The following is a 57,219-nucleotide window of genomic DNA, read 5'->3' as shown; positions in this document are numbered from 1 at the left end:
CGCGCCCTCGGTGATCGTGCCGAAGGCCATGGCACAGCCCATCAGCAGGGTCGTGGCGGAGGGGAGCGCGAGGCGCCCGCGGCGGCGTCCGGGTGTCCGGTCGGGCCGGGGCGCCGGTCCGTCCGGCAGCAGGCCCGTGCGGGAGCCGGCCAGCAGGAGCAGCGACAGGGCCCCGGCCACCGCGAAGTGGACCGGGACGGAGGCGGTCAGGGTGGTCGTGCCGGAGGCCAGCAGGGCCCCGGCGAGCAGGCCGGCGCTGAAGGTGGCGTGCAGCTGGGACATGGCGGTGCGGTCGTACGCCTTCTCCAGCGCGGCGCCCTGCGCGTTCATGGCGACGTTCAGGCAGCCCACGGCGACCCCGTCGGCGCAGACCGCGAGGAGGGCGAGGGGGTAGTTCGGTACGACGGACAGGGCGGCCAGTACGGCGACCAGGCCGAGGGCGGAGAGCAGGGACAGCCGCCGGGAGCCGAGGCGGCGGGTCAGGACGGCGACGAGCGGGAACGAGGCCGCGGCGCCCGCCCCGCAGGCCATCAGCAGCAGGCCCACCTCCCCGGCGCCCAGGTCGAGCCGGGACTTGAGCGCGGGGAGGCGGGAGACCCAGGTGCCGTACTGGAAGCCGAGGAAGCAGAACAGCGCCGCGATCGACCACTTGGCGCGCGGGAAGGAGAGGGCGGCAGGGCCGGGCATCAGACCGCTCTCCGTCCTTCGAGGAGGCGGCCGGCGGTGGCCACCCGGGCGGACATGTAGACGGCGTCGTCGCCGTAGTGCGGTGGGAGGTCGGCCTCGCGGTGGGCGCGGTAGCCGTTGGCCCGCCAGAACGGCTCCTTGCCGGCGACCGCGACCAGCGAGATGGTCTCGAAGCCGCGGCCGAGGGCGACATCGGTCAGATGGCGCACCAGCCGGGTGCCGAGGCCTCGGCGGCGCAGGGGCTCGCCGACGACGAGGTCGTGCAGATGGAGGTTGTCCGAGTGGTGGGCGACCTGTTCCGGGCGGGAGAGGTCGGGACAGCGAAACCTCGGGTAGGGCAGGGCGAGGACGTAGCCCGCGAGCCGGCCGTCGAGGTCGAGGACGAAGCAGGTGCCGGCGGAGGCCCGGGCCCGTGAGCGCAGCAGTTCCTCGCCCTCCGTGAGGGAGAGGTCCGCGTAGGCCTCGGTCTCCAGAGCGGCCAGCCGTGGCCAGTCGGTCTCGGCGATGCCCCGTATGCGCATGAGGTGTCCCATCTCAGTGCCGTTCGTCAGGGGTCGCGGGCGCGCCGGTGCCGCGTACGCAGACGCACGGCAGCGGGCGGACGCCGTTGAACCCCTGGGTCATGTAGCTGGTGGCGTAGGCGCCGGCGGACAGGACCCACACCGGGTCTCCGGAGGTCACGGACCGGGGTACGCGCACCGGGTGCCGGCCCTCGCCGTAGGCGTCGTCGCTGTCGCAGGTGGGTCCCGCGACGACGGCGTCGACGTGCTCCTCCGTCGCAGAACGGGTGGGGAAGACCAGTCGGTGGGTCAACTGGTCCATCTCGTAAAGGCCGTTGAACTTGCCGCAGCTCAGGTAGAGCCAGTGGTCGTCGGACCCGTCCGGGTGCCGGCGCCGGGTGAGCCGCAGGACGTGGGCGCGGACGGCGCCGTGGTCGGCGACCAGGTGGCGGCCCGGTTCCAGCACGAAGGCGAGGGGTGCGGGGCTGAGGTCGCGCAGCCGGTCCATGCCCTCGCGGAGCACGGTGAAGATCTTGTCCAGGGGCGGTTCGAGGAGGTTGCCGTGGCGGTCGCGGTAGCCGAGGGCGGGCAGCCCGCCGCCGAGGTTGACGTGGTCCGGTGTGATCCCCCGTCCGACCAGCGCGGTGAGGGTGTCGGCGAGGGTGTCCAGGGCCTGCTGCCAGGCCTCGCCGGTCATCTGCTGGGAGCCGACGTGCACGGACAGGCCCGCCGGGGTCAGGCCGGCCGCGCGGGCGGTGGTGGCCACGCGGACGGCGTCTGCCGGGGTGCAGCCGAACTTGCGGTTCAGGCCCCACAGGGCGCCCTCGCCGCTGGTGGCGAGGCGGCAGAAGATCCGGGCGCCGGGGGCGTGTGCGGCGATCGCCGTGACGTCCTCGACGCTGTCGGTGGCGAAGGTGCGGATGCCGAGCCGGTGCGCCTCGGCGATGTCCCGGTCGGACTTGACGGTGTTGCCGTAGTGGACGCGGTCCGCCGGGGCGCCCGCGCCGAGGGCCTGGGCGATCTCGGCGGGGCTCGCGGCGTCGAAGCCGGCGCCCCGGTCGGCGAGAGCGCGCAGGACCTCGTCGACGGGGCAGGCCTTGAGGGCGAAGCGGACCCGCAGGCCCGGCAGTTCCCTGAGCAGCGCGTCGTACTGGGCCTCGATGCCGGTGAGGTCGTAGACGACACGGTCGCCCGGTGCTGCGCCGAGTGCGGTGGCGAGGGTTTCGCCGAGGTCGCGTGCGGTGCCGTGGTTCACGCCGGTCCGTCCCCCGGGCCGGGTGCGGTGGTGCGGGCGGCGCGCACGAGCGCGGGCCACGCTTCGACGAGGTGGGCGAAGTCCTCGATGTCCCGCGCGGCCTCGTCGAGCAGGCGGTCGCGGCCGGATGCCAGCAGCTCGGCGAAGTCCGCGTAGCGGCCGCCCAGTTTGCGGTAGGCGGTGTCGATCCGGTCCAGCCGCCAGACGTTCTCGGCGCGGTCCAGTCCGATGCTCTCGCGCAGCAGCGCGGTGATCGCCTCGGGGCGGACCTGTCCGGTGTCGTCGAGGAGTCGGTCGCCCGCGGCCGCCATCCGGTCGTAGACGTGGTGGAAGTAGAGCATCGACAGCAGGAACTTCACGAACCGCCGCTGGTAGGCGGGGAAGCCGGCGTCGGTACGGCGTTCGGGGGTGTGGAAGTTCTCGATGTGCCGGTTGTGCAGGATGCCGGGCAGTCCCGCGTCGTGGACGAGGTGCAGGAGGAAGTAGTCGCTGCCGATGGTGTCGGTCGCGGGCGGCAGCGGAATCCGCTCGTAGACCGCCCGGTCGAAGGCGACGTTGCACATGTCGACGCGCATCGGGTCGACCAGGGTGAGCGTGGAGTCGTCACCGGTGAAGGGGGTCGTGCCCGCGCCGGTGAAGGACTCCTCCACCAGGTGCCGCCTGCGGTCCTCGGGCCAGTCGCCCGGCGCCCACAGACCGACCACGTCGTGGTAGACGCCCTCGTCCAGGCGCCGTATCTCGGCGATGTCGACGGAGAGTTCGCCGATGAAGGAGGCTCCGACGAGCGAGACCGGGCGCTCGGCGAGGGCGGCGTCGAGGTCGGTGCGGGTGACGCCGGCCGCTGCCTCGGCGGCGGGCCGGCCCAGCCAGGGCAGTTCGTGCTGGACGGGGAACACCGGCTGCCCGGAGTGGAGTTGGTAGGTGCTGTCGGAGTCCCTGCGGTGCACGGAGCGACAGCCGAGGGCGGTGGCCAGCAGGAAGGCGCGGTTGGTGCAGGCGCCGTAGGAGACGGTGGAGGGCAGCATCAGGCGCAGCAGTCGGTCGGGGTCCGGCAGGCCCGCGGTCCGCACGACCTCGCGCAGGAAGTCCCGTTGGGGTTCCTCGCCCAGGTGGTGGACGGTGACTTGGGGGACGGCGGGCAGTGCGGCGAGGACGCGTGCGTGTTCGGCGCGGGTGGGCTCGTCGCAGGAGTCGAGGACCAGCAGCCGGACGTCGGCGCCGAAGCGGCGGGCGGCGTGGGCGGCCTCGTCGTGCAGGGCGGTGAGGGTGACGGAGCAGGCCCGGTTGGTGGGCAGGACTAGGCAGATCGGGGGTGCGGTGAGGGGCTGGTTCACCGGGCGGTCCCGTCCGTCGTCCAGGAGTCCAGGCCCAGGAGTCTGCGGCCGAGCGGGTCGAGTTCGGCGGTGCCGTAGCGCAGGGCTTCGGGTTCGCGGGCGTCGCCGAGCAGGGTGGCGTTCCAGTCCGGGGTGGCCAGCGTGCGCCAGGAGTGCACCCGGGAGTCGCGCAGCGCCGTGTGCTCCTCCAGCGCGGGCATCATCGACAGGTACTGCACGGCTCGGACACCGTTGTCAGAGAGGTTCGGGCCGACGCCGTGCGCCAGCAGCCCGTTGAAGATCAGCAGGTCGCCGGCCTGGAGGTCGGGTCGGACCACCGGGAACTCGGCGCGGTCGGTGCCCGGGCGGACGGGGTCGCGGCCGGCCGGCTGGGCGACGCGCCACTCCTCGAAGCGGCGGAAGAGTTCCGGCGCGCACTGGAAGCCACCGAGTTCGGGCCGGGTGTCGGTGAGCGCGATGATGCCCTGGACGCGCTGCGGCAGGACGGCGAGGGTGGTGTCGACGTCCCAGTGCAGTTCGATGTCGAAGCCCTCGTCGGTGGGCTCGATCAGGGAGCGGGAACGGGTGTGCACATTGGGCGGGTTGAGGTTCAGCCGGTCCAGGGTGACCCACAGTTCCTCGCAGTCCCAGACGTCCACGAAGGCGTCGTAGACCCGCTGGTTCTGCCGGCTGTCCCAGAGGAGCTGGTGGTGGTAGGCCTCGACGAAACCGTAGATGAAGAGGTGCTGGTCGAGCTCGGAGCGGAACTCCGGTTCGGTGTACCAGGTTTCGGGGCGGCCGGGGTCCAGGCCCTGGAACCGCCAGGCGAAGTCGAGCAGGCCCTTGGCCTCGCCGGGGGTGATGGCCTCCCGGACGACGACATAGCCGTAGGTCTGCCAGAAGGCGTGGTCCTCCTCGGACAGCACCCTGAGGGGGCGCTGTTTGTCGAGGTCGCGCAGGGGTGTCGGGGCGAGGTAGGTCTCGCCGTCGGCGCTGAAGTAGGGGCGGTCGGATGCCGCTCGGTGGAGGTAGGGCGCGGACGTCTGCATGTGATCACTCCGGGGTGATGGGACGGCAGGCACCAACGGGGTCGGACGTGAGACATGTGCCGGTGGCATGTGCGAGGGCGTGAAGGGCCACCGGGCCTCCCTTGCGGGAGGGAAGAGGGGGGCCGCCCGCGGGGAGGTGCGGGCGGCCGGTGGGCGGGCGGGTCAGCCGGCGACGACGGCCTCGGCGGCCGCGACGCCGCAGACGCGGGCCGCGCCGTAGGTGGCGATGTGCCGGGCGCCGCGCGGCGGGGCCTGGGGCAGGCCCATCTCGACCACGACGGTGTCGGGCCGTGCGGCGAGCAGGGTGTCGAGGGCGGAGCCCATCCAGTCGTGGCGGTGCGCGTCGCGCACCACGGCGACGATCCGGCGGCCGTCGGCCGCGGCGAGGGCGGCGGTGCCCGCGTCGGCGCCGGTGAAGGAGCCGGCGGTGCTGCCGGGCAGCAGCCGCTGGAGTTCGGCGGCCACGCCCCAGGGGGTCTGGTCGCCGACGGCGATGTTGGGCGCCGGGTTGAACTGGGCGGTGAACACCGGTTCGGTGACCGGTGCGGCGGCGCCGGCTCGGGTGACGGTCAGGGCGCGGCGGGCCGCGACCAGGCCGATCTCGGGGTCGGGCGCCGTCTCGGCGGCGGCGCCGCGGGTCCGCGCGGTCCAGGCGGCCAGCGAGCGCACCCGGGCGGCCGCGTCGGCCAGCCGCTCCTCGGGCAGTTCACCGGAGCGTACGGCGGCCACGAGCGCGTCGCGCAGTCCCAGCACGGTGCCCTCGTCACACAGTCCGCCGCCCACGCAGATGGCGTCGGCGCCGGCCGCGATGGCCAGGACCACGCCGTGTTCCAGACCGTAGGTGCCGGATATCGCGCGCATCTCCATGCCGTCGGTGACGATCAGGCCCTGGTAGCCGAGTTCGCCGCGCAGCAGGTCGGTGAGGATGCGCCGGGAGAGGGTGCCGGGGCGTTCGGCGTCGAGGGCGGGCACCAGGATGTGCGCGCTCATGACGGCCCGGGTGCCGGCGGCGATCGCGGCGCGGAAGGGCGGCAGTTCACGGGCGTAGAGGGTGTCGGCGTCGACGTCGATGCGGGGGACGGCGTGGTGGGAGTCGACGTTGGTGTCGCCGTGCCCGGGGAAGTGCTTGGTGCAGGCGGCGACGCCGGTGGACTGCAGGCCCTCGACCCAGGCGGCGGTGTGCCTGGCCACCAGGTCGGTGTCCGCGCCGAAGGAACGGACACCGATCACGGGGTTGTCGGGGTTGGCGTTGACATCGGCGGACGGCGCCCAGTCGAAGTTGACCCCGCAGGCGGCCAGGCGCCGGCCCAGCTCGCGGGAGACGGCCCGGGTGAGGTCGGGATCGTCGACGGCGCCGAGGGCGTGGTTGCCGGGGAAGGAGGAGCCGGTGCGCACGTCGAGGCGGGTGACGTCGCCGCTCTCCTCGTCGATGGCGACCAGCAGGTCGTCCCGCTCGGCGCGCAACCGCGCGGTGAGGGCGGTGACTTGCTCCTCGCTGACGACGTTGCGGCCGAACAGGGCGACGGAGGCCAGGCCTTCGGCGACGCGGCGGCGCACCCAGTCGGGCGCGGTGGTGCCGTCGAACCCCGGTTGCAGTACCGCGAGGGCGTCCCGGGTGAGGGTGTCGCCGCCGGCGGAGCCGCTGCCGGACGCGGTGGTGACGATGGTGGTCATCGGGGCGTCATCCCTTCACGGCGCCGTCGGTCAGACCGCTGACAGCCTTGCGTTGCAGGAAGATGAAGAGGATCAGGATGGGCAGCGCGAACAGGGACGAGGCGGCCATGGTGGCGCCCCAGTCGTCGCCGAAGGCGGTCCGGAACTGCGACAGCCACAGCGGCAGGGTCTGCTTCTCGTTGTCCTTGTTGAGGATCAGGACGAGGGGGAACTCGTTCCAGGCGGTGATGAAACCGAACAGCGAGGTCGCCATCAGGCCGGGCGCGAGCAGCGGGAAGATCACCTTGACGAAGGCCTGGAAGCGGGTGCAGCCGTCGACCATGGCCGACTCCTCCAGCTCCTTGGGCACGGCGGCGACATAGCCGCGCAGCGTCAGGATCGTCAGGGGGAGCACCATCATCGTGTAGAAGACGGTGAGCGGGACGAGGCTGTCGAGCATGTCGTTGTCACGGACGATCATGTAGATGGCGATGATCATGACCTCCCAGGGGGCCATCTGCGCCAGCATGAAGGTCACGACGAGCCCACGCCGGCCCTTGAAGCGCATCCGCGTGAGGGCGAAGGCGGCGAACAGGGCGATGACGAGCGAGAAGACCACCGACAGGACCGTGACGGTGACCGAGTTGGCGACCAGCGTCCAGAAGTGGTCGGCGTGGACGACCTTGTCGAAGTGGCTGAAGGTGACGTGGGTCGGGAACCAGACGGGATCGTCGGTGATGATGTCGTTGGCCGGTTTGAAGGCCGTGGCGAACATCCAGTAGACGGGGAACACGAAGCCGACGAAGAGGACGACGGCGGTCGCGTTGGGCCAGACACGGCCGAGAACCGAGCGCTTCACAGCTCGTCCTCCTCTTGCTTGAGCACCATGCGCAGGTAGTACGAGGTGATGGCGAGCAGGACCAGGATGGTCAGGAACGAGATCGCCGCGCCGACTCCGAAGTGCTGGTTGCCCACGCCCTCGACATAGGCGTAGATCGGGAGGGTCTCGGTGAGGTGGTCGGGGCCGCCCTCGTTCATCGCGAAGATCTGCGGGAACGCCTTGAAGACCCAGATCACCTCGAGGAAGGTCGTGGCGTAGAGGAACGGCCGCAGGAAGGGCAGGGTCACCGAGGTGAAGCTCTTCCAGGCGTCGGCGCCGTCCAGCGAGGCAGCCTCGTACAGTTCCTTCGGGATCGTGGTGGTGGCGGCGTAGAGGTTGATCGCCACGAACGGGATCGACTGCCAGACGATCAGCAGGGTGACCACGGCGAAGGTGGAGAACTGGGTCTCCAGCCAGTTGTGGTCGGCCATGGAGTGCCAGCCGAGCTTGTCCAGCACCCAGTTGACGACGCCGAAGCGCTGGGCGAACAGCCACTGGTAGACGGTGGTGGCGGCGATGACGGGCATGGCCCAGGCGAGGACGAGGCCGGCCATGAGCAGCAGCCGCATCCTCTTGCCGAGGCGGGCCAGCAGCAGTCCGATCAGGGAGCCGAGGCCCATGATCAGGACGACGTTGGCGGCGGTGAAGAAGACCGAGCGCTCGACGACGTGCCAGAACTCCGACTCGGTCAGGACGTTCCGGTAGTTGTCTACGCCGTTCCACTCGGTGAGGTGCTGGATGAGCTGGCGCGGGTTGAGGTTCTGGAACGACAGCATGCCGTTCTTGACCAGGGGCCAGCCGAGCAGGACCAGGGTGGCCAGCAGAGCGGGCAGCAGGAGCAGGTAGGGGGCGGCGGCGCCCCGGCGGGACGGTCCGCGGGAGGTGCGGTCCTCACCTCTCGGCGGCGCCGGCACCCGGGCCTTGTGGACAGCGGGCTCCCCGGCCGTGTCCGTGCCTTCGGTCTGCACTGACATGCGTTGTCATCTCTTCCGTGGCCGTACGAACGACTTCCTCGGCCGTGCCTACGGCGTCCGTGGCCGCACGCACGGCACATGACTGCCGGGGGTGCCCGTGCGGCACCCCCGGCGCGGTCATCAGTTCTGCTGGGCCAGGCGCTTGTTGATCTCGCCCTCGACCTGCTTGGCGGCGTCCGCCGGGGACTTACCGTTCAGCACCGCGGTCATATAGGACTTGATCGGGTTGGGGGTGTTCTCCACCGCGGCCCACTCGGGGATCAGCGGGGTGGTGCCACCGGCCGCGGCACCCGGGGCGGCGGCCTCGGCGGCGCCGTTGCCCTTGAGGTTGGCCTCCAGGGACGTCTTGTTCGGGATGACGCCGTTGAGCTTGGCCAGCTCGCCCTCGTACTTGTCGGACAGGGCGATCTTCAGGAACTCCTTGGCCAGGGACTGCTTCTTGCTGCCCTGGGCGACGGCGAGGTTGGAGCCGCCGAGGAAGACGCCCTCGGGCTTGTCGGCCGTCTCGCCCGGGATGGTGAAGTAGCCGAGGTCCTTCTCGATGGCCTTGTTGGTCTGGACGGCGGTGCCGGCCTCCCAGCCCATGCCGATGAAGGCACCGGTCTTGCCCTTGGCGAAGACCGTCGCCTGCTGCGGGGTGGCCTCGTCCTTGTCCTTGGGGGCCTTGGAGTAGGAGGCGTACTTCTTGTAGATCTCGATGGCCTTCGCGACCTTCGGGTCGCCGAGGTTGGAGACGTACTTGCCGCCGTCCTTCTTCACCAGGTCGGCGCCCTGTCCGATGGTCAGGCCGTCGAAGAAGTACCAGTTCTGGCCGGGCAGGTAGAGCGGCTCGGCGTCGGTCTTCTTGCCGATGGTCTCCAGGTCCTTGAAGAACTCGTCCCGGGTCTTGGGCGTGGTCTTGATGCCGGCCTTCGCCCAGATCGCCTTGTTGTAGATGACGACGCGGTTGGCGAAGTACCAGGGGGCGGCGTACTGCTTGCCGTCGTAGACGGAGGACTGGGAGACCGACGGCGTCCAGTCGGCGCCGATCTGCTGCTTGAGGTCGCCCAGTTCGGCGAGACCGCCGGTGGCGGCGTAGGCCGGGGTCTGGGTGTTGCCGACCTCCAGCACGTCCGGCGGGGTGTCCTCGGAGAGGGCGGTGGTGATCTTCTGCTGGATCCCGTCCCACTTCTGGATCTCGAACTTGAGCTTGGCACCGGTCTTCTTCTCGAAGGCGGCCTGGACGTCCTTGGACCACTGCGGGGCAGCGGAACCGTCCATCGTCCAGACGGTGAGCGTCTGGCCCTTCCAGCTCTCGGGACCCGCGTCCTTACCGCTGTCCTTGCCGTCGTCGCCGCCACACGCCGAGACGGAGACCATCATGCCCGCGATCACGATCGCGGCAGCAAGCTTGCGCTTCACGCCACCCTCCTCAGGGATGCCACTAACCCCCCACGCCCTCGGCGGTGACCTGCGTACGACGCTGTTGCACGTAGGGCTCGGGCCTGGCCACTAATGGTGTAGACCAGTAACGTGGAGCTTGGCCTAGACCTTTCGGGGTGTCAAGGGTGGTCCGGAAAGCCGGTGACGGCCGTTACGAGAACGTCATCGGAGTGCGTCCGTCCCCTTCGCCCGCTCTGCGCCCGGGGCATTCGGTTGGACTAGACCATAGGGCAGTTGGTCGCTATAACGGGAGCCCATCGACACAGCCGGGAAGGCAGGCATGACCACCGAAGTCAGCAGCGCCCAGCCGCACGGAGGGGTACCCGGCCGCACCGCGCGCGTGCCGAAGTACTACCGGATCAAGCAGCAGCTCCTCGCCATGACCGAGGCGCTCGAACCCGGTTCGGCGATGCCCGCGGAACGTCTGCTCGCCGTCCGGTTCGACACCTCGCGGACCACGGTCCGGCAGGCGTTGCAGGAACTCGTGGGAGAGGGCCGCCTCGACCGGATCCAGGGCAAGGGCACGTTCGTCGCCCAGCCCAAGCTGTACCGCACGCTCCGGCTGACCTCGCACACCGAGGACATGCGGACCCAGGGCCTCACACCCGCCTCGCAGACACTGGACATCGGGGAGGTCCCGGCAGACGAGAAGCTCGCGGGTCTGCTCGGCATCACCATCGGCGAGCGGGTACTGCGCATCGAGCGGTTGCGGCTGGCCAGCGGTGCTCCGATGGCGATCGAGACGACACACCTGTCCGTGCGGCGCTTTCCGGGACTGCGCCGGTCCCTGGCCGGCTGCCCCTCGCTCTACACCACGCTCGCCGAGGTGTACGGCGTCCATCTCGCGGAGGCCGACGAGACCATCGAGACCTCCCTGTCGACCCCGCGCGAGGCGCAGTTGCTCGGCACCGACGTGGGTCTGCCGATGCTGCTGCTGTCCCGGCACTCGCGGGACGCGCGGGGCACCCCGGTGGAGTGGGTGCGCTCGGTCTACCGCGGCTCCCGCTACAAGTTCGTGGCCGCGCTGCGCCGGCCGGATCCGCGCCTGTCGCCCGCGACGGTCCGGCTCCGCGGTGGCGCGCCGGACCAGGACGGCCTCGGCCCCGGCTGAACGCCCGGGCCCGGTAGGGCTTCGCGGCCGCGGAGGCGCCCGGCCCCCGCGGCCGGCCGCGCTCACTCCTGGACGAGCGTGATGTCCCGGTCGCCGACAGCGTGGAAGGCGGGCAGCGGCACGATGCCCGAGGGGCGCAGCTCCACGAGCGTGGCCTCGACGTGTGCCACCCCCGCCCGCAGCGCCTCGGAGGAGACCTTGCCGGAGTTCTGCCAGCGGTGTTCGGCGCCGTCGCAGCGGGCCCCGCTGCCGCCGATGCCGTGCCGCAGCCGGGGGTCGCGCTGGCTGAGCGAGGAGCCGACGAACACCGGGCCGGTGCCGCCGGTGCAGCGGTAGCCGCCCGAGAGGGTGACCGTGCCGTCGGGGGCGATCCGGCCGGTGGGGTCGACGGTGACGGTCTCGGCGGGGTCGGCGCCGGCCGGACCGACGGCGGCACAGAGCAGGGCGGTGGCCCCGAGGGCCGTGGCGAGGGCGGAGCGTAGGGACATGGGGGGTGTCTCCCGGTCTCGTGGGGATGGGGGCTTCCACTGGTACCGGGCGGGCTGCCCGGTACCCGTGACCGTCACCCCATCGGTGGCGCGTCCCCCGGCCACCCGGCACGGCGCACCGCCCACGCACTCAGGGCAGTACGGCGAACCCGTCCAGCTCCACCAGTGCCCGCTCGTCCCACAGCCGTACGACCTGGACGACCGCCATCGCCGGGTAGTCGCGGCCCGCCAGGTCCCGCCAGACGCCTCCGAGCCGGCCGGCCTGGGCCCGGTAGTCGGCCACGTCCGTGGCGTAGACGGTGACCCGGGCGAGGTCGGCGGGGGTGCCGCCGGCCGCGCGCAGCGCGTCGAGGAGGTTGCCGAGCGCCTTCTCGAACTGCTCGGGGAGCGTGTCGCCGGTGACCTTGCCGTCCGTGTCCAGGGCGGTCTGACCGGCGAGGAACACCACGCGGGAGCCGGTGGCGACCACGGCGTGGGAGAAGCCCCGGGGCGGGGAGAGTTCGGGCGGGTTGACGCGCTCGGTCGTCACGGGGCCTCCAGGTCGCGCGTGCCGGCGTACAACTCCTTGGCGATGATGCCCCGTTGGACATCGCTCGCGCCCTCGTAGATGCGCGGCGCGCGCACCTCGCGGTAGAGGTGTTCGAGGAGGTGGCCGCGGCGCAGGGCGCGGGCCCCGTGCAGTTGGACGGCGGTGTCGACGACGTACTGCGCGGTCTCGGTGGCGAGCAGCTTGGCCATCGCGGCGCGGGCCGGCACCCCGGCGGCGCCCTCGTCGTAGGCCGTCGCCGCCGCGTACACCATCAGCCGGGCCGCCTCCGTGCGCAGCGCCATCTCGGCGACCTGGTGGGAGACCGTCTGGAGGTCCATCAGCCTGCCGCCGAACGCCTCGCGCCGGCGGGTGTGGTCGAGGGTGGCGTCGAGGGCGGCCTGGGCCATGCCCACCGCGAAGGCGCCGACGCTGGGCCGGAAGAGGTTGAGGGTGCCCATGGCGACCGCGAAGCCGCGGCCGGTCTCACCGAGTACGTCGTCGGGGGTGACGGGTACGGCGTCGAAGTCGAGGGCGCCGATGGGGTGCGGCGAGATCATCTCCAGTGCGCCGCCGGTGAGGCCGGGCCGGTCGGCGGGGACCAGGAAGGCGGTCACGCCGCGCGCTCCGGCGCCGGGCCCGGTGCGGGCGAAGACGGTGTAGAAGTCGGCCTCGGGGGCGTTGGAGATCCAGCACTTGGCGCCGGTGAGCCGCCAGCCCCCGCCGTCCGGCTCGGCGGCCAGGGACAGCGCCGCCGCGTCCGAGCCGGCTCCGGGCTCGCTCAGCGCGAAGGCGGCGACGGCGCCGCCGTCGACGACGCGCGGCAGCCAGCGCTCGCGCTGCGCGAGGGTGCCGTGGGCGTGCACCGGGTGCGCGCCCAGGCCCTGCAGGGCGAGGGCGGTCTCGGCCTCGGTACAGGTCCGGGCGAGGGACTCGCGCATCAGGCACAGATCGAGCGCGCCGGAGGCGAAAAGCCGCCCCAGCAGTCCGAGTCGGCCGAGTTCCGCGAGGAGCGGCCGGTTGACGCGGCCTGGTTCGCCCTTGTCGGCGAGCGGGCGAAGTCGCTCGGCGCCGAGGGTGCGCAGCTCGGCACACCAGGCGGTCCGCTCGGGTCCGAGTGAGAATGCGGGCACTGCCGGTCCTCCCTCCGGGGCGGGCCACCACGGCTCTTCCCCGTCGCCTCACGCGGCGGGCCACCGCGGCTCCGCCCGGCACGTTCCGACGTTATCGCGGAAGGTTGACTGCCGTCACCAACACGATACGCTCAAACCGCGATCCCACCAGGACGCCGGTGCCACCACGACGCCCGTCCCGACGCTTCGTCACGGCAAGGGGGCGAACCGCCATGCACCTCTCGGCCCACGTCGACACCTTCGCGCGCGATCACCTGCCCCCGCCCCACGAATGGCCCGAGCTGCGCTTCGACCTGCCCGAGCTGCGCTACCCCGACCGGCTGAACTGCGCCGCCGAGCTGCTGGCCGGGGGCGCCCCGGACCGCCCGGTCTTCCACACCGCGGACGGACCCACCTGGACCTACGGCGAGCTGCGCGGGCACGTCGACCGGATCGCGCACGTCCTCACCGGCGAGCTGGGCGTGGTCCCCGGCAACCGGGTCCTGCTGCGCGGCCCCACCACACCCTGGCTCGCCGCGTGCTGGCTGGCCGTGCTGAAGGCGGGCGCGGTGGCCGTCACCGTGCTGGCCCAGCAGCGCCCGCACGAGCTGGCGACGATCTGCGGGCTGGCCCGGATAGGGCACGCGCTGTGCGACGTCAGGGCGGTGGCGGACCTGGCGAAGGCGGCGGCGCCCGGGCTGCGGATCACGACGTACGGCGGTGACGAGTCCGACGACCTGCTGCGCCGCCCGGCGCCCGGCACCCCGTACCCGGCCGTCGACACCGCGGCGGACGACGTGGCCCTGATCGCGTTCACCTCCGGCACCACGGGTCGCCCGAAAGGGTGTATGCACTTCCACCGGGACGTGCTGGCGACGGCGGACACGTTCTCGCGGCACGTGCTGCGCCCCCGCGCGGACGACGTCTTCACCGGCAGTCCGCCGCTCGGCTTCACCTTCGGCCTCGGCGGTCTGGTCGTCTTCCCGATGCGGGCCGGTGCCAGCACCCTGCTCCTGGAACAGGCCGGCCCCCGTCGGCTGCTGCCCGCGATCGCCGAGCACCGCGTCTCGGTGCTGTTCACCGCGCCGACCGCGTACCGCGCCATGCTGAGCGCGCTGGACGGGCACGACGTGTCGTCGCTGCGCCGCTGTGTGTCGGCCGGCGAGAACCTGTCGGCGGCCACCTGGCGGGCCTGGCACGAGCGCACGGGCATACGCATCATCAACGGCATCGGCGCGACCGAGCTGCTGCACATCTTCATCGCCGCCGCCGACGAGCACATCAGGCCCGGTACGACGGGCGTGCCGGTACCGGGCTGGCAGGCGCGGATACAGAACGGCGCCGGTGAACCGGTGGCCGACGGCGAGCCCGGGCTGCTGGCCGTGCGCGGCCCGGTCGGCTGCCGTTACCTCGCCGACCCGCGCCAGCGCGAGTACGTGCGCGGCGGCTGGAACATCACCGGCGACACCTATGTGCGCGAGAGCGACGGCCACTTCCGCTATGTGGCCCGCGCCGACGACATGATCATCTCCGCCGGGTACAACATCGCCGGACCGGAGGTGGAGGACGCGCTGCTGCGCCACCCGGACGTGGTGGAGACTGCGGTCGTGGGCCGCCCCGACGAGGGCCGCGGCCAGGTGGCGGTGGCGTACACGGTGCTGCGCGAGGGGGCCCCGCGCGACCCGGAGGCGCTGCGTGTCTTCCTCACCGGTGAACTGGCTCCCTACAAGTGCCCGCGCGCGTTCGTCTTCCTGGACGCGCTCCCCCGCACGGCCACCGGAAAGCTTCAGCGGTTCCGGCTGCGCACCGAGGGTGACCGGCAGTGAGGCCGACGGCCTAAAATGATCAACGTGTCCGAGCAGCACGCCCCCAGGTCCCTCATCGTCACGCTCTACGGCGCGTACGGCCGCTTCATGCCCGGCCCGCTGCCGGTCGCCGAGCTGATCCGGCTGTTGGCCGCGGTCGGAGTGGACGCGCCGTCCGTGCGCTCCTCGGTGTCCCGGCTCAAACGGCGCGGCCTGCTGCGGCCGGCGCGCACCGAGTCCGGCGCGGCGGGCTACGAACTCTCCGCCGAGGCACGCCAGTTGCTGGACGACGGCGATCGCCGGGTGTACGCGACGACGCCCCCGCAGGACGAGGGCTGGGTGCTGGCGGTCTTCTCCGTCCCGGAGTCGGAGCGGCAGAAGCGGCACGTGCTGCGGTCCCGGCTGACGGCCCTGGGCTTCGGCACGGCGACTCCCGGTGTGTGGATCGCCCCGGCCCGGCTGTACGAGGAGACCCGGCACACGCTGACCCGGCTGCACCTGGAGCCGTACGTGGACTTCTTCCGCGGTGAGCACCTGGGGTTCGCGCCGACGGCCGAGGCGGTCGCCCGCTGGTGGGACCTGTCCGCGATCGCCAAGGAGCACGAGCGGTTCCTCGACGCGCACGCTCCGGTGCTGCACGCCTGGGAACGGCGGACGGACACCCCACCCGAGGAGGCTTACCGCGACTACCTCCTCGTCCTGGACTCCTGGCGCCACCTGCCCTACACCGATCCGGGCCTGCCCGCCCCGCTGCTGCCGGCGAACTGGCCGGGCCTGCGCTCGGCGGAGGTGTTCCGCGGGCTGCACGCACGGCTAAGGGACGCGGGGGCGCAGTTCGCCGGCGTGTGAGCCGGGGCGGGGGCCGTGCCCTCAGCGGTCGAGCGACAGCCGGGGGCGCGGTGCGTCGGTGCGGCCGGTCCGCGGGGGCCGGCTGCCGGCGCGGTAGGGCGCGGGCCAGACGACGCCGGGCCCTTCGTAACCCTGCTCGGCCGCCGCGTGCAGGGTCCAGTGCGGGTCGTACAGATGCGGTCGGGCCAGCGCGCACAGGTCCGTACGCCCGGCCAGCAGCAGGGAGTTGACGTCGTCCCAGGACGAGATGGCGCCGACCGCGAGCACCGGGACGCCCACCTCGTGCCGGATCCGGTCGGCGAACGGCGTCTGGTAGGAGCGTCCGAACTCCGGCCGCTCCTCGGCCACCACCTGCCCGGTGGACACGTCGATCGCGTCGGCGCCGTGCGCGGCGAAGGCGCGGGCGATCTCGACCGCGTCCTCGGCCGTCGTCCCGCCCTCGGCCCAGTCGGTGGCCGAGATCCGCACGGTCATCGGCCGCTCGGCCGGCCACACCGTGCGGACGGCGTCGAAGACCTCCAGCGGGAACCGCAGCCGCTTCTCCAGGGAACCGCCGTAGGCGTCGGTGCGCCGGTTGGTGAGCGGGGAGAGGAAGCCGGAGAGCAGATACCCGTGGGCGCAGTGCAGTTCCAGCAGGTCGAAGCCGGCCCGGGCGGCGCGCCAGGCGGCCGCCGCGAACTGCTCGCGGACATCGGTGAGCTGGGCACGGGACAGCTCGCGCGGGACCTGGCCACCCGGTTTGTACGGCAGCGCGGAGGCGGCGACGAGGGGCCAGTTGCCCTCGGGCAGCGGTTCGTCCATGCCCTCCCACATCAGTCTCGTGGAGCCCTTGCGCCCGGAGTGCCCGAGCTGCACGCCGATCGCGGTACCGGGGGCGCGGGTGTGCACGAAGTCGGTGACGCGGCGCCACGCCTCGGCCTGCCGGCCGGTGTAGAGGCCGGCGCAGCCGGGGGTGATCCGGCCCCGCTCGCTGACGCACACCATCTCGGTCATCACCAGGCCGGCGCCGCCCAGGGCCCGGGCGCCCAGGTGGACGAGATGGAAGTCGCCGGGGACTCCGTCGGTGGCGCAGTACATGTCCATCGGTGACACGACGACCCGGTTGCGCAGGGTCAGGCCGCGCAGCCGGAACGGGGTGAACATCGGCGGGGTGCCGGGCGGGCAGCCGTACTCGCGTTCCACGGCCTCGGTGAAGCGGGCGTCGCGCAGCCGGAGGTTGTCGTGGGTGACGCGGCGGCTGCGGGTGAGCAGGTTGAAGGCGAACTGGCGGGCGGGCTGGCCGACGTACAGCCGCAGGTTCTCGAACCACTCCAGACTGGCCCGCGCGGCCCGCTGGGTGGAGGCGACGACGGGCCTTCGCTCCTCCTCGTAGGCCGTCAGCGCCGCGTGGACGTCGGGCTGTTCCTCCAGGCACGCGGCGAGCGCCAGGGCGTCCTCCACCGCGAGTTTGGTGCCGGAGCCGATGGAGAAGTGGGCGGTGTGGGCGGCGTCCCCGAGGAGGACGGTGTTGCCGTGCGACCAGCGGTCGTTGACGACGGTGCGGAAGGTCGTCCAGGTGGAGGTGCCGGAGCGCAGGGGGCGGCCGCGCAGCGCGTCGGAGAAGACCTTGGCGCAGCGCTCGACGGACTCCTGTTCCCCGAGCTCGTCGAAGCCGGCCGCCCGCCAGACCTCCTCGCGCATCTCGACGATGACGGTGGAGGCGTCGGCCGCGTACGGGTAGCCGTGCAGCTGCATCACGCCGTGCTCGGTCTCGGCGATCTCGAAGCGGAAGGCGTCGAGGGCGAAGTCGGCGGCGAGCCAGATGTAGCGGCAGCGGTGTTCGGTGATCCGCGGCCGGAACACCTCGGCGTGGGCCGCGCGGGTGGCGCTGTGCACTCCGTCGGCGGCGATGACGAGGTCGTACTCCCCGGCGAGGGCGTCGGGGTGCGGTGCCTCGGTGCGAAATCGCAGCTCCACCCCGAGGGAACGGCAGCGGTCGTGCAGGATCTCCAGCAGGCGGTGCCGGCCGAGGGCGGCGAAACCGTGTCCGGAGGAGGTCTGGCTGAAGGCGCGGTGGACGATGTCGATGTCGTCCCAGCGGACGAAGTCGCGGCGCAGGGCCTCGTAGACCACCGGGTCGGCGTGTTCGATGCCGCCGAGCGTCTCGTCGGACAGGACGACTCCGAAGCCGAAGGTCTCGTCCGGGGCGTTGCGTTCCCACAGGGTGATGTCACGGGCCGGGTCGAGGCGTTTGAGCAGTGCCGCCGCGTACAGGCCGCCCGGGCCGCCGCCGATGATCGCGATGCGCCGGGGGCGGGCCGGCGCGGCCGGAGTCGCCATCCCGGCTCACCTCCCCCGCCACTTGGGCGGGCGCTTGTGGGTGAAGGCCTCGTGGAACTCCGCGTAGTCCTCGCCGTTCATCAGCAGGGCCTGGGTGGAGGCGTCCAGTTCGATCGCGGCCGACAGGGGCATGTCCAGCTCGGCCGTCAGCAGGGTCTTCGTCTGGGCGTGGGCGAGGGCGGGGCCGTCGGCCAGGCGGCGGGCCAGCCGGGCGGCCGCCTCGTCCGCGTGGCCCTCCTCGGTCAGCTCGCTGATCAGACCGATCCGCTCGGCCTCCGGCGCGCGGACCGGCTCGCCGAGCATGAGCAGCCGGGTGGCGTGGCCCAGGCCCACGACCCGGGGCAGCAGATAGGCCGCGCCCATGTCGCCGCCGGAGAGGCCGACCCGGGTGAAGAGGAAGGCGAAGCGTGCCGAGGGGTCCGCCACCCGGAAGTCGGCCGCGAGGGCGAGCACGGCGCCCGCGCCCGCCGCGACCCCGTGAAGGGCGGCGATCACCGGGAACGGGCATTCGCGGATCGCGCGGACCACCTGGCCGGTCATCCGGTTGAAGTCGAGCAGCTGGGCGGTGTCCATGGCCAGGGTGGCGCCGATGATCTCCTCGACGTCGCCGCCGGAGCAGAAGCCCCTGCCCTCTCCGGCCAGCACCAGGGCGCGCGCCGAGCGCTCCCGGGAGAGTTCGGCGAGCAGGTCCCGCAGGTCGGCGTAGGCGCCGAAGGTGAGGGCGTTGAGCTTGTCGGGGCGGGCGAGGGTGACGGTGGCCACGCCGTCGGCGAGCTGGACCCGCAGGTGTTCCCAGTCGGAGGTGCGGGCGGCGGATCCGGTGAAAGGACTCATGACGTGCGGCCTCCCAGGGCGGCGGTGCGTCACGTAGCGGCGGTCGGTGCCTCACGGTGGTACCCCATGAAGTTATCACCTGTTTGTGACTGTCGTCACGGGGGCGCGACAAGCGTGCGTCGACCTGCCGGGCGCTCACGCCCTCGGCCGGTCACCGGACGTCGACAGCCCGGTAACAAGGTGGCCCGTGGGGCGAGGCGGGCCGTCCGGCCGGGTAGGCCGCCCGGTACCGGGGCCGACGGTCCCGGTCGAAGCCCGACGACGGTCCCCGTGGCCGGACCCGTACCATTTCCTACAGTCGAAAGCAGGACAGCCTGCTCCATGAACGGACTCGCCTTGCACGAACGCCCCACGGAATCCGCCTCCTGGCGCATCGCCCTGCCGCACACCACGGCGGCGGTGCCGGTGGCGCGCGCCCTGGTGCGCTCGGCTCTCACCGAGGTCGAGCATGCCGCCGATCACGACACGGCGGAGCTGCTCACGGCGGAGCTGGTGGCCAACGCGGTGGAGCACACCGCCGGGCGCGGCCCGATCGAGCTGGTCGTGGAGCTGCTGCCGACCGGCTGCCGGGTGGAGGTGCACGACCCGGATCCGGCGCCGCCCGGCCATCTGACCCGGCCGGTGATCGAGGAGCCCGACCCCTGGCAGGAGGGTGGGCGCGGTCTGCTGCTGATCCGCGCCCTCAGCTCGTCCTGCGGTCACCGCCCCACCCCGTCGGGCAAGGCGGTGTGGTTCAGACTGCCTGCGGTTCCCGCTCAGCGGCGTCCGGCGTGACCTCGGGGGCCGTGCGGGCCAGCGTGGAGTGCCGGCGGCCGTAGGCGAGGTAGACCAGCAGTCCCGCCACGAGGAACCCGGCGAACTGGAGCCAGGTCCGCCAGCCGGTCTCGTAGCCGAGGTAGAGGCAGAAGGCGACGCCGAGCAGCGGGGCCACGGGGTAGAGCGGCACCCGGAAGCTGCGCGAGAGACCCGGTTCGCGGCGGCGCAGGGCGATGACCGCGATGTTGACGACGGCCATGATGGCGAGCGTGCCGATGGTGCACAGGTTCATCACGGCGTCGAGGGAGGCGAAGGCCGCCGGGAGGGCGAAGACCCCGGCGACGATCAGCGTGCCGGCGACCGGCGTGGCGGTCTTCGGGGACACCTTCTCGAAGACGCGCGGGATCAGGCCGTCCCGGGACATCGACATCAGGATGCGGGTCTGGCCGTACATGACGGCGAGGACCACGGAGGCGATGGCGACGACCGCGCCGAAGGCGATGACCCCGCCGCCGACGCCGGAGCCGGTGACCTCGTTGACGACGTAGGACAGGGCGGCCGGGCGGTCCGCCACCCGGTCGCCGCCGACGGCGCCGATCGCGGCGACGGCGACCGCGCAGTACAGCAGGGTGACCAGGCCCATGCAGACCATGATCGCCACGGGGACGTCCCGGCGCGGGTTCTTGGCCTCCTCGCCGGCGGTGGTGATCGCGTCGAAGCCGATGTAGGAGAAGAAGGCGGCGGTGGTGCCGGCGCCGATGCCGCCGAGGCCGGCCGGGGAGAACGGGGTGAGGTTGCCGTCCTTGAAGGCGCTGTAACCGATGGCGCAGAAGGCGACCAGGATGACGAGCTTCACGGCGGCCATGGCGGCGGTCGCCCGGGCGCTCTCGCGCACTCCGCGCACCAGCAGCACGGCGGCCAGGGCGATCACGATCACGGCGGGCAGGTTCAGGACGCCGTGGTCGGCGGGCCCGGCGGACAGCGCGTGGGGCAGCCGCAGGCCGGTGAGGCTGTGCAGCAGTTCGTTGACGTACTGGCTCCAGCCGACGGCGACGGCCGAGACGGAGACGCCGTACTCCAGCAGCAGGCACCAGCCGACCAGGAACGCGGTGGACTCGCCGAGGCCCGCGTAGGCGAAGGAGTACGAGGAGCCGGAGACCGGGATCGCGCCGCCCAGCTCCGCGAAGGAGAACGCGGTGAAGACGCAGGTCAGCGCGGCCAGCACGAAGGAGACGACGACGGCGGGACCGGCTTGGGCGACGGAGTCGGACAGGCCGACGAAGATTCCGGTGCCGACGATGGCGCCGACGCCGAAGCAGATGAGCTGGAAGAGGCCCATGGTGCGCCTGAGGCCGTGGCCCTCGCGGTCGGCGCCCGATTCGGCGACGAGCAGGTGGGGGGACTTGATGCGGGGAGCGGGCATGCGGGTGGTGCTCGTTTCTGGTGGTGCGGGGCGCCCGGCACGGGGTGTTCCCCTCGATCCGGGCGGGGCCGGGCGGTGAGGGAGGAGGGCGCGGCGGCGGCCGCGGAAGGGGTGGCTCCGGGCCGCCGGTCAGGATAAGGCTGGTCAGGCGAGTGTGGCTACCAGCACCGCCTTGATCGTGTGCAGCCGGTTCTCCGCCTCGTCGAAGACCACGGAGTGGGCGGACTCGAAGACCTCGTCCGTCACCTCCAGGGACCGCAGACCGTAGGCGTCGTAGATCTCCTGCCCCACCTTGGTGCCGAGGTCGTGGAAGGCCGGCAGGCAGTGCAGGAACTTCACGTCCGGGTTCGCGGTGGCGGCCAGGACGTCCATGGTCACGGCGTAGGGCGCGAGGTCCTTGATCCGCTCGGCCCAGACCTCCTTGGGCTCGCCCATCGAGACCCAGACGTCGGTGGCGACGAAATCGGCCCCCCTGACACCCTCGGTGATGTCCTCCGTGAGGGTGACCGCGGCGCCGCTGCCCTCCGCGAGCTTGCGGGCCCGGGCCACGACCTCCTCGTCGGGCCAGTACCGGCGGGGCGCGACGATCCGTACGTCCATGCCGAGCAGCGCGCCGGTGACTAGGTAGGAGTTGCCCATGTTGAAGCGGGCGTCCCCGAGGTAGGCGAAGGCGGTCTGGCGCAGCGGCTTGGCGCTGTGCTCGGTCATGGTGAGCACGTCGGCGAGCATCTGGGTGGGGTGCCAGTCGTCGGTGAGGCCGTTGTAGACGGGTACGCCGGCACAGGCTGCCAGCTCCTCGACCTTGACCTGGCTGTCCCCGCGGTACTCGATGGCGTCGAACATCCGGCCGAGGACGCGTGCCGTGTCGCGCACGGACTCCTTGTGTCCGATCTGCGAGCCGACGGGGTCCAGATAGGTGGTGTGGGCGCCCTGGTCGGCGGCGGCGACCTCGAACGCGCAGCGGGTGCGCGTCGAGGTCTTCTCGAAGATCAGCGCGATGTTCCGGCCGGCCAGGTAGCGCGTCTCGGTCCCCGCCCGCTTGGCCGCCTTCAGCTCGGCGGCCAGCTCGACCAGACCACGGAACTCGTCCTCGGTGAAGTCCAGCTCCTTGAGGAAGTGGCGGCCGGCTAGGGCGGTCGGGACTGTCGCCATGGGGCGCTCCAGGGATACGGACGGACAGGGACCTTGGAATTCTATACGACAGTCGACATTTATATGCGAAGGGCTTCCGCCCGTCCCGGCGACACCCTCCCCCGCCGTCCGGTCACACCCTTCCCACCCTGCCCGGTCACACCCTTCCCCACCCTGCCCGGTCACACCGCCTCGCGCTCCAGGGGACAGCTCATGCAGCGCGGGCCGCCCCTGCCCCGGCCCAGCTCGCTCCCCGGGATCTCGATCACCTCGATGCCCTGTTTGCGCAGATGGGTGTTGGTGGTCGCGTTGCGCTCGTAGGCGACCACGACCCCCGGTTCGACGGCGAGGACGTTGCAGCCGTCGTCCCACTGCTCCCGCTCGGCCGCGTGCACGTCCTGGGTGGCGGTCAGTACCCGGATCTCACCGAGCCCGAGTGCGGCGGCGATGGCGCGGTGCATGTGCTCCGGGGGGTGGTCGGTGACCTTCAGCTCCCGGTCGCCGACGCCCGGCTCGATGGTGTAGGACCGCAGCATGCCGAGCCCCGCGTACTGGGTGAAGGTGTCGCCGTCGACCATGGTCATCACGGTGTCGAGATGCATGAAGGCCCGCCGCTTGGGCATGTCGAGCGCCACGATCGTGCGCGCCGAGCCCGCCGCGAAGAGGTTGTGCGCCAGCATCTCCACCGCCTGCGGGGTGGTGCGCTCGCTCATGCCGATCAGCACGGCGCCGCCGCCGATCACCAGGACGTCACCGCCCTCGATGGTGGAGGGGTAGTCGGCCTGCCCCCGGGACCAGACGCGGAACGTTTCGTCACGGAAGAGCGGATGGTGGCGGTAGATCGCCTCGAAGTGCACGGTCTCCCGCTGCCGGGCGGGCCAGCGCATGGCGTTGATGGAGACGCCGTCGTAGATCCAGGCCGAGGTGTCCCGGGTGAAGAGGTGGTTGGGCAGCGGGCGGAGCAGGAAGTCGTCCAGGTCCATGACGTGGAAGCGGACGGAGGTCGGCTCCTCGTGACCCTCCAGGAACTCCCGCTTGGTCATCCCGCCGACCAGGGCCTCGGCCAGCTCGCCCGGGGTCATCCGGTCGAAGCAGGCGCGCAGGTGGTCGGTGGCGAGGGGGCCGTACTCCTTCTCGTCGAAGACGCGGTCCAGGATCAGACGGCGGGCCTCGGCCCACTCCAGTGTCTCGGTGAGGAGGTCCCCGAAGAGGTGGACCTCCACACCGCGGTCGCGCAGGACGTCGGCGAAGCCGTCGTGCTCGGCGCGGGCCCGGCGCACCCAGAGCACATCGTCGAAGAGAAGGGCGTCCTTGTTGCTCGGGGTGAGCCTTTTGAGCTCGAGATCGGGCCGGTGCAGTATGACGCGGCGCAGCCGCCCGGCCTCGGAGTCGACATGCAGTCCCATGCCTTCATCCTGACCACCGAGACCGGGGTTCACCCGCCCCTCGGCGGTTTCCGCGCCTTCTTGTTTTCGTCCCCTTGACGAAAAGAGATCGACTGCTTATCGTCGTCACGACGAAAACGAGGGGGTCGACATGGCCGACATCACCCGGCGCCCGGGGTGGCGCCATCTGCGCGGGACACCGACCGCGCACATCCGGTACCACCGCTCCGGACGGCTCGTGCACGACGGTCTTGGACTGAGCTTCTGGTTCCGCCCGCTGACCGCCACGCTCTGTGAAGTCCCGGTGGACGACCGCGAGCTGGCCATGACCTTCCACGCCCTTACGGCCGACTTCCAGGACGTCACGGTGCAGGCGACGGTCACCTACCGCCTCGGGGACCCGGCGCTGGCCGCCACCCGCCTGGACTTCTCCATCGACCCGGACACCGGCGTCTGGCGCGGCACCCCGCTGGAGCAGCTCGCCACCATGCTCACCGAGACGGCCCAGGAGCACGCCCTGGACGTCCTGGCCCGTACGCCGCTCGCGGCCGCGCTGACCGACGGGGTGGGCGCGGTGCGCGAACGCCTCGCGGCGGGTCTGGCCGCGGAACCCCGGCTGCCGGCCACCGGCGTCGAGGTGGTCGCCGTCCGGGTCGTCGCCCTCCGCCCGGAACCCGAGGTGGAGCGGGCCCTGCGCACCCCGGCCCGGGAGCAGGTGCAGCAGGAGGCCGACCGGGCGACGTACGAACGGCGGGCCGTGGCCGTCGAACGGGAGCGGACGATCGCCGAGAACGAGCTGGCCAGCCGCATCGAACTGGCCCGGCGCGAGGAGCGGTTGGTCGAGCAGCGGGGCACGAACGCACGGCGCGAGGCCGAGGAGCAGGCGGCCGCGGACGCCGTGCGCGCCGACGCGGAGGCGGCCCGCATGGAACGGCTGGCCCAGGCGGAGGCGGCCAAGGCGGTACGGCTCGCCCGCGCCGAGGCCGAGAAGGCCCGTGAGCTGGGCGCGGCCCGGGCCGAGGCACGGGCGGCGTGGCTGCGGGTGCACGCCGAGGTCGACGCGGCGGTCCTGCACGCCCTCACCGGGATGCGGCTGGCCGAGAGCGTGCCGAACATCGACAGCGTGACCATCTCGCCGGACGTGCTGACGGGGCTGCTCGCGAAGCTCGGCGGCGGCTCCCGCGAGGTGGGGGCGTGAGCCTCGCCCCGCGCGCGGTGCTGGTCCACCGGACCACCGAGTACGAGGAACTGGTGGCCCGGCACGGCACGCACGGCCAGGCCGCCTTCCTCCTCGCCTCGCGGGGCCGGGACATCGCCGAGGTCGCCGAGCGCCACCGGCGCACCCGCCGGGCGCTGGCCGACGTGACCGCCGCGATACCGCTGACCTGGCGTCAGGCCTGGGTCGAGCGGGCGGACCTGGAGCGGTTCCTGTTCGCCCCCGAGGACCTGGTCGTGGTGGTCGGGCAGGACGGGCTGGTCGCGAACGTGGCCAAGTACCTGACGGGGCAGCCGGTCATCGGCATCGACACCGACCCCGGCCGCAACCCCGGGGTGCTGGTACGGCACCGCCCGCGGGACGCGGCGAGGCTGCTGGCCTCGCCGGGGACGGCCTGCGAGGAGCTCACCATGGTCGAGGCGGTGGCCGACGACACCCAGCGGCTGGTGGCGCTCAACGAGATCTACCTGGGCGCGCCCGGTCACCAGACCGCCCGTTACCGCCTGGGCCTCGACGGCGACGGGGGTGTCGCCGAGGCCCAGGCCTCTTCCGGGGTGCTGGTGGGAACCGGCACCGGCGCAACCGGCTGGCTCCGCTCGGTGTGGCAGGAGCGGGGCGGCCGGCTCGCGCTGCCCTCCCCCACCGAGGACCGGCTGGTGTGGTTCGTCCGCGAGGCCTGGCCCTCGCCGGTCACCGGCACACGTCTGGTGGCCGGCGAGCTGGCCGCTGCCGAGGCGCTGACGCTCAGTGTCGAGTCCGACCGGCTCATCGCCTTCGGCGACGGCATCGAGACGGACGCGCTCCAGCTGACCTGGGGGCAGACGATCCGGGTCGGGGTGTGCGAGCGGCGCCTGCGGCTGGCCGGGTAGGGGCCTTTCCGGGGGACCTTTCCGTAGGGCCTTTACGTCGGGCCTTTCAGTCGGGCCTCTTCGTCAGATCGCGGTGCAGGGGACGGGCCAGCGGCGGATGCGCGGGGGGAGGGTGACCGCCCAGCCGGCGCTGACCAGGACCAGCCGCTCGGCGGCGAGCAGGGCGGCGGCCTCCCGCCCGGTCGCGTCGAGGGCGTCCAGGGGCGTGGGCTCCAGCAGCCGGAGGAAGACGCCGCACAGAGCCGGGTGGTCGAGGGTGAGCCGAAGGGCGGTCCCCACGTCCCTGCGGTCCAGCACCGTCACGAAGCCGGGGCCGCGCCGGTGGTACAGGCTGCCGTAGGCGTACGCGGACCGCCAGGCGGCCAACCCGTCGGCGTCAGACGGCAGTTCGTCGGGCGGTGGCAGGTGGCGCAGTGCGCCGAGGTCGTAACGCGGGCTGCCCGTGGCGCGCCAGCTCACGCTCAGCCCGAGACTCTGGCACTCGCGCAGGAACCCGACCGCCTCCGCCGTCCCCGGGCCCCGTCCGCCGAGGTCGAGGGGCTCGGTCACCTCCACCCGGCGCCCGGTGAGCCGGTGCGGCACGGTCGCCGGCAGCCCGCTCATCCGGCGTCCTCGGCCAGGCGGACCGGCTCGCCCCAGGTCGGCAGCGACACGTACGTGGGGCCGTCGCGGAACAACAGGCCCAGCGAGAAGGCGTCCTGGACCCATTCCCGCAGCTCCGTCGTCGTCGGCGCGTGGCCGTCCGCGGTCAGCAGCCGGTGCAGCGCGGGCACGGTCCGGCCGTCCTCCAGGCGGCGCAGGGCCCCGGCCCGCCAGCCGGTGAAGCGGTGGGTGGCCGGGGGGCGGCCGTGCCGCCGGTCGTGCACCAGCAGCGCCTCGCCGTCGTCCTCGAACAGCAGCCGGGAGCGCGCGTGCCCGGCCCGCCACCGGGCCACGGCGTCCTGGAGCCGCCGTTCGGCCGGCCCCGTGATGCCCGCGGGCTCGCTGTCGAACAGATAGACAAGATCGACGAGTTCGTCCTCCGGCAGGTCGTAGACGTGCTGGTACATCTCGGCCGGCCGGCGCTTGCCGAAGCCGAGTCCGGGATCGGTGAAGTGCGGGCTGAACCGCTCCAGCTGGATCCGGTGGGCGCCGCTCGGCGGCTGGAGGTGCACCAGGGCCGGGAGTTGCTCGACGACGGGCGCGTAGTCCTCGGCGGTCTCGCCCGGGAAGCCGTACAGCAGGTTCCAGGAGCAGGTCAGCGCGTGGTTCTCGCACTCGCGCAGGGTGCGTACGTTGCGGGCGCCGGTGACGCCCTTGTCCATCAGGTCCAGTACGCGGCTGCCCAGGCTCTCGATGCCGGGCTGGATGTGCACCGTGCCCGCGGCGCCGAGCAGTCGGAGCTGCGCAGGGGTCAGGTTCGACTTGACCTCGTAGTGCAGCCGCAGGTCCCAGCCGCTGTCGGCGACGCGGGGCAGGAAGTCGCGGAAGTAGGCCATGTCGATGATGTTGTCGACGGTGACGACGTCCAGCAGGCGGTGGCGGCGCACCAGCCGGTCGATCTCCGCCCACAGCCGCTCCCCCGGCTTGGCGCGGAAGGCCATCGCGGAACCGTTCAGACCACAGAAGGTGCAGTGGTGCTTCTCGCCCCACCAGCAGCCCCGGGCGCCCTCCACCACCAGTTTGGGGTGGACATACTCCCGCACCGGGGAGGCGTCCAGGGCGCTCTGCCACTGGTCGTAGTCCGGCGCGGGGATGTCGACGGGCGCCACGGTCCGCCGGGTCTCGGCGTTGACCCGGGACCGCGTGCCGTCCCACCAGCACAGGCCCGGCACGTCCACCGGTGCGGTGCCCGCGTCCAGATGCCGCAACAGGGCCGGGAAGGCGTACTCGGCCTCGCCGCGGACCACATGGTCGACGTAGGGGTGGTTGCGGTGCAGGGCGTGGCCCATCGGGCCCTCGCAGTTGCTGCCGCCGAAGACGACCACCAGGTCCGGGCGGCGCGACTTCAGTTCGCGGGCGAGGGCCAGGGAGGCGACGTTCTGCATGAAGGTGCTGGTGAATCCGACCAGGTCCGGCCCCTGCGCCAGCACCTCGTCGGCGCAGCGGGCGATGAAGTCGGCGGCGTGGGGGCGCATCGCCACCGCGGTCTCGACGGGAAGATCGCGGGCGGCGGCGTAGTCCCGCAGCCGGGCCAGGCCCCAGTCCGGGTCGTCGTACAGGGCGCCGGAGAAGACCCAGTCGCCCAGGCCGTGGAAGATCGCGTCGCTGCCGACGGCCACGTAGTCGCCCGGCCCGATCCGGCCGTCGGAGCGGTCCAGGAGGAACTCCGCCCAGCGCAGCGAGGCGTGGAACTCGCTCACCTCGTCGCCGGGGCGGGTCCGGCGCAGCAGACTGTTGAGCAGGCCCAGTTGCAGCGAGGGCAGGTCGATCGGGTGCCACGGCATCGTGACCAGGTGGACGCGCATGCTCAGCGGGTCGGCCGCTTCTCCAGTATCGCCGGGCGACGGCCGGTGCTCCGCTGGTCCTCGCGGACCACGACCTTCTTGATCTCCACGTCCACCACTCCCCCTCGCGGCCTGCGAACACCCTTGTGCCGCACGGCCGTCCACCATATGGACACGTGTGTGCGGAACACAAGGGCCTTCCGTGCCGGCCGGATTCCGGCGTGCGCCTACAGCCGCGGGTCCACCGGCTCCGACTCCAGCGCCAGCGCCCCGAAGACCGCCTCGTGCACGCGCCACAGCGGCTCACCCTCCGCGAGCCGGTCCAGGGCCTCCAGGCCGAGGGCGTACTCACGCAGGGCGAGCGACCGCTTGTGGTTCAGGAAGCGGTGCCGCAGCCGGGCGAGGTTGTCCGGCCGGGTGTATTCGGGACCGTAGACGATCCGCAGGTACTCCCGGCCCCGGCACTTGATCCCGGGCTGGACCAGCCGCCCGTCCGCGTCGCGGACCAGCGCGCCGACCGGCTTGACGACCATGCCCTCGCCGCCCCGGCCGGTCATCTCCAGCCACCAGTCGACACCCGCGCGCACCGACTCCGGGTCGCCGGTGTCGACGTAGAGGCGCCGGGTGGTCTGGAGCAGGCCGGTGCCGTCGTGCTCCACCAGGCGGTCGAGCAGGCCCAGTTGCTCGTCGTGCGGCAGCGTGGCGAGGCTGCGCCCGCGGGCGGCCAGGATCTGGAACGGGGCGAGCCGGACGCCGTCCAGGCCGTCGGTGGCCCAGCAGTAGCGGCGGTACGCGGTGGTGAACGCGGCGGCGTCGGCGGCGCGTTCGCGCTGCCGGGCCAGCAGGCCGCCCACGTCGGCGCCGCGCGCGGCGGCGGTCTCCAGGGCGGCCAGCGCCCCCGGAAACACCGCCCCGGAGGCGGCGCCCACGGCGGCGTACTGGCCGCGCAGCAGTCCGGAGGCCTTCAGCGACCAGGGCATCAGCTCGGCGTCCAGCAACAGCCAGTCCGTGTCGAGGCGATCCCACAGGCCCGCGTCCCCGATCGCCGAGCGAAGGCGTTCGAGGATCTCCTCGGTCGTCCTGCCGTCGTCGAAGAAGGGCCGGCCGGTACGGGTGTACAGCGAACCCGTCGGACCGTCCGGCACGCCGAAGCCCTCGCGCGCCGCGCGCGCGTCCCGGCAGACCAGGGCAACGGCCCTGGAGCCCATGTGCTTCTCCTCGCACACGACCCGCGCGACCCCGTCCCGCGCGTACTGCGCGAAGGCCTCCCGGGGGTGTTCCAGGTAACCGTCCTCGGCCGAGGTGGCCGTGGGCGCCATCGTCGGCGGCAGGTACGGCAGCAGGCGCGGGTCGATCGCGAAGCGGCTCATGACCTCCAGGGCGGCCGCCGCGTTCTCCTCGCGGATGGCCACCCGGCCCGTGTACCGGGTCTCCACCGCCCGGCGGCCGTGCACGTCCGTCAGGTCCAGTGGCCGTCCGTCATGGCCTCCGGGAGCGTCGGAACGCAGCGGCCTGGCCGGCTCGTACCAGACCCGCTCGGCCGGTACGTCGACCAGTTCCCGCTCCGGCCAGCGCAGCGCGGTCAGCTTGCCGCCGAAGACGGCACCGGTGTCCAGGCAGATGGTGTTGTTGAGCCAGCCGGCCGTCGGGACGGGGGTGTGGCCGTAGACCACGGCCGCGCGGCCCCGGTACTCCTCCGCCCAGGGGTAGCGCACCGGCAGCCCGAACTCGTCGGTCTCGCCGGTGGTTTCGCCGTACAGGGCATGCGAGCGGACCCGGCCGGAGGTGCGGCCGTGGTACTTCTCCGGCAGGCCGGCGTGGCAGACGACGAGCCGGCCGCCGTCGAGGACGTAGTGGCTGACCAGGCCGTCCAGGAACCGGCGGACCTCCGCCCTGAACTCCTCGCTCTCGCCGTCCATCTGGGCGATGGTCTCGGCGAGCCCGTGGGTGTGCTGGACCTTGCGGCCCTTGAGGTGACGGCCGTACTTGTTCTCGTGGTTGCCGGGCACGCAGAGGGCGTCGCCCGACTTCACCATCGCCATCACGCGGCGCAGCACACCGGGGCTGTCCGGGCCGCGGTCGACCAGGTCGCCGACGAAGACGGCGGTACGGCCCTGTGGGTGCACACCGTCCTCGTAGCCCAACTTGGCCAGCAGCGACTCCAGTTCGGACGCGCAGCCGTGGACGTCGCCGATGATGTCGAAGGGGCCGGTGAGATGGGTGAGGTCGTTGAAACGCTTCTCGGTGACGACGGTGGCGGTCTCGATCTCCTCCACCCCGCGCAGCACGTGCACCTTGCGGAAGCCCTCGCGCTCCAGGTGCCGCAGGGAGCGCCGCAGTTCGCGGACGTGCCGCTGGATGACCCTTCGGGGCATACCGGCGCGGTCGGCGCGGGCGGCGTTGCGCTCGGCGCAGACCTCCTCGGGCACGTCCAGCACGATGGCGATGGGCAGCACGTCGTGCCGTCTGGCCAGCTCGATCAGCTGTCGCCGGCTGTCCTGCTGGACGCTGGTGGCGTCGACGACCGTGCGGCGGCCGGCGGCCAGCCGCTTGCCGGCGATGTAGTGCAGGACGTCGAAGGCGTCCCGGGTGGCGCCCTGGTCGTTCTCGTCGTCGCTGACCAGGCCCCGGCAGAAGTCGGAGGAGATCACCTCGGTGGGCTTGAAGTGCCGGCGGGCGAAGGTGGACTTGCCGGACCCGGAGGCGCCGACGAGGACGACCAGGGAGAGGTCGGTGACGGGCAGGGCTCGTCCCGTGCGGGTCTCGGTCATGCGGCCTTCGTCTCCTTCTCGAGGCCGAACACGGCCATCTGGGTGGGCGGCCCGACCTCCGGGTCGTCCGGTCCGACGGGGGCGAACGCGACCTCGTAGCCGTATCGTCCGGCCACGGTCGCCGCCCAGGCGCGGAACTCCTCGCGGGTCCACTCGAAGCGGTGGTCGCCGTGGCGTGCGTGCCCGGCGGGGAGCGTCTCCCAGCGGACGTTGTACTCGACGTTCGGGGTGGTCACGAGGACCGTGCGGGGGCGGGCGTGCCCGAACACGGCGTACTCCAGGGCGGGCAGCCGGGGCAGGTCGAGGTGTTCGATCACCTCGGCGAGCACGGCGGCGTCGTAGCCCTTGAGCCGGTTGTCGGTGTAGGCGAGCGAGCCCTGGAGGAGCCGCACCCGGGCGGCCTGGCGCTCGCCCATGCGGTCCAGTCCGATGCGCCGGGCGGCGATGGTGAGGGCCCGCATCGAGACGTCCATGCCCACGATCTCCGTGAACCGCGCGTCCTTGAGGAGGGCCTGTACCAACTGGCCCTGTCCGCAGCCGAGATCGAGGACGCGGGTGGCACCGCCGGCGTGGAGGGCGGTGATGATCGCCTCCCGGCGTCGCACGGCGAGCGGCGCCGGGGTCTCCTCCGTCCCGGCCGCCGGCGGCTCCGGTGCCGGCCCGGTCCCGGTCGGTCGCGCGTCCCGCGACCGTGTCCGGCCGTCGGTCTCGGCCGCCGCCTCCGCCGCGTCCGTCTCGCCGTCGATGTCCCCGACCGCGTTGTCGATCTCCTCGACCTCGCTGTCGTCGGTCTCGGCCAGCCGCACCAGCTCCAGTCGCTCCATCGCCTGCCGGGTCAGCGACCAGCGGCGGGACAGGTACCGGCTGGTGATCAGCCGCTGCTCCGGGTGCGCGGGCAGCCAGCCCTCGCCGGCCCGCAGCAGCTTGTCGACCTCGTCGGCGGAGACCCAGTAGTGCTTGGCGTCGTCGAGGACCGGCAGCAGGACGTACAGATGACGCAGCGCCTCGGCGAGGGTCAGCGTGCCGGACTCGAGGAGGAGACGGACGTAGCGCGAGTCGCCCCAGTGCGGGAACTCGGTGTCCAGCGGGACCGGTTCGGCGCTCACGGTCCAGCCGAGCGGCGCGAACAGACGGTGTACGAGGCCGGTGCCACCGCGGGCGGGCAGGGCGGGGATCTCGACGCGCAGGGGCAGTGGGGTGGACGCGCGCTCCGGGCGGGCGTCGCACACCCCGCGCAGGGCGCTGGAGAACACGCCGCTCAGGGCGACCGCGAGCAGCGAGGAGGCGGCATAGGGGCGGTCGTTGACGTACTGGGCGAGCGCTGCGTCGGGCGCGCCGTCACGTCCCTTGCCCTTGCCCCGCCGCACCAGCGCGACCGTGTCGATCTCCAGCAGCAGCGCGGCCGTGCAGCGCCGTTCGTCCGCCTCCGGGTAGAACACGTGGGCGGTGCCGTAGGAGGTGGAGAACTTCTGCGCCTTACCGGGGTGCTTGTGCAGCAGGTAGCCCAGGTCGGTGGCCGGCTTGGCGGCGTCGCCGCTCGTAGAGATCGTCAGGAACACGTGTCCGAGTCTCCCGGCCCCGCACTGCCCTGACCAACGGTTTTCCGGCGCCATGCGCCGTGCCCTCTCAGCGTCCGGTGTCTTCCTTCTTCCACGGGCCGACGCCCAGGCGGCCTGTCGTGCCGAGGTCGAGTTCCGGGGTCACGGTCACCGGCGGTGCCCCCGGCTTGGCCCACACGCGCACGTACGGGGCATTGACGGGAGTGCCGTCCGTGGTGGTGTCGCGCCAGGTAAGGACGGCGTAGGCGCGCTCGCCGGGGCGGAGGGTGAGGGGCCGGGGGCTGCCGTCGGCACCCGTGCCGGTGGCGACCTCCTCGCCGTGCACGACGCGCACGCCGGTGACGGGTTCGTGGTCGGTGCCGAGGACCCGCAACGTGGGGCGGCCGCCCAGGGTGTACGCGCGCGTGCCGCAGTTCTCCAGGTGCAGGCTCACCGCGCGCAGCCCCATGGCGGCGTCGCCCCGGTCGGCGGCGAGGTGGATCCCGGAGGCCGGGCAGGTGCCGCTCGTGGAGGGGGCCTCGTCGGCGGGAACGCTCCTGACCTTCTCGATCGCCACGCTCGTCACGGCCGGACCCCGCGCGGGTGGGCTGCCGAGGTCGGCGGTGTTCCTCACCGTCCGCCCCGGTGGGACCGCGGTGACGGTCCGCTCCAGGGTGTCGACGGCGCCTCCGTCGGCGGACACGAGGGCGAGGGTGACCGTGTAGGTCATCGCCGTTCCGGTGTGGTTGGTGACCGTCAGCCCGGCCGAGAGGCCGCCGAGCGCGCAGTCCTCGCCGGTGCCGGACGTCCGGCCGGACAGGTCGGCGATCCGCACACCGTCCTGGGCCGCCGCGGTGCCGGCGGGCAGCGGGAGCGGCGTCCCGGAGGGCTTGGGGGCGGTGCCCGCGCGTGACGGGCCGTCGGCCGGGTCGGCCGCGTGGCGGGACGGGGCGGACGGGCACGGCGGGTCGGCGGAGACGGGCCGGGGACCGGCGTTTGGGCGGGACCCGTCCGCGCGCTCGCCGGACCGGCGGTCACCGCAGCCGGTCAGGACCAGGGCGGCCGCCGTCACGGTGGCCACCGCGGCGGCCGCGCCCCGGGCCGCCCCGTTCACGACGCTTCGGCGATGACGCGCCGGGCGCTGTCGACGGCCCGCTCGTTCGCCGCGCGGGCGGCGTCCAGGTCCTTCCGGCGCCGGACGATGGCCGCCTTCTGGGCGCCGGCCTCGATGGCGTGGACGGTGTCGATGTAGCCGGTGTCGAGCTTGCAGCGGGCGTCGGCGGCCGCCGTCTCCTTCTCCTTGCCGGACGGCCCCTCGGTGCGGAACCAGGCGGTGTCGAGCGACGCCTTGTCCGGGTCGGCGTAGCGGTAGCCCTTGTCCTTCATACAGGCCGCCCACGCGCGGTCGGCCTTCTTCCAGCCCGGGTCCTTGCGCGCCTTCTTGTGGGACTCGTACCAGATTTCCATGGCCGACGAGTAAGGGCCGCTCAGCCGGAGGCCGTTGACCTTCGTCGTCCTGGGCCCGGAGCCGTAGAGCCTGCGCATCGCCTCGCCCAGGCAGCCGCCCTCGGGGACGGGCTGTCCGTGCGAACGGTGGCTGTCACCGGTCTCGTACCGGGCGGTGAGGGCCACGTACTGGTCGGCGGGCCACTCCAGGGGCTGGGCGGAGTCCTGCCGCTGCCTGTTGTGGTAGCCGTGCTCGGCCGCCTGGTCCGGGTCGTCGACCCCGTACGGGCTGTCGTCGCCGACCGTGCCGCCGCCCACGAAGGCTCCCCGCCGGACCGGGTACGTCGACTCGACGGTCCTCGGGTCCAGCGACGCGAAGCCGGGGTAGCCGAGCCGGACCATGCACTTGCCGGCGAGGATCCACTGCGCCTTGCCGAGGGCCTTCCCCGCCGCCGACGACTCGTCGGGCAGGTAGGCGTGCAGCGGGAACGCCTCCATGGTGTTGAGGCGGTGGGTGTCGGCCGCGGCACCGTCGTCGCCGGCGAACTGGCAGGCCGACAGGGTCAACAGCCCGATGAGGGCGAGAGGGAGCACTTTGCGCACCGGGTCATCCGATCAGGCATGGATCATGCGCGCTGTGACGGAGCCCACAGTTCCGGCACCCGGCGTCCACATTCCCCACACGCGACGGCGACCGGCGCTCCCCGGCAGGGGGGCCTGCCCCGAAGTCCCCTCGGTCCGGGGCTTCTCGCGGACCGAGGGGCGGCGCGGGCGGCGCCTGCTACGACAGTTGCGACTGGACCTCGGAGGAGATCAGCTCCAGGTGGTCGAGGTCGTCGAGGTCCAGGATCTGGAGATAGATCCGCTGGGAGCCGATCCCGGCGTACCGGCCGATCTTGTCGACGACCTCCGCCGGGGAACCGGCCAGGCCGTTGGCCTTGAGCTCCTCCACCTCACGGCCGATCACGGCGGCGCGCCGGGCGACCTCCTGGTCGTCCCGTCCGACGCAGGCCACCAGTGCGTTGGAGTACGTCAGGTCGTCCGCGGCGCGGCCCGCCTCCTGCGCGGCGGCGCGCACCCGGCCGAACTGCCGCTCGCTGTCCTCCAGCGAGGCGAAGGGGATGTTGAACTCGTCCGCGTACCGGGCGGCGAGCCGCGGGGTGCGGGTCGCGCCGTGGCCGCCGATGAGCACCGGGACCTTCTTCTGGGCGGGCTTGGGCAGCGCGGGCGATTCGCTCAGCTCGTAGAACGTGCCGTGGAAGTCGAAGGTCTTGCCGACCTCGGTGGCCCACAGCCCGGTGACGATCGCGAGCTGCTCCTCCAGCCGCGCGAACTTCTCCTTCGGGAACGGGATGCCGTACGCCTTGTGCTCCTCCTCGAACCAGCCCGCGCCGAGGCCCAGCTCCACCCGGCCGCCGGACATCTGGTCGACCTGGGCGACCTGGATGGCGAGCACGCCGGGCAGGCGGAAGGTGGCGGCGGTCATCAGGGTGCCCAGTCGGATCCGCTTGGTCTCACGGGCGAGACCGGCCAGCGTGATCCAGGCGTCCGTCGGGCCGGGCAGACCGGTGCCGCCGCCCATGCGGAGGTAGTGGTCGGAACGGAAGAAGGCGTCGAATCCGAGGTCTTCGGTGGCCTTGGCCACGGTGAGCAGGGTGTCGTAGCTCGCCCCCTGCTGGGGCTCGGTGAAGATGCGCAGGTCCATACACCTATCCTGCACTCCGCGCGCCCCGTCGGCCGCGCCGGAGCCGCCCGGCGCGCCCGGCCGTTGGCATCGGCCACGGGCGGGTGGAGGTCGTCCGGACCGCGTCGGCCGGACCGCGTCGGCCGGTCGGCTCGGGCGGGCCGGAGGCCGAGGAGGCCGTCATACCCGAGGAGCCGGCGGTCGGCGGGGAAGCCGGGCTCGGCCTGGCTCGGCCGGGGACCGCCCTCGAAGGCCGGGCCTCACACACCGGACGGGCTGCTCTCGTTGCCGTTCTCCGGCAACATCTCCTCGCGCGCCGCCAGCTTGCGCAGCATCTCCCTGACGCGGTCGCGGGACTCGTCGGCCGCGTCGATCGCCTCCATGCACTGCCAGTACGTGGTCTCGTCGGCCGCGGCGCTGGCCATCCCGACGAGGGCGATGCCCACCTCGCCGAGCAGGCCGCCGAGGCAGATCAGGGTCTCGCGTGCGTCGTCCAGCGCGGTGAGCTGGGCGGCCCGCAGGTCCCCCGGGTCGAGTTCGGGCGGATCGAGCACACCGCAGCCCCGGCCGGCCAGCTCGGTCAGCCCCAGCGCCTCACCGCGCAGCTCGGGCGGACCGGAGACGGCGAGGCGGCTGCCTATCGCCTGGGCCAGCGCCTGCGCCTGCCACACCTCCGCCATCATCTCGGCGGCGTCGGCGCCGCCCGCCAGGGCGCGCCTGCTGGTGAGGATGAGCCGTACCGCGTCCATTCGCTGCCCCCGTCCGTCCGCGTGCTCCTCGGCACGACTGTGTGAGTGAACTCCCTTGTTCACTACCCAGCGTGAGGGCGTCTGAGGCGAAAAACCAGAGGTAGACGGAAAATTGTGGACAACAATTCGGATTCGGCAGCCGATTTTAATACGGAGAGTAATAACGGAGTGTGGCGTTCCGCCCGTTGGGCAGCCCTCAGCCGCGGTCCTCCGACTCCGGGCGCGGGAAGCGGTGTTCGTTGCGGTCGATCTTGGCGGCCAGCGCGGTCAGCGGATCGATGTCCAGGACCTCGCAGAACTGCAGGAGGTACGCGAGCACATCGGCGACCTCGTCCGTGACCCGGTGCGCGCGCTCGGGATCGTCCATCACCCGGGACGACTCCTCCGGGGTCAGCCACTGGAAGATCTCGACCAGTTCGGCGGCCTCCACCGACAGGGCCGCGGCGAGGTTCTTGGGCGTGTGGTAGGGCTGCCAGTTCCGCGCGGCGGCGAACTCGGCCAGCCTGCGCTGGAGTCGGGCCAGGTCGAGAGGTTCGGTCACGGCTCCAGGTGTACCACTGTGACGCCCTCGGTGCCGGTGGCCCACGAGGCGTCGCTCACCGCACCCACACAGCGGACGTGCCCGCGCTCCCCCATCCGGGCCGCCGTCCCCAGCAGGGTGCGGCGCTGGGCGGGGTCGAGGGCGCGGTCGAAGCCGTCGGTGAGGACGGTGAGGCTGCGCAGGGCGTCGGGCACCTCGCCGGGGGCGTCCACGTCGAGGACCCCGGGTCCGGTCAGCAGGACCAGGGTCAGTGCCAGGTAGCGCAGTTCGCCGTCGCCGAGCCGGGCCAGTTCGGTGCGCCGGCCGTCGCCCCGGTCCAGCAGCGCCCGAACCGTGCCGTCGGGCAGCGGCTCGGCGATCAGGTCGGCCACCGGGCCGGCACAGCCCCCGCGCAGCGCCTCGACCAGCAGGCCGTGCCGACGGGTGCACTCCGCGCGGGTGCGCCACAGGACGTCGGCGAGGTTGTCGCAGCCGGGCAGCAGCCGCCCGGAGCCGGTGGGGACGGGGGCGCGCATCCACTCCGGGCGGGGATCGCAGGGGAAGACGGAGCGCAGGGCGACCACCATCTGCTCGGCCGCGGCCAGCACCCGGCGCTGCCCGTCCGTCTTGCCCGCCACCCGCAGCGGCAGCAGGGCGGTGCCGAGGCGGTCGTCGGGAAGCGGGGCGCGGGTCACCGGCGCGGAGCCGGCGGTGTGCCAGGCGGCCTGCACGGTGCGGCGCCCCGGATCGCGCAGGGCGGTCTCCAGCAGGACGGTCCCGTCGACGGTCAGCCGCTCGCCCACGATCCGCAGGGCCGGTTCGGCCTGTACGGCGATGTCGAGCCGGACCGGCCCCTCGGCACCGTCGGCCGTGCAGCCGATCCGGAAGCCGCGCCGCCCCTCGGCGTCCGGACGGGCCCGCTCCGGCACACAGGCGGCCGGGTCGGGGAACACCTCCCCGAGCGGGGCGCCGCCACCCAGCCGCGCGAGCGCCTCGTACGCGGCGAGCGCCGTCGTCTTGCCCGAGCCGCTGCGGCCCGCGAACAGGGTGACGGGTCCGAGCGGGAACCCGGCCCGCCGATGCCCGGCGAAGGCGCTCAGCCGCAACTCGGTCACCCGGGCGCGCACGTCGACACCCCCACCGGACCGCGCGGGCGCGGTCACGGCGGTCACGGACGTCACGGCGGACGCGTCGGCCGCCGGGGGCTCGACGGACACGGAAGGCACGGCCATACGCCGACCGTAGGGCCGCCGCAGGGCGGCGAACCGTTCCCCCTCGCGGTGCTTCCCACGATCGGGGGACGGGTCGACGGGACACCGGTGTGACGCCGGTATGACGAACGCCGTGCCGGTCAGCCCTCCGAGACCCCCGCGCTCTCCATCAGTCCGCTGACCTCCGTACCGGGTGGGGTGAGGAGGAAGACGTTGCGGTCGACGCGGTGCATCCCGCTGCCCAGCCCGAAGACGACGCCCGTGCTGAAGTCGAGGACGCGCTTGGCGACATCGCCTTCCGCACCGGACAGGTCCAGCAGCACCGGCGCACCGGCCATCACCGTCTCGGCGACATCCCGGGCGTCCGCGAAGACGTTGACGCGCAGCACCACGAACCGGCGCCGGGTCTCCGTCTCCGCGTCGGGCAGCGAGCGGTGGTTCACCGCGGACGGCCACGCGTCCCTGCCTCTGAGTGGCACGACCTGGGCGAGCCCTTCCCACTGTTCATCGGTGACGTCGTAACGGCTCACCGGCTCCCCCCGACCTGACTCGCACTCGATGCCTGCACCAGCCAATTCTTACGCCAAGTCACCCGTTCGGCCCAACAACGACACGATGCGCGACCGGGCCGGTTGCCGCCAAAGCGGTGAGAGTCGGGTAATATGCCTGGTTTTTCCAGTTTCTTACCGCCCTCACACCGGACTCTTCACGGGTGGCCCCCGCCCGCTCACCGGCCGCCAGTAGCGTCCGGACCCGTGCACTTGGCAGAAACACTTCAGGTGACACCCGGTCGGCGGACACGGTCGGCGGTGTCCGCCGCTTCGGGGGACCCGGCGGAAGACGCCCGGGGTCCAGCGCAGTGGCACCGCGTGCTGACGCTGCTCGCCGACATCAGCCTGTTCATCGGCACGCGCGCGGTGTGGACCCAGGCGGCCACCCACCAACCGGCCCTCGCGGGCGTCATCTCCGTCTGCTACGCCTCGGTCCTGGTGACCGGTGTGCTGGCGCTGACGGTCCGCCGGACGCGCTCGCTGGCCCGTCTGGACCTGGTGGTGCTGGTCACCGCGATCACCCTCGCGCTGTGCGCCTGGGCACTGAACCACGCCGGCGGCGACGAGGCGGCCCTCACCACCCAGGCCGCCCGGGAACTGGTCCACGGGCACGCCGTGTACGGGCGGCCGTGGCCGTGGCTGTTCCACCAGCCGGGCGTCGCCCTGACCCAGACGGCGGACGGCGGTTACGACTTCACGTACGGCTATCCGCCGCTGGCCCCGCTGCTCACCGTCCCGTTCCTGTGGCTGGGCCACGGCGGTGCCCCGGCCACCGCGGCGGCGACGTGCGCACTGGCCGTGGGCGCGGTGGTGCTGTGGCGGCTGCTGCCGGTGCCCTGGCGTTCGGCGGCCACGATGTGCTGCCTGGGCTTCGGCTTCCTGCCGATGTACGCCCGTCAGGGCTATCCGGCGATCATCGGCATGGCGCTGCTGATGCCGGTGGTGGTGCGCTGGTCCCGGCTCGGTGCCCGCGGCCGGCTGGGCGCGGCCGGGATCGCGCGGGCCGCGTGTCTGGGGGCGGCGTGCGCGGCGCAGCAACTACCGTGGTTCGTCGCGCCGTTCCTGCTCGCCGGGATCCACGCCGTGCGCCGCGGCGAGCTGGGCGGGCGGGGGGCCTGGCGGGTGCTGCTGCGGATCACCGGGATCGCCGCCCTGACCTGGGCGCTGGTCAACGCCTACTTCGTCGTGACCGCGCCCGGCCCATGGCTGCGGGGCATCTTCCTGCCGCTGACCCAGGGCGCGGTGCTGCACGGACAGGGCCTGGTGGGCGTCTCGTTGTACTTCACCCGTGGCAGCGACCGGCTGGACTGGTACAGCCACGCCAGCGTGCTGCTCGCGGCGGGCCTGCTGGCGCTGTTCGTGCTGTTCGTCCGGCGGCTGGGGCCGGCCGCGACCGTACTGCCCTGGTGCGCCTTCTACGTGGCGACGCGCTCGCAGGACGGCTACTACCTGATGATGACGCCGCTGTGGCTGGCCGCGGCGGTCACCGTGCCCCTCACGGAGTTCACGCGGGCGTGGCAGCCGCGGCCCCGCCCGTTCACCGGTCCGCGCCGGCGGCCGGCACTGGCCGCGGCCGCCGTACTGCTGCTGGCGCCCGCGTCGGCGAGCGCGATCCTCGCGGTGTCGGGGCGGCCGCCGCTGCGGATGGAGGTGACGGCGGCACGGCCGTCCTCGGGGCGCTCGCTCACCTCGCTGACCGTGCGGGTGACGAACACCGGCGACACCGCGCTCACCCCGCACTACATGCTGACGGCGGGCCAGGGGCTGGGCCGCTACTGGCCGCGCACGCACGGCCCGGCCACGCTCCGGCCACACGAGACGGCGACGGTGCGCCTGCGACCCCCCACCGGCACCTTCACCCTGCCCACCGCGACCCAACCCCGCCTGCGCCTGCGCGCCTTCACGGCCGCTCCCCAGACCCTCTCCACCCAGGTCCTACCCACCCTGAAGCCCACCCACTGACCCGGGGCCCCGACCCGGCACCAGCCCGCCGGCCGACGGCCCGCCGCCGCCCGCCGCCACGCCCGTGGCCGACCACGGCCCCCGAACCCGGCTACCGGCGCGCCCGACCCCCGGCCCCCGTCCTCGCCCACGGCCCGGGCCGACCCCGCGGCACACCCGGCATGCCCCGCCCGGCACGCGGACGGCAGCGGGAAGGGTCCGGTCCGCACGGCCGGCGGGGCGCGCGGGCAGCCCTCGGCCCGGCGAGCGGACCCGACGGCCCAGGCCTCCCTCACGGCCCTCGAACACCGCGCCGGCACGTGCGAGCGGGGGCGTATCGGTCCTTGTCGGGCGGTGTGGGCCGGCTTCGGGACACGCCGTCGGTGGCGGGAGAGGCGCAGGTCATCACCGCAAGAGGAGAAACCTCACAGCGCTCGCTCTGCACGGGTTCGAGCGGCCTGCCCTAGCATCCGAGCATGACGGTCCTGCCTGACGACGGGCTCTCACTGGCCGCCGAGTTCCCTGACGCGACGCACGAGCAGTGGCAACGCCTGGTCGAGGGTGTACTGCGCAAGTCCGGCAAGGAAGTCTCGGGCGCGGCAGCTGAGGACGCTCTGTCCACGACACTCGAGGACGGGCTGCGCACCCGCCCCCTGTACACCGCGCGCGACGCCGCGCCCGACGCCGGCCTGCCGGGCTTCGCCCCGTTCGTACGGGGCAGCCGGCCCGAGGGCGGCATCGCGGGCGGCTGGGACGTCCGGCAGCGGCACACCACGCTCGCCGGCGGTACGGCGGACGCCGTGCTCACCGACCTGGAGAACGGCGTCACCTCGCTGTGGCTGGTGCTCGGCAGCGGCGGTATCCCGGTCTCCGAACTGGGCCGGGCCCTGGACGGCGTCTACCTCGACCTGGCGCCGATCGTGCTGGACGCGCGGGCCGAGACCGAGGCCGCGGCCGGCGCACTGCTCGGGCTGTACGAGGAGCGGGGCGTCGACCCGAAGGCGGCACGCGGCAATCTGGGCGCCGACCCACTCGGCCACGAGGCCCGCACCGGCACCCCGCAGAACTTCGCGCCCTTCGCCGAGCTGGCCGCGCGCTGCGCCGAGACCTACCCGGCCGTGCGCGCCCTGACCGTGGACGCGCTGCCGTACCACGAGGCCGGCGGATCGGCCGCGCAGGAGCTGGGGGCCTCCCTGGCCACCGGCGTGGCCTATCTGCGGGAGCTGACCGAGGCGGGACTCTCCGTCGAACAGGCCGCCGGGCAGCTGGAGTTCCGGTACGCGGCGACCGCCGACCAGTTCCTGACGATCGCCAAGCTGCGGGCCGCGCGCCGGCTGTGGGCACGGATCGCCGAGGTCTGCGGGGCCCCCGGCGCGGGCGCCCAGACGCAGCACGCGGTGACCTCGCCCGTGATGATGACCCGCCGCGACCCGTGGGTGAACATGCTCCGCACGACGATCGCGACGCTGGCGGCCGGCGTGGGCGGCGCCGACTCCGTCACGGTGCTGCCCTTCGACCACACCTTGGGCCTGCCGGACGCGTTCGCCCGCCGTATCGCGCGCAACACGTCCACCATCCTGATCGAGGAGTCCCACCTGGCCCGGGTGATCGACCCGGCGGGCGGCTCCTGGTACGTCGAGCGGCTCACCGACGAACTCGCCCACTCCGCCTGGGCGTTCTTCCGGTCCATCGAGGGCGACGGCGGCCAGGCGGCCGTGCTGCGCTCCGGCCGGCTGGGCGCGGACCTGGCGGCGACATGGGCGGAGCGCTCCGAGAAGCTCGCCAAGCGGCGCGAACCCATCACCGGGGTGAGCGAGTTCCCGCTGCTGTCCGAGAAGCCGGTGCGGCGTCAGGCGGCACCCGAGCAGCCGTCCGGCGGGCTGCCGCGGGTGCGCCGGGACGAGGCGTACGAGGAGTTGCGCGCCCGCTCCGACGCGCATCTGGCGGCGACCGGCTCCCGGCCCCGCGTCTATCTCGCCACGCTCGGCTCGGCCGCCGACTACACCGCGCGCTCGACGTTCGCGGCCAACCTGTTCCAGGCGGGCGGCATCGAACCGGTCGCCGAGGGCGGCTTCGAGGACAGCGGCGCCACCGAGGCCGTGCTGTGCTCCAGCGACGCGCTCTACGCCGAACAGGCCGCGCCGGCCGCCGAGGCGCTGCGCGCGGCCGGCGCCCGGCACGTGTTCCTCGCGGGCCGCCCGGCCGACCATCCGGGCGTCGACTCGTACGTCTTCGCGGGCTGCGACGCCGTCGCCGTGCTGTCCGCGACCCTCGACCGCATGGGAGTGTCCTGATGGGAATCCCCGACTTCTCCGGCATCGAGCTGGGGACCCCGGTCGCCGACGGCACGGCCGAGGAGTGGCGTACGGCCGTGAAGCGGGCCACCGGAGGCGAGGAGCCGCTGTGGGAGACCCCGGAGGGCATCGGGGTCAAGGCGCTGTACACCGGCCGTGACCTGGAGGGCCTGGACTTCCTGGACACCTTCCCGGGCATCGCGCCGTATCTGCGCGGACCGTACCCGACCATGTACGTCAACCAGCCCTGGACGATCCGCCAGTACGCGGGCTTCTCCACCGCCGAGGAGTCCAACGCCTTCTACCGGCGCAACCTGGCGGCCGGCCAGAAGGGCCTGTCGGTCGCCTTCGACCTGCCCACCCACCGGGGTTACGACAGCGACCATCCGCGGGTGACCGGTGACGTCGGCATGGCGGGCGTGGCCATCGACTCGATCTACGACATGCGGCAGCTGTTCGACGGCATCCCGCTGGACAAGATGACCGTGTCGATGACGATGAACGGTGCCGTGCTGCCGGTGCTGGCGCTGTACATCGTGGCGGCGGAGGAGCAGGGCGTAGCGCCCGAGAAGCTGGCCGGGACCATCCAGAACGACATCCTCAAGGAGTTCATGGTCCGCAACACCTACATCTATCCGCCGAAGCCGTCGATGCGGATCATCTCCGACATCTTCGCGTACACCTCGCAGCGGATGCCCCGCTACAACTCCATCTCCATCTCCGGCTACCACATCCAGGAGGCCGGGGCGACGGCCGACCTGGAGCTGGCGTACACGCTCGCGGACGGTGTGGAGTACATCCGGGCGGGCCGGGAGGCCGGCCTGGACGTGGACGCGTTCGCGCCCCGGCTGTCGTTCTTCTGGGCGATCGGCATGAACTTCTTCATGGAGGTCGCGAAGCTCAGGGCGGCCCGGCTGCTGTGGGCCAGGCTGGTCTCGCAGTTCGAACCGAAGAACAGCAAGTCGCTGTCCCTGCGCACCCATTCGCAGACCTCGGGGTGGTCGCTGACCGCGCAGGACGTGTTCAACAACGTCACGCGCACCTGTGTGGAGGCGATGGCGGCTACCCAGGGCCACACCCAGTCGCTGCACACCAACGCCCTGGACGAGGCCCTCGCGCTGCCGACCGACTTCTCGGCGCGCATCGCCCGCAACACCCAGCTGCTCCTCCAGCAGGAGTCGGGCACCAACCGGGTCATCGACCCGTGGGGCGGCAGCGCCTATGTGGAGCGGCTGACGTACGACCTGGCGCGCAAGGCCTGGGCGCACATCCAGGAGGTGGAGCAGGCGGGCGGTATGGCGCAGGCCATCGACGCCGGCATCCCCAAGCTGCGCGTGGAGGAGGCGGCGGCCCGTACCCAGGCCCGCATCGACTCCGGGCGACAGCCGGTGATCGGCGTCAACAAGTACCGCGTGGACACCGACGAGCAGATCGAGGTCCTCAAGGTCGACAACTCCTCCGTACGCACCCAGCAGATCGAGAAGCTGCGGCGCTTGCGGGCGGAGCGGGACGAGAGCGCGTGCCGGGACGCGCTGGACGCGCTGACCCGGGCGGCCGACGGTGACGGCAACCTGCTGGAGCTGGCGGTCCACGCGGCCCGCGCCAAGGCGACGGTCGGCGAGATCTCCGACGCCCTGGAGAAGGTGTACGGGCGGCACGCGAGCCAGATCCGTACCATCTCCGGCGTGTACCGCAACGAAGCAGGGGAGTCGCCGTCCGTGGACCGCACCCGTGCCCTGGTGGACGCCTTCGAGGAGGCGGAGGGTCGCCGGCCGCGCATCCTGGTGGCCAAGATGGGCCAGGACGGCCACGACCGCGGGCAGAAGGTGATCGCGACGGCCTTCGCCGACCTCGGCTTCGACGTGGACGTCGGCCCGCTGTTCCAGACGCCGGAGGAGGTCGCCCGGCAGGCGGTCGAGGCGGACGTGCACGTCGTCGGGGTGTCCTCGCTGGCCGCCGGTCACCTCACGCTCGTGCCGGCGCTCCGCGAGAAGCTGGCCGAGGAAGGCCGCGAGGACATCATGATCGTGGTCGGCGGGGTGATCCCCCCGCAGGACGTGCCGACGCTGCTGCAGATGGGCGCAACGGCCGTGTTCCCGCCGGGGACGGTGATCCCGGACGCGGCGTACGACCTGGTGCGGCGGCTGTCGGCAACCCTCGGCCACGACCTGTAGGGCCCGATGGCAGCGATCGATCTCGACACGTATGTGAAGGGTGTTCTCGACGGCAAGCGGGCCCTTGTCGCCCGTGCCATCACGCTCGTGGAGTCCACCCGGCCGGCGCACCGGGCGCTGGCGCAGCGGCTGCTCACGGAGCTGCTGCCGCACAGCGGCCAGGCGCGCCGGATCGGCGTCAGCGGGGTGCCGGGCGTGGGCAAGTCGACGTTCATCGACGCCTTCGGCACCCGGCTGACCTCGCTGGGGCACCGGGTCGCCGTGCTTGCCGTGGACCCGTCCTCGACCCGCACGGGTGGCTCCATCCTGGGCGACAAGACCCGGATGGAGCGCCTCGCGGTGGACCCGGACGCCTTCGTGCGGCCCTCCCCCAGCGCGGGCACGCTGGGCGGGGTCGCGAAGGCCACCCGGGAGTCGATGGTGGTCATGGAAGCGGCGGGCTACGACGTGATCCTCGTGGAGACCGTCGGCGTCGGCCAGTCCGAGACCGCGGTCGCCAACATGGTCGACTCGTTCCTGCTGTTGACGCTGGCCCGCACCGGCGACCAGTTGCAGGGCATCAAGAAGGGCGTCCTGGAGCTGGCGGACGTGATCGCCGTCAACAAGGCGGACGGCCCGCACGAGCGCGACGCGCGGGCGGCGGCGCGGGAGTTGGCGGGGGCGCTGCGGCTGATGCACGGCAAGGACGCCTTCTGGACGCCGCCGGTGCTGCACTGCAGCGCCCGGGAGGCCACCGGCCTGGACACGGTGTGGGACCGGCTGCAGCAGCATCGTGCGCTGCTCGACTCCACCGGGCGGCTCGCCGCCAAGCGGCGGGACCAGCAGGTCGACTGGACCTGGTCGATGGTGCGTGACGAACTGCTGGGCCGGCTGCACGCCGACCCGGCCGTACGCTCCCTCGCGCCGGACCTCGAACAGCAGGTGCGGCAGGGCCGGTTGACGGCGACGCTGGCCGCGGAACGCATCCTGGAGGCGTTCGAGGGGGGCACGGCTCCCCCGGCGGGGCCCGAGGACTGAGGACCGACGCCTCGGGACGGCCCGGGGCCGAGGCGCGGCGGTGTGAAGGTGTACAGGTCGAGGACGTCCGGCGGCGGCGCGATGCCGGGCCGCCCGCGCGCACCCGGCGGCGGAGGGCTGGACGACGACGTTCGCCCGCTCGTACACGTCGAGGCAGGCGGATACGCGCACCGGCACCTCCGCACGCGGGCGCGCGGTCTGCGTGCGGAGGTCCACCCCGGTCACCTTGGTGGTGCCACAACAGCGGTCCCGGCACACGGCGACCCGGCACGGCGCGGGTCCGGGCACCGGTGCAGGTGGGTCGTCGAGCGTGCCGTCAGCCGGTCGTTCGGGCCTGGCGGCCGGGTGACCGCCGTCGTGGTCAGCGCGGCTCGACGTGGAAGTCGAAGCCGAGCGTCCCGGGGTCCAGGGCGGTGGCCCCGCCGTCGACGGTGAGCACGGCACCGTTGACGTAGGAGGCGGCCGGGGACAGCAGCCAGACGATCGCCTCCGCCACCTCGCGCGGCTCCCCGGGCCGCCCCAGGGGCAGCGCCCGGGTCGCCTCCGCGTACCCGGCCCCGACGCCCCCGTCACCGAGGCCGGCCTCCTCGGCGAAGCGCGCCATGCGCCGGTCGGCCATCTCGGTACGCACCCAGCCGGGGCACAGGATGTTGGCCCGCACCCCCCGACTCCCGTAGTCGACGGCGACGGAACGGCAGAGCTGGAGCAGGGCCGCCTTGGAGGTGGCGTACGGGGCGTTGCTGGTGCCGTTGCGCAGCGCGGACACCGACGCGACGGCGGCCACCGCGCCCCGGCTGCGCAGTAGATGGGGCATGGCCGCGCGCAACAGCAGCAGTGGGCCGGTGACGTTGGTGCGCATCACCTCGTCCCAGTCCGCGAGCGACAGATCGCCCACGGCTCCGCCGCGCCCGATGCCCGCGTTGAGCACGAGTCCGTCGAGCCGTCCGTAGGCGTCCAGCGCCGCCCGTACGAGACGCTCGGCGGCGTCCGGATCACCGACGTCGGACGGGCAGGCCAGCGCGCCGGTCTCCCGTTCGACCCGCCGCAGGGGCTCCTCCCGGCGACCGGAGACGACCACCTGGTGACCGCCTTCGCGCAGCAGCCGGGCCGTCGCCTCCCCGATGCCCGATCCGCCACCGGTCACGATGACAACACGCTGGTCCACCACTGCCGTTCAGCCCCCTGAGCCGAGATCCCCCATCACAGGACACCGTCGAGCCTAGGCCCCCGGCGCGGAAGCGGCCCGGGTGGGCGTGCTTGGGGGGTCAGCGGCGGCTGGAGGCCGCGTAGTACTGGAGGTCCTGCACGGTGACCGTGCGGCGGACCGGATAGCGGGTCGTGACGGCGGCGACGGTGTCGTCCGCGCCACGGACCACCACCTCGGTGCGGCCGGGGCTCAGCGGCAGGTCCTGGGCGTACGCGCCGACGGGTGCGCGGTAGGTGTGCGGCACGGTGCCCACGCGCGCGGAGACGGTGGCGGGCGCCGTCAGGAAGGTGAGCAGCTCCACCTGGTCGCGCGGCGGCGCGGTACCGGGCCGCGGCCGCATCAGCCGGGGCTGGAGCGCGGCGCCGCCGGCGTCCGTGAACTGGACCCGCGAGGTGACGTAGACGGTGTCGCGGACGATCCGCGGCCAGGCGCCGGTCTTGAAGCGGGTGAGGTAGTACGAGGAGATGTCGAGGTAGGCGTGGCCGTTGTGCAGCGAGGGGGCGAACTGGCTGCCCTCCGAGTAGTCGTTCCAGGTGGTGAGCTGTACCCAGTCCGCCCCGTCGGAGATCGCGTGGTTCCAGGTCGAGCGCAGGGTCGCGGTGTTGCCCGCCTCGTCGTAGACGCCCTGGTTGGGCCGGGCGTCCTGCACGGAGACGGCCTGCATCCACTTCTTGCCCAGGGAGTGCGCGAGCCGGATGTCGCCGGGGACGTTGTCCTGCCGGGTGTAGCTGCGGTTGCCCCAGGACGAGAAGGCGTGGCTGATCGGCGCGAACCTCTCGGCGTTGGCGCGGAAGTCCAGGAAGACCGGGACCAGCGCGGTGCCGACGCCGTGCTCGCGCAGCCGCTCGACGACCCGGCTCCACCAGGCCGGGTCCTGGGCCTCGGCCTTGAACGGGGAGACCACGAGGCGCCCGTCGGCCAGCCGGTAGGCGGACGGCGACGCGGCGAGCAGCGCCAACTGGTCGGCCAGCGTGGCCGGATCGGTGTGCAGGGAGGTCATGTCCGGCATCAGGACGATGCGGAACCCCGGGTCGACGCGCCGCGCCGCGCGCAGCAGCAGGTCGACGCGCTCGCGGTTGGGCCCGGTCAGGGAGAGGATGTCGACGGTGAATCCGTCGAGTCCCGCGTCCCGGGCGGTCCTCACCTCCCTTTCCAGGTTGGCGAGTTGCCAGTCGCCGCCGGAGGGCGGCACAGGTGACGGCCGGTCGCGCAGCAGCCCGCCGTAGGCCGCGTGCCGGCCCTGTTCACCTTGGGGGGTGAGGTAGTTGCGGGTGTAGTAGTCGCGCCCGGCGGGTTGGTTGTCGAGGGAGAGTGGATACGGCGGGAAGTAGTGCGCGAAGACCAGATGGTGGCTGTGGCGCAGCACATCGGCGGTCGGCAGGTCGAAGGGCAGCGCCGTGGTGTGTCCCCGGTCGGCGCGGGGCGCGGTGTCCCCGCGGTCCAGGGCCAGCCCGGTGCCGGCGATCACGCCGATCAGGAGCAGGCCGATCAGGGCGCCGAGCGCGCCGCGCCGGCGCCGGCTGGACGGTCTGCGATGCCGGCGCGCGGGACGAGCGGGGTGATCCGTCATGGTGTTGTCCTCCGCGGGCGCCGGTGGGGCCACCGGCGCGAACTTTAGTGCACGCGCCGCCCGTTGTCCGGCGAACCGCCATCAGAGGTGCATCCCGGGCGATCATCGCCGCGGTTCAGGGGGTGGTGGCTCCGAGCCGGTCGGCGTCGTGCGACTGCAGGTAGACGTCGAGGGCGTCCTCCCGCATGGATCGCCACAGTTGGGCGCCGGCGCCCGAGTCAAGGAGCACCACGGACTGGCCGGAGATGGTGCCGGTCCCCTTGGCCGGGGCGTTCATGAACACCATGTTCCCGGGCCGGACCTTCTTGTTGTCCCACAGCAGGGCCCGCAGGTCGCCGTCGCCGAGCCGGTCGTCGACGCTCACGGCGGCGGTGAGGTCGTCCAGCACCTCGGTGGCCTTCAGCGGGTTGGAGAAGGTCGAAGGGCGCATGACCTTCGCCAGCACCGTGCGCAGGAAGTACTGCTGGCGGTGGGTGCGGTCGAAGTCGCCGCGGGCCAGGTGATGGCGCTCGCGCACATAGGTCAGGGCCTGCGTGCCGTTCATGTGCCGGCTCGCGCCGTCCACGACGAGGTCCACCCCGCCCACCGAGTCGGTGAGCTTCTTGAAGCCGTCCCAGTCGATGACGGCGAGATGGTCGACGCGCACCTTCGTCAGCCGCTGCACGGTGTCGATGAGCAGCGGCGGTCCGCCCCAGGAGAAGGAGGCGTTCAGCTTGGCCTTGCCGTGTCCGGGGATGTCCACCCACGCGTCCCGGGGCAGCGAGACGACGTACGCGCCGGAGTGGTCGGCCGGGAGGTGGACCAGCATCATCGTGTCGCTGCGCTGGGCGCCGTACTTCCACTCGGGGGCCTTGGCGTCACGCCCCGTGGTCGGCAGCGCGGAGCGGCTGTCGACGCCGACGAGGAGGAAGGTCTGGCCGCCGTCGGAGGGGGCCGGCTGTGCCGCCGCGGGGACCTTGGTCGGGAAGACACCGGAGATGCGGTCCACCCTCCCGGTGTAGTGGTCGACGGCCCACCAGGCCACCCCGCCGACCAGGAGCAGGCCCACGGTGAGCAGCACGAGCGCCCCGAGCAGCACCCGGCGCACGCGACTGCGGCGACGCCGGGGCCGGGTCCGGGTGCCCGGTGTGTCCGCGCCGTCTGCGCCGCGCTGCGGCGGCACGGTCGCCGGGCCGTGGGCGCCGTCGGCCGGACCGGGCACCGCAGCGCCGGAGGCTTCCGCCGCACTCGCCGGCCCCGCGCCCGTGCCCGTCGGCGGAACCGTCCCCGGATCCGCGCCTTCCTTCCGGCCCGAGGATTCGGCCTCGGCCGTGTCCCTGTCCCCCATCACGCACCCCCACGTCGACGCGGTGCGGCCCCTTCCGCACCGGGCGCACACTGTAGCCAGCGCGTTCGATGTCCGTACGGTTTTCCACCACACGATCGCCCACGCCGCCGCCTCCGCATGGGCCCAACCGGAGTGCGGGGAGCGGGATTTCGCACGGCTCGGTACTTCTCGATGTCGTTCGCGTAAACGCTCCCATGCGTGCACAAGTTTGCCGTACTGTTCACCGTCGTGCCACATGTTCGACGATTATGTGTTCGCGACGTGCGGCGATTCGTGCCGCGGAATGTGCCTGGGGGGGTACATGTGGGATGTTCAGGCCGCTGAATCCGACAGATCACGCGAGGCGCGTTCGCGGGCGCGCGCCTCACTGTGGAGAGGACGCAAGTCCCGCTGGTACGTGCCCGTTTCGCTGATCACCGATCTCGTGGGGGCCGGGGTGCCGGTGACGCTGGTCTGCGTCGCCGCGGACCAGCCGTGGGCGGTGCCGAGCGGCGTCGTCGCCGCTCTCGCCTGGACCGGGGTCCAGTTGTTCCGTTCGCGGTACGCGGCGCGGGCCATCGGCGAGAGCCGGGGCACGCTGCCGGTGCTGCACGACTGGTGTGTCCTGCTGGGGGTGCTCGCGGTGGCCCACGCCACGGCGGGGGCGCGGTTGCGCGCGCCGCTGTGCCTGGTGGCGCTGCTGCCCGCCCTGCTGCTGACCCTGGTGTGCCGCAAGGCGGTGTACCGCCACCTCGCGTCCGTGCGGCACCGGGCGCAGGCGGTGATCAAGGTCCTGGTGGTGGGCGAGCCCACCGCGGCGGACGACGTCACCGCGCACCTCGCCGCGCGCACCGACCATCCCTATGTGGTGGTGGGCGCCGTCCCCGTCGGGCAGGGGCCGTTCACCGCGGGGATCCGCACCGGGGCCCGGCTCGCCGCCACCGTGCCGCACTCCGCCGCCGAGGACGCCGATCTGGTCGTCCGCGCGGTGCACCGGCTCGGCGCCGATCTGGTGCTGGTCGTCCCGGGCGCCGCGCTCTCCGGGGAGCGGCTGCGCCGGCTGTCCTGGGGCCTGCACGACGCCGGTGTCGAACTGTTCGTCGCGCCCGGTCTGGTGGAGGTGTCCGTCAAGCGCCTGGAGACCGCGTCCGCCGGCGGGATGTCGCTGCTGCGCGTGGCCCCGCCGGTGCGCGAGGGCGTGCAGCCCTTGCTCAAGGAGGTACTGGACCGCGGCACGGCCGCCCTCGGCCTGCTGGTGCTGGCGCCGGTGCTGCTGGTGGTCGCGGCCGCGGTCAAGGCGTCGTCGCCGGGGCCGGTGTTCTACCTCCACGAGCGCGTCGGCCGGGCCGGGCAACCCTTCGTGATGTGGAAGTTCCGCACCATGCGGGTGGGCGCCGACCGCCAGAAGTCCGCGCTGGTGGAGGACAACGAGCATGACGGCCCGATGTTCAAGATGCGCCGCGATCCCCGGGTCACCCGGGTCGGCCACTGGCTGCGCCGCACCTCGCTCGACGAGCTTCCGCAGCTGGTCAACGTCCTCAAGGGTGACATGTCCCTGGTAGGTCCGCGGCCGCCGCTCGCCGATGAGGTGGCCCAGTACACGCCGGTGGAGCGGCGGCGGCTGACCGTGCGGCCGGGCATGACCGGGCTGTGGCAGATCAGCGGACGTTCCGATCTCTCCTGGGACGAAACGATTCAGCTGGATCTCAGCTACGTCGACAACTGGTCGTTCACCAGCGATGTGGACGTCATGGCCCGCACGTTCCGCGCCGTCGTCGACGGCCGCGGGGCGTACTGAGAGCGCCGCCCGTGTCGGCGCGATGCCCCGGCGCACGCGGCGCGGCGCCGGGGTCCGCGCACCCTCACGAGCCGTCAGCCGTCGAGGCCGCCTCGCCAGTGGGCGTAGGTGGCGGCGATGCCGTCGCGCAGCGGGACCGCCGGCTTCCAGCCGAGCGCGGCGAGCCGGGAGATGTCCAGCAGCTTGCGCGGGGTGCCGTCGGGCCGGGTCGTGTCCCAGGCGATCCGGCCGGTGAAACCGGTCACCTCGGCCACCGTGGCGGCCAGTTCGCGGATGGTGAGGTCGCTGCCGCAGCCGACGTTGACCGGTTCGTCGCCGTCGTAGGAGCGCAGCAGCACCGCGCAGGCGGCGGCGAGATCGTCGACGTGCAGGAACTCCCGGCGCGGGGTGCCGCTGCCCCACAGCACGACCTCCTCGCGCCCCTCGGCGGCGGCCTCGTGGAAGCGGCGGATCAGGGCCGGCAGGACGTGCGAGGTCTCCAGGTCGAAGTTGTCTCCGGGGCCGTAGAGATTGGTCGGCATGGCGCTGATGTACGAGGCTCCGTACTGGCGCCGGTAGGACTGCACCTGCACGATGCCCGCGATCTTGGCGAGGGCGTACGCCTCGTTGGTGGGTTCCAGCGGTCCGGTCAGCAACGCGTCCTCGGTGATCGGCTGGGGAGCGTGCTTGGGGTAGATGCACGACGATCCCAGGAAGAGCAGGCGGCCCACCCCGGCGGCGTGGGACCCGGCTATGACGCTGAGCTGGATCTGGAGGTTCTCCTCCAGGAACTGCACCGGCCGGGTGCTGTTGGCCATGATGCCGCCGACCTTCGCCGCGGCGAGCACCACGGCGTCGGGACGCAGCACGGCCAGCTCGGCCGCCGTCGCGGCGGCGTCCCGCAGATCCAGTTCGGCGCGGGTTCGGGTGAGCACCTCGTGTCCGTCGGCGGTGAGCCGGCGGGCCACGGCGGAGCCCACCAGGCCACGATGGCCGGCGACGAAGACACGAGCACGGTCGGGCAGCAGCGATGCGGTCATGAGCCGGATCATGCCAGGACCCGGGTGATCAGTCCGCCCGGATCGTCAACTCTACTGAAATTTCCTGTAGTTCACGACATACGGCCCGCGCACGGCGGGCGTACGGACCGGATCGGCCCGCGGGGCGGATCCGGCGGGGAGGGGAACACCGCATGGCCAAGACCGCGCTGATCACGGGCGTGACCGGACAGGACGGGTCGTACCTGGCGGAGCTGCTGCTGTCGAAGGGGTACCGGGTGCACGGCCTGGTGCGGCGGTCGTCCAGCTTCAACACCGAGCGGATCGACCACATCTACCAGGGGCCCCAGGAAGCCGAGCGCCGCTTCGTGCTGCACCACGCCGACCTCTCCGACGGGGTGGCGCTGGTGAACCTGCTGCGCGGGATACAGCCGGACGAGGTGTACAACCTGGGCGCCCAGTCCCATGTGCGGGTCTCCTTCGACGCGCCGCTCTACACCGGCGACGTGACCGGGCTGAGCACGCTGCGGCTGCTGGAGGCGATCCGGGCCAGCGGGGTGGAGACCCGCATCTACCAGGCGTCGTCCTCGGAGATGTTCGGTGCCACACCGCCCCCGCAGAACGAGGACACCCCCTTCCACCCGCGCAGTCCGTACGGCGCCGCGAAGGTCTTCGCCTACTGGACCACCGTGAACTACCGTGAGGCCTACGGCATGTTCGCGGTCAACGGGATCCTGTTCAACCACGAGTCCCCGCGCCGCGGCGAGACCTTCGTGACCCGCAAGATCACCCGTGCCGTCGCCCGGATCAAGGCCGGCCTCCAGGACCGCCTCTACCTCGGCAACCTGGAAGCGGTCCGCGACTGGGGATACGCGCCCGAGTACGTCGAGGCGATGTGGCGGATGCTCCAGCACGACGAGCCGACGGACTACGTGGTCGCCACCGGAGTCCCGGCCACCGTACGGCAGTTCGTGGAGACCGCGTTCGCCCACGCCGGCCTCGACTGGGACGCGTACGTGCGCTACGACCCCAAGTACGAGCGTCCCAGCGAGGTCGACGCCCTGATCGGTGACGCGTCCAAGGCACGCGAACGGCTCGGCTGGAAGCCGTCGGTGCTGGTGGAGGAGCTGGCCCGGATCATGGTCGACGCCGATGTGCGGCTGGTGGAGGATCAGCTCGCGGGCGCGGCGGTACGCATCGACCGCTGACGCGGGGGTCGCGAACAGCACGCTATTTCCCACTGGATGAGTCAAGTACGCCCCATGGCGTGTCATGTACTCGTATGGTGCGCGGGCGAACAAGTTCATGCGACCCGTCCGGACCGGGGAATCCGGCGGGCTCGTCGAGGCAGGGGGCCCGGGAGCGGGCCCCGGAAGCCGGGGGGTACATGCATAGATCAAGAGGGCTCAGCGCCGCCCTCGTCCTGTCCACGGCCGCGGGTCTGGGCCTGGTGGCCCTGCCACAGCCGGCCGCAGCGCTGACCTCGCCCGTCGCCTTCACCGCCGACGATCTGCCGACCTGGCAGACCAACGGCATCGTGTGGGCACTGGCGGAGGCACACGGCACGGTCTTCGCGGGCGGCACCTTCTCACAGGTGCGCCCGCCCGACGGAGGATCCGGCACCGCGCAGAACGCGGTGAACTTCGCCGCGCTGGACGCGGCGACCGGCGCCCCCACATCCTGCAAACTGTCCTTCACCGTCGGCAGCGGCACCGCCACCGTGCGCGCGCTCGCCGTCTCACCGGACAAGAAGACGCTGTACGCGGGCGGCTACTTCGGCGCGGTCAACGGCACCCAGGTCAGCAGCCTGGCCGCCATCGACATCGCCACCTGCACACCCAAGGCGAACTTCCATCCGAGCGTCTCCGCCACCGTGCGGGCCCTCGCGGTCACCGACGACACCGTCTACCTGGGCGGGGACTTCACCTCGGTCGGCGGCAGCGCGCACGCGCGCTACGCGGCGGTGGACGCCGCCAGCGGCGCCGTCAAGCCGTTCCAGGCGGACGTCGACGAGCCCGGCCGGGCCGTCGCGGTCACCCCGGACGGCAAGGACGTGATCCTCGGCGGTGACTTCTTCACCGTCAACGGCGCGAGTTCGCACGCGCTGGCCGTCGTTGACGCCGCCACCGGCGACAACGTCCGCGCCTATCCGGGGTTCATCGAGACCAACTCGGTGGTCAAGGCGCTCGACACCGACGCCACCGGCTTCTACACCGGCAACGAGGGCACCGGCGGCGGTGTCTTCGACGGCCGTATCGCGCTCGATCTGTCCACGCTGAACCAGCGCTGGCGCGACACCTGCCTGGGCGCCACCCAGGCCGTCAAGTCGTACCAGAGCGTGCTCTACAGCGCCTCGCACGCGCACGACTGCTCCAGCGTCGGGGAGTTCCCCGACGGGCGCCGCCACCACCTGCTGGCGGAGCCGACCAGCGGCACCAACAAGCTGGGCTGGTTCCCGGACACCAACGACGGTCTCGGCGAGGGCATCGGCCCGCGCGCCATGGCGATCTCCGAGACCTCCGGCAACAAGTACATGTGGGTCGGCGGGGAGTTCACCACCGTCAACGGCGCCGCGGCCCAGGGCCTGACGCGCTTCGCGGCCTCCCCCGACACCGGTGCGCCGACGGTGCCGTCGGCGAGCGCCGAGTCCGTGAAGCCGACCGAGGCGCACGTCCGCTGGCGCGCAAGCGTCGACACGGACGACACGAGGCTGACGTACAAGGTGTACCGCAACGGCGGTGCCACGCCGGTGTACACGGTCGGCGGCGACTCCGTGGAGTGGTCGCGCCCGCAGCTGTCGTTCACCGACAAGAACGTCACCGCCGGTTCCACCTACAGCTACCGGGTGACCGCCACCGACGGCGCGGGCAACACCTCCGCGCTGTCCGCCGCGGCCACGGTGACGGTGCCGACGTCTGCCCAGAAGTACGCCGCGAAGGTGATCGACGACGGCGCGAACCTCTACTGGCGCTATGACGACGCCACCACCCCGTTCGTCGGCGACACCTCGCCCGCCGACCAGAGCGGCATCCAGCTCAACGGGCCCTCGCTGCGCCAGACACCGGCCGCCGTGACCGGTCCGTCCACCGCCATCGGCTTCGACGGCAACAACCAGATCGTCTACAGCGACAAACGCACCACGGTGCCCGGCCAGTACTCGATCGAGACCTGGTTCAAGACCACCACCGACCGGGGCGGCAAGCTGGTCGGGTTCGGCGACAACACCACCCGGACCAGCGGCAATTACGACAAGCACGTCTACATGCGCAACGACGGCCGGCTGGTCTTCGGCGTGTGGACGGGCACCGCCCGCACCATCACCTCACCGAGCGGCTACAACGACGGCTCCTGGCACCATGTCGTCGCCACCCAGGGCTCCTCCGGGATGGCGCTGTACGTGGACGGCAGCCAGGTCGGCACGCTCGCCGAGACCGGTAACCAGAGTTACAGCGGCTACTGGCACGTCGGCGGCGACAATCTCAACGGCTGGCCGAACCAGCCCTCCAGCAGCTACTTCGCGGGGCAGATCGACGAGACGGCGATCTACCCGTCGGTGCTGAGCGCGGCCCAGGCGCAGAGCCACTACGCCCTGGCCTCGGCCCCGGCCGACAGCGTGCAGACGGTCCGCGCGTCGGCCGACACGTACGTCAACGCCGGTGCCGGCGGCACCAATTACGGCACGTCGACCTCGCTGGCGGTGCGCGGCAGCGCGGCGTACGAGACGTATCTGCGCTTCGACCTGCCGTCGGCCCCGGCCGGTACGGTGCTCAAGAGCGCGCGGCTCGCGGTGAAGACCACCACGCTGAGCAGCGCCGGCAGCACGGACGACATCGCCGTGCGGCCGGTCACCGGGAGCTGGACGGAGGCGGGCACCACGTACGCCTCCAAGCCCGCCGTGTCCTCGACCGCGGTCGGCACCCTGAGCGGAGCCACGGACGTCTCGGCGCTCTACTCGGCGTCCCTGGACACCGCGGCGCTCACCCCGTCCCTGGGCGGCGGTTACGACTTGGCGCTCACCAGCACCGGGACGGACGCCCTGTGGGTGTGGTCCCGGGAGGCGTCGGCCGCGGAGAACACCCCGCAGCTGGTGCTGACCTTTGGAGCGCCGTAACCCTCAGCGCCTCCCGCGTGCGGGGCACCGGACCACGGACCGGCGCCCCGCACGCCCCGCCCGGGCCCGCACGCGCCGTGCGGGCCCGACCCGTCTTCCAGGCCCTTCGGGGCCGCAGGAGCCACCATGCGCACTCGCACCCTCCGGCCTCATCGCCGTGTCGCCGCCGGCGCCCTCGCCCTCACCGCCCTCCTCGCGCTGGCCGGCTGCGGCTCCGGCGGCGACACGGACGCGAAGCCGCACCCCACCCGGCGTGTCTCCGACGAGCAGGCCGCCGCCGTCCCCGACGACCAGGCGAGCCCCGCCACCGGGAGCCCCGCCGCGCCCTCGAAGGGCCCGGTCCTGCCCGACGCGAGACTCACCCCGGCGAC

Annotated in this window: 46 protein-coding genes and 1 pseudogene (2 of these 47 running past the window's edge); 14 read left to right on the top strand and 33 right to left on the bottom strand. The window is 72.7% G+C overall.

The window, feature by feature from the left end:
- From ACIBA9_RS27590 to ACIBA9_RS27550, 9 genes are all read right to left on the bottom strand, one after another.
- A protein-coding gene (locus ACIBA9_RS27590; RefSeq protein ID WP_399367056.1) for an MFS transporter crosses the window boundary here: on the bottom strand, positions 1-687 show its 5' portion. The gene continues 516 nt to the left of window position 1, outside the view; only the first 687 of its 1,203 coding nucleotides appear in the window; its start codon is at positions 685-687; its stop codon lies off the left edge, out of view.
- The gene (locus ACIBA9_RS27585) at positions 687-1,208 is read right to left on the bottom strand and encodes a GNAT family N-acetyltransferase (protein WP_399367054.1); all 522 of its coding nucleotides are present in this window, start codon (positions 1,206-1,208) and stop codon (positions 687-689) included. Before ACIBA9_RS27585 ends, ACIBA9_RS27590 begins: the two co-directional genes overlap by 1 nt.
- Positions 1,209-1,221: 13 nt before the next feature.
- Positions 1,222-2,442, bottom strand: coding sequence for a type III PLP-dependent enzyme (locus ACIBA9_RS27580; protein WP_399367052.1), 1,221 nt, complete (start codon positions 2,440-2,442; stop codon positions 1,222-1,224).
- Positions 2,439-3,776, bottom strand: a complete 1,338-nt coding sequence (locus ACIBA9_RS27575; RefSeq protein ID WP_399367050.1) for a DUF6271 family protein — start codon at positions 3,774-3,776, stop codon at positions 2,439-2,441. Before ACIBA9_RS27575 ends, ACIBA9_RS27580 begins: the two co-directional genes overlap by 4 nt.
- Complete coding sequence (locus tag ACIBA9_RS27570; RefSeq protein ID WP_399367048.1) at positions 3,773-4,804, bottom strand: phytanoyl-CoA dioxygenase family protein; 1,032 nt, start codon at positions 4,802-4,804, stop codon at positions 3,773-3,775. Before ACIBA9_RS27570 ends, ACIBA9_RS27575 begins: the two co-directional genes overlap by 4 nt.
- A 162-nt stretch (positions 4,805-4,966) precedes the next feature.
- A complete protein-coding gene (locus tag ACIBA9_RS27565) occupies positions 4,967-6,478 on the bottom strand; it encodes a glycoside hydrolase family 3 protein (protein ID WP_399367046.1) in 1,512 nt (503 codons plus the stop codon).
- Positions 6,479-6,485: 7 nt separating this feature from the next.
- Complete coding sequence (locus ACIBA9_RS27560) at positions 6,486-7,316, bottom strand: carbohydrate ABC transporter permease (RefSeq protein WP_362157936.1); 831 nt, start codon at positions 7,314-7,316, stop codon at positions 6,486-6,488.
- Entirely contained in the window at positions 7,313-8,311 is a 999-nt protein-coding gene (locus ACIBA9_RS27555) for a carbohydrate ABC transporter permease (protein ID WP_399367044.1), read from the bottom strand. Before ACIBA9_RS27555 ends, ACIBA9_RS27560 begins: the two co-directional genes overlap by 4 nt.
- A gap of 120 nt (positions 8,312-8,431) precedes the next feature.
- Positions 8,432-9,712 (bottom strand): extracellular solute-binding protein, encoded by a 1,281-nt coding sequence (locus ACIBA9_RS27550; protein WP_399367042.1) that lies wholly within the window; start codon positions 9,710-9,712, stop codon positions 8,432-8,434.
- Between the two features lie 301 nt (positions 9,713-10,013).
- On the opposite strand from ACIBA9_RS27550, the gene ACIBA9_RS27545 reads away from it, so the two are divergent.
- Positions 10,014-10,844, top strand: a complete 831-nt coding sequence (locus tag ACIBA9_RS27545; protein ID WP_399367040.1) for a GntR family transcriptional regulator — start codon at positions 10,014-10,016, stop codon at positions 10,842-10,844.
- 62 nt (positions 10,845-10,906) lie between these two features.
- Here the strand turns inward: ACIBA9_RS27545 and ACIBA9_RS27540 are convergent, their stop codons facing one another.
- From ACIBA9_RS27540 to ACIBA9_RS27530, 3 genes are all read right to left on the bottom strand, one after another.
- Positions 10,907-11,332 (bottom strand): DUF6299 family protein, encoded by a 426-nt coding sequence (locus ACIBA9_RS27540; RefSeq protein ID WP_399367038.1) that lies wholly within the window; start codon positions 11,330-11,332, stop codon positions 10,907-10,909.
- A 130-nt stretch (positions 11,333-11,462) separates the two neighbouring features.
- Complete coding sequence (locus ACIBA9_RS27535) at positions 11,463-11,861, bottom strand: RidA family protein (protein ID WP_399367036.1); 399 nt, start codon at positions 11,859-11,861, stop codon at positions 11,463-11,465.
- Positions 11,858-12,991, bottom strand: a complete 1,134-nt coding sequence (locus ACIBA9_RS27530) for an acyl-CoA dehydrogenase family protein (RefSeq protein WP_399367034.1) — start codon at positions 12,989-12,991, stop codon at positions 11,858-11,860. Before ACIBA9_RS27530 ends, ACIBA9_RS27535 begins: the two co-directional genes overlap by 4 nt.
- Positions 12,992-13,203: 212 nt before the next feature.
- On the opposite strand from ACIBA9_RS27530, the gene ACIBA9_RS27525 reads away from it, so the two are divergent.
- Complete coding sequence (locus tag ACIBA9_RS27525; protein WP_399367032.1) at positions 13,204-14,796, top strand: AMP-binding protein; 1,593 nt, start codon at positions 13,204-13,206, stop codon at positions 14,794-14,796.
- Between the two features lie 15 nt (positions 14,797-14,811).
- Positions 14,812-15,624 carry a PaaX family transcriptional regulator C-terminal domain-containing protein gene (locus tag ACIBA9_RS27520; protein ID WP_399367030.1) on the top strand — a complete coding sequence of 271 codons (813 nt, stop codon included), beginning with the start codon at positions 14,812-14,814 and terminating at the stop codon, positions 15,622-15,624.
- A gap of 21 nt (positions 15,625-15,645) precedes the next feature.
- Here ACIBA9_RS27520 and ACIBA9_RS27515 read toward each other — a convergent pair whose 3' ends face one another.
- Both ACIBA9_RS27515 and ACIBA9_RS27510 read right to left on the bottom strand, forming a co-directional pair.
- A complete protein-coding gene (locus tag ACIBA9_RS27515) occupies positions 15,646-17,943 on the bottom strand; it encodes a bifunctional salicylyl-CoA 5-hydroxylase/oxidoreductase (RefSeq protein WP_399367028.1) in 2,298 nt (765 codons plus the stop codon).
- 6 nt (positions 17,944-17,949) lie between these two features.
- Positions 17,950-18,777 (bottom strand): enoyl-CoA hydratase family protein, encoded by an 828-nt coding sequence (locus ACIBA9_RS27510; RefSeq protein ID WP_399367026.1) that lies wholly within the window; start codon positions 18,775-18,777, stop codon positions 17,950-17,952.
- Positions 18,778-19,098: 321 nt separating this feature from the next.
- Between ACIBA9_RS27510 and ACIBA9_RS27505 the strand changes: the two genes are divergently transcribed.
- Positions 19,099-19,551 (top strand): ATP-binding protein, encoded by a 453-nt coding sequence (locus ACIBA9_RS27505; RefSeq protein ID WP_362157906.1) that lies wholly within the window; start codon positions 19,099-19,101, stop codon positions 19,549-19,551.
- Here ACIBA9_RS27505 and ACIBA9_RS27500 read toward each other — a convergent pair.
- The 3 genes from ACIBA9_RS27500 to ACIBA9_RS27490 all read right to left on the bottom strand — a co-directional run bounded on the left by ACIBA9_RS27500 (position 19,511) and on the right by ACIBA9_RS27490 (position 23,493).
- Complete coding sequence (locus ACIBA9_RS27500; protein WP_399367024.1) at positions 19,511-20,956, bottom strand: amino acid permease; 1,446 nt, start codon at positions 20,954-20,956, stop codon at positions 19,511-19,513. The two genes, ACIBA9_RS27505 and ACIBA9_RS27500, sit on opposite strands and share 41 nt — an antisense overlap.
- Positions 20,957-21,100: 144 nt before the next feature.
- Positions 21,101-22,108 carry an ornithine carbamoyltransferase gene (gene argF / locus ACIBA9_RS27495; RefSeq protein ID WP_399367022.1) on the bottom strand — a complete coding sequence of 336 codons (1,008 nt, stop codon included), beginning with the start codon at positions 22,106-22,108 and terminating at the stop codon, positions 21,101-21,103.
- A 161-nt stretch (positions 22,109-22,269) separates the two neighbouring features.
- A complete protein-coding gene (locus tag ACIBA9_RS27490) occupies positions 22,270-23,493 on the bottom strand; it encodes an arginine deiminase (protein WP_362157898.1) in 1,224 nt (407 codons plus the stop codon).
- 130 nt (positions 23,494-23,623) lie between these two features.
- On the opposite strand from ACIBA9_RS27490, the gene ACIBA9_RS27485 reads away from it, so the two are divergent.
- Both ACIBA9_RS27485 and ACIBA9_RS27480 read left to right on the top strand, forming a co-directional pair.
- Entirely contained in the window at positions 23,624-24,670 is a 1,047-nt protein-coding gene (locus tag ACIBA9_RS27485) for an SPFH domain-containing protein (RefSeq protein ID WP_399367020.1), read from the top strand.
- Positions 24,667-25,557, top strand: a complete 891-nt coding sequence (locus ACIBA9_RS27480) for a hypothetical protein (RefSeq protein ID WP_399367018.1) — start codon at positions 24,667-24,669, stop codon at positions 25,555-25,557. Before ACIBA9_RS27485 ends, ACIBA9_RS27480 begins: the two co-directional genes overlap by 4 nt.
- 63 nt (positions 25,558-25,620) lie before the next feature.
- Here ACIBA9_RS27480 and ACIBA9_RS27475 read toward each other — a convergent pair whose 3' ends face one another.
- From ACIBA9_RS27475 to ACIBA9_RS27425, 11 genes are all read right to left on the bottom strand, one after another.
- Positions 25,621-26,160, bottom strand: coding sequence for a DUF5825 family protein (locus ACIBA9_RS27475; RefSeq protein ID WP_399367016.1), 540 nt, complete (start codon positions 26,158-26,160; stop codon positions 25,621-25,623).
- The gene (locus tag ACIBA9_RS27470; RefSeq protein ID WP_399367014.1) at positions 26,157-28,004 is read right to left on the bottom strand and encodes a RiPP maturation radical SAM C-methyltransferase; all 1,848 of its coding nucleotides are present in this window, start codon (positions 28,002-28,004) and stop codon (positions 26,157-26,159) included. Before ACIBA9_RS27470 ends, ACIBA9_RS27475 begins: the two co-directional genes overlap by 4 nt.
- A gap of 206 nt (positions 28,005-28,210) precedes the next feature.
- Positions 28,211-30,754 (bottom strand): polynucleotide kinase-phosphatase, encoded by a 2,544-nt coding sequence (locus ACIBA9_RS27465; RefSeq protein WP_399367012.1) that lies wholly within the window; start codon positions 30,752-30,754, stop codon positions 28,211-28,213.
- On the bottom strand, positions 30,751-32,313 hold the full coding sequence (locus ACIBA9_RS27460; RefSeq protein ID WP_399367010.1) for a 3' terminal RNA ribose 2'-O-methyltransferase Hen1: 1,563 nt from the start codon (positions 32,311-32,313) through the stop codon (positions 30,751-30,753). Before ACIBA9_RS27460 ends, ACIBA9_RS27465 begins: the two co-directional genes overlap by 4 nt.
- A gap of 67 nt (positions 32,314-32,380) precedes the next feature.
- Complete coding sequence (locus ACIBA9_RS27455) at positions 32,381-33,406, bottom strand: DUF4232 domain-containing protein (protein ID WP_399367008.1); 1,026 nt, start codon at positions 33,404-33,406, stop codon at positions 32,381-32,383.
- Complete coding sequence (locus tag ACIBA9_RS27450) at positions 33,403-34,341, bottom strand: hypothetical protein (protein WP_399367006.1); 939 nt, start codon at positions 34,339-34,341, stop codon at positions 33,403-33,405. The genes ACIBA9_RS27455 and ACIBA9_RS27450 overlap by 4 nt, the downstream gene beginning before the upstream one ends.
- A 178-nt stretch (positions 34,342-34,519) precedes the next feature.
- The gene (locus ACIBA9_RS27445; RefSeq protein ID WP_399367004.1) at positions 34,520-35,443 is read right to left on the bottom strand and encodes an LLM class F420-dependent oxidoreductase; all 924 of its coding nucleotides are present in this window, start codon (positions 35,441-35,443) and stop codon (positions 34,520-34,522) included.
- 239 nt (positions 35,444-35,682) lie between these two features.
- Positions 35,683-36,171, bottom strand: a complete 489-nt coding sequence (locus tag ACIBA9_RS27440; protein WP_393899886.1) for a DUF6099 family protein — start codon at positions 36,169-36,171, stop codon at positions 35,683-35,685.
- Between the two features lie 196 nt (positions 36,172-36,367).
- Positions 36,368-36,712, bottom strand: a complete 345-nt coding sequence (locus tag ACIBA9_RS27435; RefSeq protein WP_399367002.1) for a nucleotide pyrophosphohydrolase — start codon at positions 36,710-36,712, stop codon at positions 36,368-36,370.
- Positions 36,709-37,923 carry an ATP-binding protein gene (locus ACIBA9_RS27430; protein WP_399367000.1) on the bottom strand — a complete coding sequence of 405 codons (1,215 nt, stop codon included), beginning with the start codon at positions 37,921-37,923 and terminating at the stop codon, positions 36,709-36,711. Before ACIBA9_RS27430 ends, ACIBA9_RS27435 begins: the two co-directional genes overlap by 4 nt.
- A 119-nt stretch (positions 37,924-38,042) precedes the next feature.
- A complete protein-coding gene (locus ACIBA9_RS27425; protein WP_362157871.1) occupies positions 38,043-38,432 on the bottom strand; it encodes a cell division protein SepF in 390 nt (129 codons plus the stop codon).
- 279 nt (positions 38,433-38,711) lie between these two features.
- Between ACIBA9_RS27425 and ACIBA9_RS27420 the strand changes: the two genes are divergently transcribed.
- The 4 genes from ACIBA9_RS27420 (at position 38,712) to meaB (ending at position 45,879) form a co-directional block, all read left to right on the top strand.
- Positions 38,712-40,415, top strand: coding sequence for a hypothetical protein (locus tag ACIBA9_RS27420; RefSeq protein ID WP_399366998.1), 1,704 nt, complete (start codon positions 38,712-38,714; stop codon positions 40,413-40,415).
- A gap of 455 nt (positions 40,416-40,870) precedes the next feature.
- The gene (locus ACIBA9_RS27415; RefSeq protein ID WP_399366996.1) at positions 40,871-42,688 is read left to right on the top strand and encodes a methylmalonyl-CoA mutase family protein; all 1,818 of its coding nucleotides are present in this window, start codon (positions 40,871-40,873) and stop codon (positions 42,686-42,688) included.
- The gene (gene scpA, locus ACIBA9_RS27410; protein WP_362157863.1) at positions 42,688-44,862 is read left to right on the top strand and encodes a methylmalonyl-CoA mutase; all 2,175 of its coding nucleotides are present in this window, start codon (positions 42,688-42,690) and stop codon (positions 44,860-44,862) included. The genes ACIBA9_RS27415 and scpA overlap by 1 nt, the downstream gene beginning before the upstream one ends.
- A 6-nt stretch (positions 44,863-44,868) precedes the next feature.
- Positions 44,869-45,879, top strand: coding sequence for a methylmalonyl Co-A mutase-associated GTPase MeaB (gene meaB / locus ACIBA9_RS27405; protein ID WP_399366994.1), 1,011 nt, complete (start codon positions 44,869-44,871; stop codon positions 45,877-45,879).
- A gap of 32 nt (positions 45,880-45,911) precedes the next feature.
- Here the strand turns inward: meaB and ACIBA9_RS27400 are convergent.
- From ACIBA9_RS27400 to ACIBA9_RS27385, 4 genes and pseudogenes are all read right to left on the bottom strand, one after another.
- Positions 45,912-46,167: pseudogene (locus ACIBA9_RS27400) on the bottom strand ((2Fe-2S) ferredoxin domain-containing protein); the annotation flags it as partial.
- 73 nt (positions 46,168-46,240) lie between these two features.
- Positions 46,241-47,047 (bottom strand): SDR family NAD(P)-dependent oxidoreductase, encoded by an 807-nt coding sequence (locus ACIBA9_RS27395; RefSeq protein ID WP_399366992.1) that lies wholly within the window; start codon positions 47,045-47,047, stop codon positions 46,241-46,243.
- A gap of 97 nt (positions 47,048-47,144) precedes the next feature.
- On the bottom strand, positions 47,145-48,656 hold the full coding sequence (locus ACIBA9_RS27390) for a glycoside hydrolase family 71 protein (protein WP_399366990.1): 1,512 nt from the start codon (positions 48,654-48,656) through the stop codon (positions 47,145-47,147).
- Positions 48,657-48,771: 115 nt separating this feature from the next.
- Positions 48,772-49,983: an LCP family protein gene (locus ACIBA9_RS27385; protein WP_399366988.1), complete on the bottom strand. Its 1,212-nt coding sequence runs from the start codon at positions 49,981-49,983 to the stop codon at positions 48,772-48,774.
- Between the two features lie 283 nt (positions 49,984-50,266).
- Between ACIBA9_RS27385 and ACIBA9_RS27380 the strand changes: the two genes are divergently transcribed.
- On the top strand, positions 50,267-51,760 hold the full coding sequence (locus tag ACIBA9_RS27380) for an exopolysaccharide biosynthesis polyprenyl glycosylphosphotransferase (RefSeq protein ID WP_399367083.1): 1,494 nt from the start codon (positions 50,267-50,269) through the stop codon (positions 51,758-51,760).
- A 74-nt stretch (positions 51,761-51,834) separates the two neighbouring features.
- On the opposite strand, the gene ACIBA9_RS27375 is transcribed toward ACIBA9_RS27380, so the two are convergent.
- Positions 51,835-52,779 (bottom strand): GDP-L-fucose synthase family protein, encoded by a 945-nt coding sequence (locus ACIBA9_RS27375; RefSeq protein WP_399366986.1) that lies wholly within the window; start codon positions 52,777-52,779, stop codon positions 51,835-51,837.
- A gap of 152 nt (positions 52,780-52,931) precedes the next feature.
- On the opposite strand from ACIBA9_RS27375, the gene gmd reads away from it, so the two are divergent.
- The 3 genes from gmd to ACIBA9_RS27360 all read left to right on the top strand — a co-directional run.
- Positions 52,932-53,945: a GDP-mannose 4,6-dehydratase gene (gene gmd, locus ACIBA9_RS27370; protein ID WP_362157847.1), complete on the top strand. Its 1,014-nt coding sequence runs from the start codon at positions 52,932-52,934 to the stop codon at positions 53,943-53,945.
- Between the two features lie 179 nt (positions 53,946-54,124).
- The gene (locus ACIBA9_RS27365) at positions 54,125-56,848 is read left to right on the top strand and encodes a LamG-like jellyroll fold domain-containing protein (RefSeq protein ID WP_399366984.1); all 2,724 of its coding nucleotides are present in this window, start codon (positions 54,125-54,127) and stop codon (positions 56,846-56,848) included.
- Positions 56,849-56,974: 126 nt separating this feature from the next.
- Positions 56,975-57,219, top strand: partial view of a hypothetical protein gene (locus ACIBA9_RS27360; RefSeq protein ID WP_399366982.1) — the 5' end (the start) only. The gene runs 448 nt beyond the window's last position; the window shows 245 of its 693 coding nt (coding positions 1-245); the start codon lies at positions 56,975-56,977; its stop codon lies beyond the right edge, outside the window.

It is taken from the genome of Streptomyces sp. NPDC051452 (assembly GCF_044454765.1).
Classification (GTDB): Bacteria; Actinomycetota; Actinomycetes; order Streptomycetales; family Streptomycetaceae; genus Streptomyces.
Note: the sequence above shows the minus strand (reverse complement) of the source record. Positions and strands in the feature narration are given on the sequence as shown.

Bases quoted from the DNA above. Each gene is read 5' to 3' on its own strand.
- ACIBA9_RS27585 (WP_399367054.1), bottom strand. From the start codon at position 1,208: ATGCGCATACGGGGCATCGCCGAGACCGACTGGCCACGGCTGGCCGCT.
- ACIBA9_RS27570 (WP_399367048.1), bottom strand. From the start codon at position 4,804: ATGCAGACGTCCGCGCCCTACCTCCACCGAGCGGCATCCGACCGCCCC.
- ACIBA9_RS27565 (WP_399367046.1), bottom strand. From the start codon at position 6,478: ATGACCACCATCGTCACCACCGCGTCCGGCAGCGGCTCCGCCGGCGGC.
- ACIBA9_RS27555 (WP_399367044.1), bottom strand. From the start codon at position 8,311: ATGTCAGTGCAGACCGAAGGCACGGACACGGCCGGGGAGCCCGCTGTC.
- ACIBA9_RS27545 (WP_399367040.1), top strand. From the start codon at position 10,014: ATGACCACCGAAGTCAGCAGCGCCCAGCCGCACGGAGGGGTACCCGGC.
- ACIBA9_RS27540 (WP_399367038.1), bottom strand. From the start codon at position 11,332: ATGTCCCTACGCTCCGCCCTCGCCACGGCCCTCGGGGCCACCGCCCTG.
- ACIBA9_RS27525 (WP_399367032.1), top strand. From the start codon at position 13,204: ATGCACCTCTCGGCCCACGTCGACACCTTCGCGCGCGATCACCTGCCC.
- ACIBA9_RS27520 (WP_399367030.1), top strand. From the start codon at position 14,812: ATGATCAACGTGTCCGAGCAGCACGCCCCCAGGTCCCTCATCGTCACG.
- ACIBA9_RS27515 (WP_399367028.1), bottom strand. From the start codon at position 17,943: ATGGCGACTCCGGCCGCGCCGGCCCGCCCCCGGCGCATCGCGATCATC.
- ACIBA9_RS27510 (WP_399367026.1), bottom strand. From the start codon at position 18,777: ATGAGTCCTTTCACCGGATCCGCCGCCCGCACCTCCGACTGGGAACAC.
- ACIBA9_RS27505 (WP_362157906.1), top strand. From the start codon at position 19,099: ATGAACGGACTCGCCTTGCACGAACGCCCCACGGAATCCGCCTCCTGG.
- ACIBA9_RS27500 (WP_399367024.1), bottom strand. From the start codon at position 20,956: ATGCCCGCTCCCCGCATCAAGTCCCCCCACCTGCTCGTCGCCGAATCG.
- argF (WP_399367022.1), bottom strand. From the start codon at position 22,108: ATGGCGACAGTCCCGACCGCCCTAGCCGGCCGCCACTTCCTCAAGGAG.
- ACIBA9_RS27490 (WP_362157898.1), bottom strand. From the start codon at position 23,493: ATGGGACTGCATGTCGACTCCGAGGCCGGGCGGCTGCGCCGCGTCATA.
- ACIBA9_RS27485 (WP_399367020.1), top strand. From the start codon at position 23,624: ATGGCCGACATCACCCGGCGCCCGGGGTGGCGCCATCTGCGCGGGACA.
- ACIBA9_RS27475 (WP_399367016.1), bottom strand. From the start codon at position 26,160: ATGAGCGGGCTGCCGGCGACCGTGCCGCACCGGCTCACCGGGCGCCGG.
- ACIBA9_RS27470 (WP_399367014.1), bottom strand. From the start codon at position 28,004: ATGCGCGTCCACCTGGTCACGATGCCGTGGCACCCGATCGACCTGCCC.
- ACIBA9_RS27465 (WP_399367012.1), bottom strand. From the start codon at position 30,754: ATGACCGAGACCCGCACGGGACGAGCCCTGCCCGTCACCGACCTCTCC.
- ACIBA9_RS27445 (WP_399367004.1), bottom strand. From the start codon at position 35,443: ATGGACCTGCGCATCTTCACCGAGCCCCAGCAGGGGGCGAGCTACGAC.
- ACIBA9_RS27440 (WP_393899886.1), bottom strand. From the start codon at position 36,171: ATGGACGCGGTACGGCTCATCCTCACCAGCAGGCGCGCCCTGGCGGGC.
- ACIBA9_RS27430 (WP_399367000.1), bottom strand. From the start codon at position 37,923: ATGGCCGTGCCTTCCGTGTCCGTCGAGCCCCCGGCGGCCGACGCGTCC.
- ACIBA9_RS27415 (WP_399366996.1), top strand. From the start codon at position 40,871: ATGACGGTCCTGCCTGACGACGGGCTCTCACTGGCCGCCGAGTTCCCT.
- scpA (WP_362157863.1), top strand. From the start codon at position 42,688: ATGGGAATCCCCGACTTCTCCGGCATCGAGCTGGGGACCCCGGTCGCC.
- meaB (WP_399366994.1), top strand. From the start codon at position 44,869: ATGGCAGCGATCGATCTCGACACGTATGTGAAGGGTGTTCTCGACGGC.
- ACIBA9_RS27390 (WP_399366990.1), bottom strand. From the start codon at position 48,656: ATGACGGATCACCCCGCTCGTCCCGCGCGCCGGCATCGCAGACCGTCC.
- ACIBA9_RS27385 (WP_399366988.1), bottom strand. From the start codon at position 49,983: ATGGGGGACAGGGACACGGCCGAGGCCGAATCCTCGGGCCGGAAGGAA.
- ACIBA9_RS27380 (WP_399367083.1), top strand. From the start codon at position 50,267: ATGTGCCTGGGGGGGTACATGTGGGATGTTCAGGCCGCTGAATCCGAC.
- ACIBA9_RS27375 (WP_399366986.1), bottom strand. From the start codon at position 52,779: ATGACCGCATCGCTGCTGCCCGACCGTGCTCGTGTCTTCGTCGCCGGC.
- gmd (WP_362157847.1), top strand. From the start codon at position 52,932: ATGGCCAAGACCGCGCTGATCACGGGCGTGACCGGACAGGACGGGTCG.
- ACIBA9_RS27365 (WP_399366984.1), top strand. From the start codon at position 54,125: ATGCATAGATCAAGAGGGCTCAGCGCCGCCCTCGTCCTGTCCACGGCC.